35 protein-coding genes and 1 tRNA gene are annotated in these 42,616 nt (G+C 57.5%); 14 read left to right on the top strand and 22 right to left on the bottom strand.

The window, feature by feature from the left end; all coding sequences use genetic code 11:
• The first annotated feature begins 92 nt into the window (after positions 1–92).
• Entirely contained in the window at positions 93–470 is a 378-nt protein-coding gene (locus DIT71_RS17280; RefSeq protein WP_158538982.1) for a terminase small subunit, read from the top strand.
• 321 nt (positions 471–791) lie between these two features.
• On the opposite strand, the gene DIT71_RS17275 is transcribed toward DIT71_RS17280, so the two are convergent.
• Together DIT71_RS17275 and DIT71_RS17270 are read right to left on the bottom strand one after the other, a co-directional pair.
• On the bottom strand, positions 792–1,295 hold the full coding sequence (locus tag DIT71_RS17275; protein WP_114614480.1) for a hypothetical protein: 504 nt from the start codon (positions 1,293–1,295) through the stop codon (positions 792–794).
• A gap of 586 nt (positions 1,296–1,881) precedes the next feature.
• Positions 1,882–1,958 (bottom strand) — tRNA-Arg (locus tag DIT71_RS17270).
• An 87-nt stretch (positions 1,959–2,045) separates the two neighbouring features.
• On the opposite strand from DIT71_RS17270, the gene DIT71_RS17265 reads away from it, so the two are divergent.
• Positions 2,046–2,753: a TIGR04283 family arsenosugar biosynthesis glycosyltransferase gene (locus tag DIT71_RS17265; protein ID WP_114614479.1), complete on the top strand. Its 708-nt coding sequence runs from the start codon at positions 2,046–2,048 to the stop codon at positions 2,751–2,753.
• The gene (locus DIT71_RS17260) at positions 2,740–3,378 is read left to right on the top strand and encodes a TIGR04282 family arsenosugar biosynthesis glycosyltransferase (RefSeq protein ID WP_114614485.1); all 639 of its coding nucleotides are present in this window, start codon (positions 2,740–2,742) and stop codon (positions 3,376–3,378) included. Before DIT71_RS17265 ends, DIT71_RS17260 begins: the two co-directional genes overlap by 14 nt.
• A 6-nt stretch (positions 3,379–3,384) precedes the next feature.
• Here DIT71_RS17260 and DIT71_RS17255 read toward each other — a convergent pair whose 3' ends face one another.
• Together DIT71_RS17255 and DIT71_RS17250 are read right to left on the bottom strand one after the other, a co-directional pair.
• Positions 3,385–6,237, bottom strand: a complete 2,853-nt coding sequence (locus tag DIT71_RS17255; RefSeq protein WP_114614478.1) for an insulinase family protein — start codon at positions 6,235–6,237, stop codon at positions 3,385–3,387.
• 25 nt (positions 6,238–6,262) lie between these two features.
• Complete coding sequence (locus DIT71_RS17250; protein WP_114614484.1) at positions 6,263–6,562, bottom strand: hypothetical protein; 300 nt, start codon at positions 6,560–6,562, stop codon at positions 6,263–6,265.
• A gap of 377 nt (positions 6,563–6,939) precedes the next feature.
• Between DIT71_RS17250 and DIT71_RS17245 the strand changes: the two genes are divergently transcribed.
• A complete protein-coding gene (locus DIT71_RS17245; RefSeq protein WP_114614477.1) occupies positions 6,940–8,925 on the top strand; it encodes an SDR family oxidoreductase in 1,986 nt (661 codons plus the stop codon).
• A 58-nt stretch (positions 8,926–8,983) separates the two neighbouring features.
• On the opposite strand, the gene rnt is transcribed toward DIT71_RS17245, so the two are convergent.
• Both rnt and pyrC read right to left on the bottom strand, forming a co-directional pair.
• Positions 8,984–9,640 (bottom strand): ribonuclease T, encoded by a 657-nt coding sequence (gene rnt, locus DIT71_RS17240; protein WP_114614476.1) that lies wholly within the window; start codon positions 9,638–9,640, stop codon positions 8,984–8,986.
• Positions 9,641–9,699: 59 nt separating this feature from the next.
• Positions 9,700–10,737 (bottom strand): dihydroorotase, encoded by a 1,038-nt coding sequence (gene pyrC, locus DIT71_RS17235; RefSeq protein ID WP_114614475.1) that lies wholly within the window; start codon positions 10,735–10,737, stop codon positions 9,700–9,702.
• Between the two features lie 197 nt (positions 10,738–10,934).
• On the opposite strand from pyrC, the gene DIT71_RS17230 reads away from it, so the two are divergent.
• A complete protein-coding gene (locus DIT71_RS17230; RefSeq protein ID WP_114614483.1) occupies positions 10,935–11,855 on the top strand; it encodes a flagellar protein MotY in 921 nt (306 codons plus the stop codon).
• Positions 11,856–11,879: 24 nt separating this feature from the next.
• Here DIT71_RS17230 and DIT71_RS17225 read toward each other — a convergent pair whose 3' ends face one another.
• Positions 11,880–12,806: a histone deacetylase family protein gene (locus tag DIT71_RS17225; protein WP_114614474.1), complete on the bottom strand. Its 927-nt coding sequence runs from the start codon at positions 12,804–12,806 to the stop codon at positions 11,880–11,882.
• Positions 12,807–12,978: 172 nt separating this feature from the next.
• Here DIT71_RS17225 and DIT71_RS17220 point away from each other — a divergent pair, with 172 nt between their 5' ends.
• Positions 12,979–15,723, top strand: coding sequence for a bifunctional acetate--CoA ligase family protein/GNAT family N-acetyltransferase (locus DIT71_RS17220; RefSeq protein ID WP_114614473.1), 2,745 nt, complete (start codon positions 12,979–12,981; stop codon positions 15,721–15,723).
• Positions 15,724–15,733: 10 nt separating this feature from the next.
• Here DIT71_RS17220 and rdgC read toward each other — a convergent pair whose 3' ends face one another.
• From rdgC to DIT71_RS17180, 8 genes are all read right to left on the bottom strand, one after another.
• On the bottom strand, positions 15,734–16,663 hold the full coding sequence (gene rdgC / locus DIT71_RS17215) for a recombination-associated protein RdgC (protein WP_114614472.1): 930 nt from the start codon (positions 16,661–16,663) through the stop codon (positions 15,734–15,736).
• 117 nt (positions 16,664–16,780) lie between these two features.
• Complete coding sequence (locus DIT71_RS17210; protein WP_114614471.1) at positions 16,781–16,981, bottom strand: DUF2788 domain-containing protein; 201 nt, start codon at positions 16,979–16,981, stop codon at positions 16,781–16,783.
• A gap of 27 nt (positions 16,982–17,008) precedes the next feature.
• Positions 17,009–17,779: a peroxide stress protein YaaA gene (gene yaaA, locus DIT71_RS17205; protein ID WP_114614470.1), complete on the bottom strand. Its 771-nt coding sequence runs from the start codon at positions 17,777–17,779 to the stop codon at positions 17,009–17,011.
• Positions 17,780–17,791: 12 nt separating this feature from the next.
• The gene (locus DIT71_RS17200; protein WP_114614469.1) at positions 17,792–18,025 is read right to left on the bottom strand and encodes a glutaredoxin family protein; all 234 of its coding nucleotides are present in this window, start codon (positions 18,023–18,025) and stop codon (positions 17,792–17,794) included.
• A complete protein-coding gene (locus tag DIT71_RS17195) occupies positions 18,025–18,774 on the bottom strand; it encodes a YciK family oxidoreductase (protein ID WP_114614468.1) in 750 nt (249 codons plus the stop codon). Before DIT71_RS17195 ends, DIT71_RS17200 begins: the two co-directional genes overlap by 1 nt.
• Positions 18,775–18,795: 21 nt before the next feature.
• A complete protein-coding gene (locus tag DIT71_RS17190; protein WP_227538192.1) occupies positions 18,796–19,470 on the bottom strand; it encodes an HAD family hydrolase in 675 nt (224 codons plus the stop codon).
• Positions 19,467–20,195 carry a bifunctional 2-polyprenyl-6-hydroxyphenol methylase/3-demethylubiquinol 3-O-methyltransferase UbiG gene (gene ubiG / locus DIT71_RS17185; RefSeq protein ID WP_114614467.1) on the bottom strand — a complete coding sequence of 243 codons (729 nt, stop codon included), beginning with the start codon at positions 20,193–20,195 and terminating at the stop codon, positions 19,467–19,469. Before ubiG ends, DIT71_RS17190 begins: the two co-directional genes overlap by 4 nt.
• Before the next feature lie 33 nt (positions 20,196–20,228).
• On the bottom strand, positions 20,229–21,569 hold the full coding sequence (locus tag DIT71_RS17180; RefSeq protein ID WP_114614466.1) for a TRZ/ATZ family hydrolase: 1,341 nt from the start codon (positions 21,567–21,569) through the stop codon (positions 20,229–20,231).
• 159 nt (positions 21,570–21,728) lie between these two features.
• Between DIT71_RS17180 and mtnA the strand changes: the two genes are divergently transcribed.
• On the top strand, positions 21,729–22,793 hold the full coding sequence (gene mtnA / locus DIT71_RS17175) for an S-methyl-5-thioribose-1-phosphate isomerase (RefSeq protein WP_114614465.1): 1,065 nt from the start codon (positions 21,729–21,731) through the stop codon (positions 22,791–22,793).
• Here the strand turns inward: mtnA and DIT71_RS17170 are convergent.
• The 5 genes from DIT71_RS17170 to DIT71_RS17150 form a co-directional block, all read right to left on the bottom strand.
• Positions 22,782–23,504, bottom strand: coding sequence for a helix-turn-helix transcriptional regulator (locus DIT71_RS17170; protein WP_114614464.1), 723 nt, complete (start codon positions 23,502–23,504; stop codon positions 22,782–22,784). The two genes, mtnA and DIT71_RS17170, sit on opposite strands and share 12 nt — an antisense overlap.
• Before the next feature lie 34 nt (positions 23,505–23,538).
• Positions 23,539–25,713: a carboxy terminal-processing peptidase gene (locus tag DIT71_RS17165; RefSeq protein ID WP_114614463.1), complete on the bottom strand. Its 2,175-nt coding sequence runs from the start codon at positions 25,711–25,713 to the stop codon at positions 23,539–23,541.
• Positions 25,714–25,934: 221 nt separating this feature from the next.
• On the bottom strand, positions 25,935–28,085 hold the full coding sequence (locus tag DIT71_RS17160) for a 3-hydroxyacyl-CoA dehydrogenase NAD-binding domain-containing protein (protein ID WP_114614462.1): 2,151 nt from the start codon (positions 28,083–28,085) through the stop codon (positions 25,935–25,937).
• Between the two features lie 32 nt (positions 28,086–28,117).
• Complete coding sequence (locus DIT71_RS17155; RefSeq protein WP_114614461.1) at positions 28,118–29,326, bottom strand: acetyl-CoA C-acetyltransferase; 1,209 nt, start codon at positions 29,324–29,326, stop codon at positions 28,118–28,120.
• A 207-nt stretch (positions 29,327–29,533) separates the two neighbouring features.
• Entirely contained in the window at positions 29,534–32,005 is a 2,472-nt protein-coding gene (locus DIT71_RS17150; RefSeq protein ID WP_114614460.1) for a DUF349 domain-containing protein, read from the bottom strand.
• Between the two features lie 195 nt (positions 32,006–32,200).
• On the opposite strand from DIT71_RS17150, the gene DIT71_RS17145 reads away from it, so the two are divergent.
• Positions 32,201–32,668: a regulatory protein RecX gene (locus DIT71_RS17145; protein WP_114614459.1), complete on the top strand. Its 468-nt coding sequence runs from the start codon at positions 32,201–32,203 to the stop codon at positions 32,666–32,668.
• On the opposite strand, the gene mltF is transcribed toward DIT71_RS17145, so the two are convergent.
• A complete protein-coding gene (gene mltF / locus DIT71_RS17140) occupies positions 32,663–34,126 on the bottom strand; it encodes a membrane-bound lytic murein transglycosylase MltF (protein ID WP_114614458.1) in 1,464 nt (487 codons plus the stop codon). The two genes, DIT71_RS17145 and mltF, sit on opposite strands and share 6 nt — an antisense overlap.
• Before the next feature lie 302 nt (positions 34,127–34,428).
• Here mltF and purL point away from each other — a divergent pair, with 302 nt between their 5' ends.
• Complete coding sequence (gene purL / locus DIT71_RS17135) at positions 34,429–38,340, top strand: phosphoribosylformylglycinamidine synthase (RefSeq protein ID WP_114614457.1); 3,912 nt, start codon at positions 34,429–34,431, stop codon at positions 38,338–38,340.
• A gap of 462 nt (positions 38,341–38,802) precedes the next feature.
• Positions 38,803–39,114, top strand: coding sequence for an NGG1p interacting factor NIF3 (locus DIT71_RS17130; RefSeq protein ID WP_114614456.1), 312 nt, complete (start codon positions 38,803–38,805; stop codon positions 39,112–39,114).
• A gap of 3 nt (positions 39,115–39,117) precedes the next feature.
• Here DIT71_RS17130 and DIT71_RS17125 read toward each other — a convergent pair whose 3' ends face one another.
• Positions 39,118–39,669, bottom strand: coding sequence for an NUDIX hydrolase (locus DIT71_RS17125; RefSeq protein WP_114614455.1), 552 nt, complete (start codon positions 39,667–39,669; stop codon positions 39,118–39,120).
• Positions 39,670–39,769: 100 nt separating this feature from the next.
• On the opposite strand from DIT71_RS17125, the gene DIT71_RS17120 reads away from it, so the two are divergent.
• The 4 genes from DIT71_RS17120 to purT all read left to right on the top strand — a co-directional run bounded on the left by DIT71_RS17120 (position 39,770) and on the right by purT (position 42,343).
• A complete protein-coding gene (locus DIT71_RS17120) occupies positions 39,770–40,357 on the top strand; it encodes an NUDIX hydrolase (RefSeq protein WP_114614454.1) in 588 nt (195 codons plus the stop codon).
• Between the two features lies 1 nt (position 40,358).
• The gene (locus DIT71_RS17115; RefSeq protein WP_114614453.1) at positions 40,359–40,892 is read left to right on the top strand and encodes a gamma carbonic anhydrase family protein; all 534 of its coding nucleotides are present in this window, start codon (positions 40,359–40,361) and stop codon (positions 40,890–40,892) included.
• Positions 40,889–41,071 (top strand): DUF1289 domain-containing protein, encoded by a 183-nt coding sequence (locus tag DIT71_RS17110; RefSeq protein WP_114614452.1) that lies wholly within the window; start codon positions 40,889–40,891, stop codon positions 41,069–41,071. The genes DIT71_RS17115 and DIT71_RS17110 overlap by 4 nt, the downstream gene beginning before the upstream one ends.
• Before the next feature lie 66 nt (positions 41,072–41,137).
• On the top strand, positions 41,138–42,343 hold the full coding sequence (gene purT / locus DIT71_RS17105; protein WP_114614451.1) for a formate-dependent phosphoribosylglycinamide formyltransferase: 1,206 nt from the start codon (positions 41,138–41,140) through the stop codon (positions 42,341–42,343).
• The last annotated feature ends 273 nt before the right edge of the window (positions 42,344–42,616 follow it).

The raw sequence follows: 42,616 nt of genomic DNA, 5'->3' as shown, positions 1-42,616 counted from the left end.
GAGTTGCCGCTCAGGATCAGAAGTTGTCAGCCGTTTTAAAACCGTCCGTGGAAACGGGGTAGAACCCCCCCGTGGCTAGAGTCGGAAAACACTTGTACTACGAAGCCCGCGCCGTACTCGACAATCGACTAGAGAAAGCCGACCAGGCCGGGAACAATTCGGATATCGAGGCGGAGCGTTTACGGCTGACCAGAGCCCAGGCAGAAGGCCAGGAGATTAAAAACGAGTTGGCCAGAGGTAAGACCGCGCCTATGGAAATCATAACGCTGTCACTGTCTACCGTGGCCGGTGCGGCTTCCGGCATTCTGGACAGTCTGCCACTAGATATTAAGCGCAAGTTCCCCGAGCTGGACACGCAGATGATTGAAGCGATCCGGCGGCATTGTGTGAAGGCTCAGAACGAAATCAGCCGACTTGATGAAGTGGTGGTGGAACAGTTGCGCGATTATCTGGAACAGCAAGACGCATGATACCCGACACCAAACGACAACCCCTGTACGTTGCCGTGATTACTCACAAGGGTAGGCAGGTGGCGCAGTTGTTAGGCAATGACCGCCAGGCACTACAGGCCCGTGCTCACTGTTACGCGGCAAACCTGAACTATCACCGCGCCGTGGTACAGATCCGTCCGAATTAACCCCGCCCGGAGCCATACGGCAACCCGGCAACGCCCCGCCCCGTTAGCTCACGGATGAGCCCCGCCTGCACGACTTCAAGACATTGACGACTTTGAATGAGAGCTTTTTCATTGCGGCTGGCGGCATGGGGTTTGATAGTGCGTGATTTGATCCTCACTCAATAACCTCGAGAATCTGCGCGTTATGACTAACTTTAGCTGTAATCGAATTCGTAACTACGGCACCAAGCGCGTTGGTTCCACGGAAAACAGTCCGAACAACAAGATGATTGCCCCTGTCCCCATAAGTCGTTTCAACGTGCTCATAACTGTCAGGGTTGTGCATTCTTTTTTTTACGAACCGCTCGAGGTTAAGGTGTGATCCATCCCAGCTACTAAATTGCGACCTTATTTTTTCCTTTCGGTCCTCACCGCTTGTACCTCTGAAAGAAATCGTTTCCGTGCGGTCTTTTCTAGCTGTATTATGGGAATCATCAAATACGCCACTATCTATTACAAGATAACCTGTAAATAACAAGGCTACAAAAACAGAGCTGAATTTTAGGATAAAAAACTTATCAGATGCGCTCTTATTTCTCTTTTCTTGTCGATCTTTTATTGTCCTTTCGGTCTCAGCTCTCTTCTTAATATTGGCTATACGTTCTTCATTTGAATCCACTTAACTTTCCTTTTAATGGCATTGTAAAATTAGCGAGGGTTGCCGTAATGAGGGGTCGCCGCTTGCCTTGCAATTTGGCAATCCTTTGGCAATTTATCGTAAAGATTAGAATATTAAGAGGAAATGCGCACTTAGTGGATCGCAACGATGGGGAAAAAAGATCGGCAAACGACAAAAGGGTGCCAGTCTCACCATTGGGCAGGTGGCGCGAAAGCTGGATGCTATATTGCAAACTAGCAAACCTCACCGTGAGCTAAGACTCAGCCCTCTAGTAGATTGAGCCTACCCATAGGAACACCCCTATACCCATAAACCACCAAGCGGCGGTGCTTTTTTTATCCTCATTTTGGAGATAAGCTCCAACAAGGAATAGGACTATTCCAAGCACTAATGCCAGCAGATTCATATGCGGGAGCCCTCCGTTCCTTAGAATGTACTAATTTATTTGAGTCACCACGACCGCTGGGCAATCTTTGCGAGCGGTTGAAACAAAAGGCTCTTTACACTTACATTGCACTTACGGCTTCAATTGCAGGCTTTCTTGATTTTAATATTTTTCTTAACTACATGATTTGAAAGCATAATCTGGTACCCCCGGCAGGACTCGAACCTGCTACCTTCCCCTTAGGAGGGGGACGCTCTATCCAGATGAGCTACGGGGGCATCTCGGTGAGAAGGGCGGTATGATAGCGGCCTGAAGCCTGCGGCTCAAGGTGTGTTGCGGATTCGTCTTTTATTGCGGGAGGTGTTTTGTCCGAATCGCTTTCGCTGAGTGTCATTGTGCCGGTATGGCACGAGGCCGCTACCATTCAGTCGTTCCTGCAATCCCTGCAGCCGGTTCGTAATGCCGGCCATGAGGTAATTGTGGTGGATGCGGGCAGCGATGATGGTACAGCGGATCTGGCCGGCCCCTGGTGCGACCAGGTTCTTGTCGGCACCAGGGGCCGGGCCCTGCAGATGAATGCGGGGGCGGATGCGGCGCGGGGAAACGTACTGTTATTCCTGCACGCGGATACGACACTGCCTGGTTCTGCCATTCAGCATCTCGAGCGTTTTTACCGCAGCCCGAAGCAATGGGGGCGTTTTGATGTGCGGCTCAGTGGCCGGCGGGCCATTTTCCGGGTGGTAGCCTGGTTCATGAACCGGCGTAGCCGGCTGACGGGCATTGCCACTGGCGATCAGGCGATGTTTGTCCGTGCCTCGGTGTTCCGGGCTCTGCAGGGATTTACTCCGATCCCGCTGATGGAGGACGTGGAACTGAGCAGGCGTTTGTGCAGTCTGACAGGGCCTTATTGCATTGGCGAGCCGGTAACGACCGATAGCCGGCGGTGGGAGCAGGGGGGTGCCTGGCGCACCATTTTTCTGATGTGGAGACTGCGTTGGCGGTATTGGCGGGGCGAGTCCCCGGAGTCGCTGGCCGCAGCCTACCGGGCGGATGTTCGACATGCAAAGAGTTGATCCTGAATCGGTTCTGGTTATGCAGTTTGCCAAATGGCCGGAAGCAGGCCGGGTCAAGACCCGGCTGATGCCGGAGCTTGGTGCCGAGGGCGCAATGGGCGCCCATGTGCGGCTCAGTCTTGCGGTGCTGGAAAATCTCGTGGCCAGCGGCTACGACGTCCGGTTTCTGTGGGACAGGCCGCTAAAGAGTGCTCCCGCAGCCGCCTCGCCAATTCTGGAGCAACTTGAGGCACTTGCTGTGGGGCAGTCCTCCCAGCAGGGCGATGTGCTTGGCGAGCGCATGACCCGGGCGCTGGGTTGCGCTCTGCAACAGGTTGGCAAGGCAGTGATCGTGGGCAGCGACTGCCCCTCGGTGGATGCGGATTACGTGAAGCTTGCGGTTGCTGCGCTGGACAAGGCCGATGTGGTGCTGGGACCGTCGGATGATGGTGGCTATGTGTTGATCGGTGCCCGTCTGCTTGCTCCGGATATGCTCACCGGTGTGGCCTGGGGGACAGAAAACGCCCTGGATCAGACCTGCAGGCGGCTTACTCAGGCCGGGTTGACGTTTTCACTGCTTCCGGAGAAGTGGGACGTGGATGAGCCTGAAGACTGGCACCGGTTTATTGGCCAGTCTTCAGGCTGAGTTGCCTCAGGCTTCAGGGACGCTGGGGCGTTGTATCAATTGTTCGATAACCCCGGTGTTGTCGCCCGCATCGTCAGCCGTGAACACCCGCAGGGCTTTTCGGCGTTCGATGATCTGGTCTTCCAGGGTTTCGATCAGGGTATCGAGGCTTACCTCGTCAACGGCTTCTGCCAATCTTTCCCGTGAATCAAAGTCGGTCTGGCCGCGGTCGATCTCACGCCAGTAACGTTCCGATATTTCTCCCAATCGACGGTCCTGCTCCATCAACTTGCTGATGACAGCCTCTTTTTCACGTTTCAGGTCCTGGTCAGACATCTCTGACAGGGCACTCATGAAGCTTTGCGAGAATTCCCGCACGGCCCGGTCAATCTGCTCATGGCTGGCCTCCGGAGACTGCACCACGAAGCCCAGTGCCGGCGTCTCCAGCATTTCGAAGGGTGTGGCGTAGACAATGTAGCCAAGCTGGCGGTTAGTGCGGAGTTCCTCGTAGAAGGGGCTGCTGATGATCTGGCCCAGAAGCCGGAAAGTGGCCCGTTCATCAAAGCCGGTGTTCTCGCCCTGGACATACAGGGTGTACCCGGTATCCGGGTGATCGACGTCCAGCGGCAGCCGTGTTTCATCTTCCGGGAGGGACCGTACCTCGCTGCGCTCAACGGTGACCAGTTCACTGTTATCCAGCACCATGGCATTAACCCGTTGGGTAAGGTTAAGGGCGGAAGCTTCGCTCATGTTGCCGTGTGCCAGCAGCACGGGGTCGACCTCGGCCAGGAAGGCATCGGCAAAGGATTTGAGTTCATCCAGGGTGACTTCCCGGGCGGCCTTGAGCTTTTCCTCTGTGCTCCAGGCGCCCTCAATCAGCACCGTCTGGATGAACTCGGACGTCTGTTGCACCGGGCGTTCCTTGGCCTTGTTCTGCAGCCGGTCGATCATGCTCTGACGGGCAATACCAAAGCGTTGTTCGGTCAGTTCCGGGTCAGCCACCTGGGTCAGCAGGCGCGCCATCAGTGTGTGCAGCTTGTCACTGTAGCCACCCACACGGATGGTAATGCCGCGAAGGTGCGGGTAAATGCTGTAATCCAGTCCGGCCAACTGGGCGGGGTAGGCCCAGGCGTTGACGTTGGTGTTAATGGCGTCCACCAGCAGTGTGGACAGCACGTTGCTGCGGGCCGACGCGCGGGTGGCCGGCGTGCGCAGGCTCAGATAAACGTTGGCCTTGGGTGTTTCAAAGCGGGTATCCCGAGCGTACCAGACGTCCATGCCGCTGACAGTGCCCATGGATACCGGTTCATCCATGGTCGGGCCCGGGATCATTCCCAGTTCTTCGGGGATAAACGGGTTCTCCAGAGGAAGAGCCAGGCTGGTGACCAGCGGGTTCTGCTGCACCGTGCTGACGGCCTGGGTATCCAGTGGATTGATCGTATAGGCCGCGTCATACCACTGGGTCAATCGGGGGGTTTTGAGGTCGGGCTCAGGCTCCAGTACCGAAACCAGCACATTGTCCTGCGTCAGTTGCTCCAGAATGGCACGGTACTGGGCGGGCACGTAATCTTCCATCATCCAGGGCGCCTGCAGGACGTCCTCCGGTGCCACGTGCCGCATTTGCCGCGACAAATGCATGACTTCCTGAATCGGCTGGTTCTTTTCGCGGAAGCGGAAGTCAATTTGCGCCAACTGTTTCATTTCTTCGAAGCGCTGCCGGGCAATACCTTCGTTTCGTACTTTGTCGATGTAGGCAAAGGTGAGTTCAAGAATTCTGTCCTGCTCTTCCAGACCCTCCGGCGTCAGGGACATGTTCAGTTCCAGGGTGGCTTCCTCACCGGTATCCATACCACTGCCGGCCGAAAGGCTTTCCACCAGTCCGGCCTGCTTCAGCACATCGAACAGGCTACCGGGGCCTTCATGACCCAAGAGGCTGGCAACGTAGTTGGCAGGCTTGTCGCGGTAGTTGTCCTGCTGCGAGGGAATGGGGAAGCTCAGCGTCAGGCTGCGAATATCCTTGAGGGCATCAACGTTGAGGTGAGCGGGCAGGGTGTCAGGACTGAACAATGGCTCGTCGTGCACCTTTGCGGTCAGATTGCGATTCTCAATGCGGTCAAACCGGCCCCGCACCATGGCTTCCAGATCGTCCAGTGACTGCGGGCCGTAAACCGCCAGGGTCATCAGGTTGGATGAATAGTGCTGCTTCCAGAATTCGATAAGATCCGGACGCAGGGGTCGCTCTTCCGTGTTCTCGAGGGTGGTCAGGTTGCCCACTGCAAACTGGTGGAACGCATGGTACGGATTACTGACAGCCTTTTTGACGGAATAGAAGCGCCGGCCATCCTCTTTCTGTTTGGCGCTGAACTCGGAGTGCACCGCACGGCGCTCCCGATCAACCAGCTCGGGCGTAAACAGCGGCGCGGAGAACTGTTCTGCAAAGCGGTCGAGGGCGCTCTCAAGATGTGCTGCCTGCACATCAAAAAAATAGTTGGTGTCCTGGAAGGCGGTAAAAGCGTTGTGGCTGCCTCCGTGGCTCTTGATAAACTGCTGATATTCCCCCGGGTCGGGGTACTTCTCCGTGCCGAGGAACAGCATGTGCTCGAGGAAGTGTGAGAGGCCTTCCCGGTCTGCGGGGTCGTCTCCGCTGCCAACAGCTACATTCATGGAAGCGGCTGCCTTGTCGGAATCAGGGGCGGAAATCAGCAGCACCCGCAACTGGTTGTCGAGCTGAACATAGCGGTACTGGTTGTCGTCGTTGGGGCTTTTGACGGGGGTGGTGCTGGCCAGTGCTGCTGAGCTGAAGGCAAGAAGGAGGAGCAGGAAAAATCCTTCCTTCAGACTGAGAAAACCCTGGGCAAATCCTTGAATGCCTGCGCGCATAGTGCCTCTCATCTTTGGTGTAAAGTCAGTGAATCAGTTCGTTGCGGGTGCTTTGCGGCTGTTGATCCAGCGTCTTTTTCGCCAGGCTGGCCGCAGCGTCTGCATCGAGCTGGCCCGAAGCGATGCGTTCGAGAACAGTGCCCATCACCGCCACAGACTGACGATAGTCGGCGAATTCCGCCTGGAAGGCATGGTCGATGGCCTCGTAAACGGCCTGGATCTTCTGCTCTCTGGTGCCGGCGTCCGCCGCTGTGTCGTTGATGGCCTTGAGGCAGGCCCGGGCGATCGCAATGTAACGTTCAGCATTGGGGTCGTCTTTTTGCATGGTCGGGGTTCCAGAATCGGGAATATTGAGACAGAAGCTGTCATGAATGGTTCCGATTATGTCACTGCTTCTGACAGGTTTCATTTCCTGGCCGTAATGGTAGGGATTTGCGGGCAGGCTGCACACCATGTGCTAGTCTCAGTTTCAGTATGTTGGGCAAACAGGCAGGTTGGGGCATGCCTTACCTGCACGGACTAGAGTAATAGCTCTAGACAAAACAAAGAGTTACAGAGTAAATGCTCTAAAAAAGTCCGATACATGAGAGTTGCATTTACGTACAATGGCGGCGCGCCGAAAAATATAAGACTTTGGTCTAATGCTTCGGCTGGCAACAAAGGGATAAACAACAATTGAGCAACAAGCAGGGTGGACTATCAATGAATTACTTTCTGACGGGTGGCACCGGATTTATCGGCCGTTTTCTCGTTGAAAAACTGCTGGCTCGCGGCGGCACAGTACACGTACTGGTGCGCGAGCAATCCCAGGACAAACTGGCCCAGTTGAGGGAACGCTGGGGTGCCGACGAGTCCCGGGTGAAGGCAGTGATCGGCGACCTTACCAGCCCCAATCTGGGCATTGACGCCAAGACAATGAAATCGCTCAAGGGAAACATCGATCATTTCTTTCACCTTGCCGCGGTTTACGACATGGGGGCGGACGAAAAGGCGCAGCAGGCGACTAACATCGAGGGCACCCTCAGTGCAGTACAGGCAGCCGAAGCCATGAAAGCCGGTTGTTTCCATCATGTCTCCTCGATTGCCGCGGCCGGTCTTTTCAAGGGCACCTTCCGCGAGGATATGTTCGAGGAGGCGGAGAAACTTGACCACCCTTATCTGTTGACCAAGCACGAGTCGGAAAAGGTCGTTCGCCAGAGCTGCAAGATTCCATTCCGCATCTACCGCCCCGGTATGGTCATCGGCCATTCCAAAACCGGTGAGATGGACAAGGTCGACGGGCCCTACTATTTCTTCAAGATGATCCAGAAAATCCGCCACGCGTTGCCTCAGTGGATGCCGACCATCGGTGTCGAAGGCGGGCGGCTGAATATCGTTCCGGTGGATTTCGTGGTCAATGCCATGGATCACATTGCGCATCTGGACGGCGAGGACGGCAACTGTTTCCACCTGGTGGATTCGGATCCCTATAAGGTTGGAGAGATCCTCAACATTTTCTCCGAGGCTGGTCACGCGCCCCGGATGGCTATGCGTATCGACTCGCGGATGTTCGGCTTCATTCCTCCCTTTATCCGCCAGAGCCTGAAGAATCTGCCGCCGGTCAAGCGCCTGACCACGGCGTTGCTGGATGACATGGGGATTCCTCCATCGGTGTTGTCGTTTATCAATTACCCCACGCGGTTCGATGCCCGTGAAACAGAGCGGGTCCTGAAGGGCACCGGTATCGAAGTACCCCGTCTGGAAAGCTATTCCGCAGTGATCTGGGACTACTGGGAGCGCAACCTCGACCCCGATCTGTTCAAGGATCGTACCCTGCGGGGCACGGTTGAAGGCAAGGTCTGTGTCATTACCGGCGGCACTTCGGGCATCGGCCTGGCGACAGCGCAAAAGCTGGCGGATGCCGGCGCTATCCTGGTGATCGGTGCGCGTAAGAAAGAGCGCCTGATGGAAGTGGCTGCCGAGCTGGAGGCCCGGGGCGGTAACGTTCATGCCTACCAGTGTGACTTTGCGGAAATGGATGACTGCGACCGCTTCGTAAAAACGGTGCTGGACAACCACGGCCACGTGGATGTGCTGGTCAACAACGCAGGCCGCTCCATCCGTCGCTCACTGGCGCTGTCATTCGACCGTTTCCACGATTTCGAGCGCACCATGCAGCTGAACTATTTCGGTTCTGTTCGTCTGATCATGGGCTTTGCGCCGGCCATGCTGGAACGCCATCGTGGCCATGTCATCAACATTTCGTCCATCGGTGTATTGACCAATGCGCCGCGGTTCTCTGCCTACGTGGCTTCCAAGTCCGCGCTGGATGCTTTCAGCCGCTGTGCGGCCGCTGAGTGGTCGGATCGCAACGTGACCTTTACCACTATCAACATGCCGCTGGTAAAGACACCGATGATTGCGCCGACCAAGATCTACGATTCGGTACCCACGCTGACACCGGATGAAGCCGCCGACATGGTGGTTGACGCCATTGTCTACCGGCCCAAGCGGATTGCCACGCGGCTGGGTGTTTTTGCCCAGGTGCTGCAGGCGCTGGCGCCGAAGATGGGCGAGATCGTGATGAATACCGGTTACCGTATGTTCCCGGACTCGCCGGCAGCCGCTGGTAGCCGTTCTGGTGAGAAGCCGAAGGTGTCCTCGGAACAGGTCGCCTTCGCCGCGATCATGCGGGGTATTTACTGGTAACACCTGCCCGGAAAAACAAAACCCCGCTTTTGGCTGAAGCGGGGTTTTTTTGTGGCTGTTACCCGGCTTCGTCAGGGACCGGGGGCGGAGGAAAGCCGCCAATTTCACGCCAGCGATTAACAATCCCGCAAAACAGGTCGGCGGTCTTCTCCGCATCATACGCGGCAGAGTGAGCTTCCTTGTTATTGAACGGAATGCCGGCCAGTTTGCACGCCTGGGCCAGTACGGTATGACCGTAGGCAAGGCCTGCGAGTGTGGCGGTGTCAAAGGTGGAGAAGGGGTGGAACGGGTTGCGGCGGATATCCGCACGCAGCGCAGCCGCAAACACGAAGTTGTGGTCAAAGGTAGCATTATGACCTACCAGGACAGCACGCTTGCAGTCGTGAGCTTTGACCGCTTTGCGAATCGGCCCGAAGATCTCGCTCAGGCCTTCCCGCTCGGGAACGGCTTCACGTTCCGGGCTCCAGGGGTCAATGCCGGTAAAGTCGAGGGCTGACTGTTCCAGGTTTGCACCTTCAAACGGATCAATCTGCTGCAGGTGTGTTTCTCCGCGTACCAGCCAGCCATCCTCATCCATGGTGAGTATGACGGCGGCTATTTCCAGCAGGGCGTCCTTCTCAGGATTGAAGCCTCCCGTTTCCACATCGACCACGACAGGCAGAAACCCGCGAAAGCGGCGGGACATGGGATGCGGTTCTTTGTTTTCGTCAGTCACTTAAACTCCCGGAGTATCGGGCCAGGGTTATCGCCCGGGCCTGAAAAAAGGTTGCGGAATCATTCTGTTAATAGGTGCCATCTCAGGCTTTCACCGGCCTTCAGGGGGACGATAGTGCCGTCTGCCAGGGGTAATTCAAGGGGCATTTCCCAGCTTTCCCGAACCAGGGTAACGGTGTCTGCGTTTCGTGGCAGTCCGTAGAAGTCGGGCCCGTTAAAGCTGGCAAAGGCTTCCAGCTTGTCCAGAACGCCCAGGTCTTCAAAGATCTCGGCGTAGAGGGGCAGCGCGCTGTAGGCGGAATAGCAACCGGCACATCCGCAGGCGGTTTCCTTCCTGTCCTTTGCGTGCGGTGCCGAGTCGGTACCCAGGAAGAAACGGCGGTCGCCGCTGACGACGGCGTCCAGAAGCGCCTGCTGGTGCCTGTTTCGCTTGAGGATCGGTAAACAGTAAAGGTGGGGGCGGATGCCGCCGACCAGCATGTGGTTGCGGTTGTACATCAGATGCTGGGGGGTAATGGTAGCGCCCAGGTTGTCACCCTGATGATTGCGAACGAACTCGGCAGAGTCCGTCGTGGTGATGTGTTCAAGAACAACCCGCAGGTCCGGAAAGGCTTCCAGTGTGGGGGACAGTACCCGCTTCAGGAAAACCGCTTCCCGGTCAAAGATATCGACCTCCGGGTCCGTCACCTCACCGTGGACCAGCAACAGCAGCCCACAATCACTCATGGCTTCCAGAACCGGATATATGTTGCGTATATCGGTTACCCCGGAGGCGGAATTGGTGGTGGCGCCAGCAGGGTAGAGTTTGGCCGCAACCACACCGGCGGCTTTGGCGTCGCGGATTTGCTCCGGTGTGGTGGTCTCTGTCAGGTACAGGGTCATCAGCGGATCAAAGTCGTGGCCTTTGGCGGCATCGAGAATCCGGTCCCGGTAGGTCAGGGCCTGTTTGGCATCGGTTACCGGGGGTACCAGGTTGGGCATGATGATGGCGCGGCCGAAGCAGCGGGCGGTGGCAGGCACCACATCGTAGAGAATGTCACCGTCCCGGACGTGAAGGTGCCAGTCATCGGGGCGTGTAATCGTGATCTGTTGGGTCATTGGTGGTTTCCGGCTTGCCGGGGCGTTTACTGTGGCTGCCCCTGAAAAATCTGGCGGAATTATATCAGAAGCTGCCGCTGATTGTTCCCGGCCGCAATCCTAAAGAATACCTTCCCCTGGCCGTTAACAGACCTGTGAACCGTTTTTGACGGATGGGTGTTTCTTTGACGAACCGAATTTTCTGGCGGGCTGATGGTATGGCACGAATTCCAGCGTTCCTGCGTGGTGCGGCTATTGCCGGCGCATGCTCCTGGCTGGCTTCCGCGAATGCGGTCCAGGCCGCCACCTATGGTGCCGGTATTGAGAACAGCCAGTGGTACCTGTCCGAGTCTGTCTTCGAGTGTACCCTGGTGCATCAGGTTCCGGGTTACGGGCGAGCTGTTTTCCGCCACAGAGCCGGCGAGTCCCTGTCCTTTTTCCTGGAGTCGGAAACACCGATGATGCGCCCCGGCCGGGGTATGCTGGTTGTGGAGGCTCCGTCCTGGCGCCCGGGAACCGCACCCCGTCCCCTGGGCCGGGTCAATGTGGACGACAGTCGCCGTCCGGTCTCGCTGGATTCACGCCTGGCGATGAGTATGGTTCAGGGCCTGCTTGAAGGGATGGATCCGACGGTTACCCGTGAGTCCTGGTATGACAGCAGTCCGGTTCGGGTAAAAGTCTCCAACATCAATTTTGCCGGTCAGTTCTCTGGCTATCGTGCCTGCACCTCCGGGTTGCTGCCGGTGAACTATGACCAGGTAAAACGCTCCCGTATCCCTTTTTCATCCGGCAGTACCAGCCTCTCCGGCGCCGACAGGGAACTCCTGGATGACATAGTCGCGTATGTCCAGGCCGATTCAACCGTGGAAAGGATCTTTGTAGACGGCCATACGGACAGCAGCGGTAGCCGTATCGACAACCGGGCACTGTCGGAGGAACGCGCCAATGTGGTGGCAGAGTACCTGATCGGGGAGGGTGTCGATGCGGATATAGTGACGGTCAGAGCTCACGCGGACCAGTACCCGGTATCAGGAAGCCCGGCGGATAACCGTCGCACCACCATCCGCCTGCAGCGTGAGGGCGAGCGGCCGGATCTGCAGCAGGCCAGTGGCTATGATGCTGCAACCCCAAACACCTGACACCCAGTGTTGCTGCTTGCCAAATCAGCGGATGGTGTTGAGTACCTCAAGGTGTGCATTCACGCTTTCTGCCAGCGCCTTCAGATGGTATCCCCCCTCAAGAGTTGAGATGATCCGGTCATTGGCCGAGTCGGCCGCGACGCTGGTGATCATCTCCGTGAGCCAGCGATAATCTTCCACTTCCAGGTTGAGTTCCGCCATGGGATCCAGGCGGTGTCCGTCAAAGCCGGCGGAAATCAGCACCAGTTGGGGGCGGAAATCCTGTAGCCGCTTCAGCCAGGCCGCTTCCACGGTTTTGCGATACTCGTCGGCAGAGGCGCCCGCCTGGATGGGCGTGTTGACAATGTTTTCCGCCTGGCGGTGCACGTGGGAATGGGGATAGAACGGATGCTGGAAGCTGGAGCACATCAGAATGCGCTCATCACCGCCGACGATATCGACCGTGCCGTTGCCCTGGTGGACGTCGAAATCAATAATGGCGACCCGTTCAAGGTGATGAAACTTGAGTGCTCGCATTGCCGCCAGGGCGATGTTGTTGTAGAAACAGAAGCCCATGGATTTGCTTCGCTCGGCGTGGTGTCCCGGTGGCCGGGCACACACGAAGGCGTTGGTCAGCTGGCTACTGAGTACCATGTCGACCGCTTCAATACTGGCTCCAGCTGCCAGGCGGGCGGCCCTGAGCGTGTCGGGCATGATCGCGGTGTCCGGGTCGACATACACACGTCCCCGGGTGGGCTGCATCAGGTCCAGTTGGTGCAGGTAACGTTCAGGGTGAACGGTCAGAAGCTGGTCCCGGGTGGCTTCATCCGGCCTTACCCAGTCCAGCTCCTGGGCCAGGCCGGTATCTGAGAGGTAACTGATAATTGCCGCAAGCCGTTCCGGGGACTCAGGATGCTCTGCCCCCATGGTGTGTTTCATGCAGTCGTCGTGAGAGAAAAATCCCGTTGTCATGCTAGTCCTGAACGCTCTCGTTGTGCTTGTATTTTGTTCAATGTTATCAGGGATACGGCACCTTTGCCGTGTTTCTTTGGTCTTATAGTGTTGATAGGCATTTTACATCAGGAAACGAGCGCCTAAGATAGGACGTACACTCGTCCGGTCTACCCGCAGCAAGGAGCAACGCTTGAGCACCCGATACCTGGAAAGCCTTTTCAACCCCTCTTCCATAGTGGTCATCGGCGCCTCGGAGCGCGCGGATAACCTCGGCGGTATGGTTCTGCGGAACCTCATGGGCGGTGGTTATCCTGGCCAGCTGCTGGTTGTCAACCAGAACGATTATGACAATGTGCACGGTGCGCCCTGCGTCAAGAAAGTATCACGCATGGGGTTCAGCCCGGACCTGGCAATCATCTGTACGCCTCCTGACACCGTGCCAAAGGTGATCAAGCGTCTGGGTGAGGCCGGTGTTCGCACCGTGATCGTGATGACCGGCGGTATGTCGCGGAGTCACAGCAAGACCGGTCAGCCGCTGATGTATTCGGTACGTGACGCGGCAAGGGAAACCGGTATCCGCGTGCTGGGCCCCAATACCATCGGCCTGATGGTTCCCGCCCGAAGCCTGAACGCAACCTATGCCCACATGGGTGCTATTCCGGGCAAAGTCGCATTCGTGGGCCAGTCCGGTACCATCGCCAGTTCAATCATTGACTGGGCGTTCGCCCGTGGTGTGGGGTTCTCCTACTTCCTGACCCTGGGCGACGGCATGGATATCGACCATGACGATCTGATCGATTACCTGGCCCAGGACACCCAGACCCGCGCCATACTGCTGCATATTGAGAGTATTCCCAATCCACGCCGTTTCATGTCCGCGGTTCGAGTCGCTTCGCGCACCAAGCCGGTGATTGCGCTGAAAAGCGGCCGTGTGCCCGAGTCGGAGTGGTTTCACCATGAGTTGCCTGCCGGCCTCACCCGTAGCGACCCGATCTACGATGCCATGCTGCAGCGCGCCGGTGTTCTGCGCGTGGATGGCCTGGGACAGATGTTCGATGCCCTGGAAACCCTCACCCGGATGCGCCCTTTGCGGCGGGAAACCCTGGCGATCATGGCAAACGGTGTCGGGCCCGGTGTGCTGGCAGTGGACCGGCTGGCTCATCTGGGCGGCGAGTTGGCAGAACTGTCGGGCAAGTCTGTTGATGCCCTGGCGGAGACCCTGCCACCTTATTGGACCCGCAAGAATCCCATCGATCTGGGCTACGATGCTTCGCCGGAGCTTTACGCCCAAGCCATCAAGATTCTCGCGAAGGATCCGGCTGTGGCCAATGTACTGATCATGTACGCGCCGAGCCTGACCCAGGACAGCCTGCAGATCGCAGACGCCGTGGTACAGGCGTCCAAGGGCACGCGTATGAACGTGTTTACCTGCTGGCTGGGGCAGAGCACGGTGCTGGACGCCCGCGATGAGTTTTACCGGGCCGGACTGCCGTCGTTCTTCAACCCGGAGAAAGCCGTCACAGCCTTCATGCAGCATGTGCGTCACCAGCGTGTGCAGCGGCTGCTGACGGAAACACCGGAGTCGTTTACCGACCATCTCGACGATCACACGCAGACACGTCGGATTGTGGTCAATGCCCTGCGTTCGGGGCGCAGCCACCTCTCCAACCGGGAAGCCCGGGATCTGATCCGCGACTATGGCATCAATGCCGTGGACACCATCTATTGCGATGATATGGAGGAAGTGCTGGAAGCCTTTGCGGTGGAGCGTCGCCCGGTAGACATTACGCTGATTCATGAGCAGTCATGCCATCCGCTGACAGAGCTGAGCCCCGGGCAGCGCCGCTATAAAGGGACGGTTCAGAAGCTGAACAGCGAGGGGGCCATTATGGACTCCTGCCGTTTTCTGATGGAAGAGTACAAGAAACACTATCCCAACAGCGGTTTTCTGGGATTTGCGGTCCAGCGTTCCTATCAGCACGTCGGCGGTATCGAGTTCAGTGTTGGTATCACCAGAGACAAGCTGTTTGGCCCGCTGGTGGTATGCGGTGCCGCCGGTGCCCAGATCAACATAATGACGGATCGGCAGATTGCCCTGCCGCCGCTGAATATGGTGCTCGCCCGGGAGCTGCTGCGGCGTACCTATATGTACAAGCTGCTGAAAGAGCACAGTCTGAAACCGGAAGAGGATATCCGTGCGGTATCGGAAACCCTGGTAACCCTGTCCCAGATCGTTATCGATATTCCGGAGATCCGTGGCCTGGAAATTGCCCCGCTGCTTTTCAATGAGCAGGGCGCCGTTGCCGTCAATGTCGCCATTGACCTGTCGGACAAGCCGGGACGACCCATTATCCAGCCCTATCCGCGGGAGCTGGAAGAATGGATCCTGCTGCCGAAATCTGGCCGCCGGGTGATTATCCGCCCGGTGCTGGCGGAAGACGAGCCCGCCCACCGGGCTTTCCATGAGCTGCAGTCACCGGAATCCATCCGCTATCGCTTTTTCCAGTATCGTAAGCATTTCTCACGGGAAGACGTGGCCCAGATGGTCCAGATCGACTACGACCGGGAGATGGTATTTATCGCCAACGCGCCACGGGAGGATGGCGAAGGCGAAGAGACCCTGGGCACTGTGCGCACCTGGACAGACGCCGACAACCTGCGAGCAGAGTTCGCGGTGATGGTGCACGACAAGATGAAGGGCGAAGGCCTGGGCGTGGCACTGATGCAGAAAATGATCGATTACTGCCGCGCCAAGGGGACCATGGAAATGGTGGGCAATGTGCTGCCGGACAACCGTCCCATGCTGAAGCTGGCAGAGCATCTGGGCTTCCAGATCCAGTACAACGCGGAAGAGGAAGTGATGGACCTGACGCTGGTACTCAACGAACCGGAAAAGGACTGGCAGCGGGAACGCCTGGAGCAGACGTCCCACTGACGGGTTGTGATCAGCCCTCTTCGACAATGGCGGAGCGATCTTCCCCGCCCAGAGCTTCCAGCAGGCCGGGGATCAGCCTGGCCAGTTCCAGTGTCATCAGGGCGAACGCAGCATCGAAGCGCGCCGCGGCGTCGTCTGCATCCACTCCGTCCAGCTTTTCCTGCAGGGTGTCGCCGAATTTCAGGCGCCGGATTCCCAGTTCCTCGTCCAGCACGAACGACAGGTTGTCGTCCCAGGTTACTGACAGCTTGGTGACCTGCATGCCGGCGTCCAGATGGCTGCGGATTTCATCACCCTGGAGGTCCAGGCCCTTGCAGCGCACCACGCCACCGTCCTCCGACGGGTCCTTCAGTTCACACTCAGTGCCCAGCTCAATGGTCGCCGGCAGGTCGATGGACTCATTCAGCCAGCCAGTGAAGGTAAACGAGGGCGCCTGCTCCACGGCGGGTGGGCGAACCGGCAGCGAACCGAGGCTTTTGCGCAGGGTCGAAGCCAGATCTTCGGCCTGTTTGGCAGAGCCGGCATCCACCACCAGTACGCCGTCAGCGGGGGCCAGGTAGGCATAACAGCGGCGGTTCTTGGAAAAGGCCCGGGGCAGCATTTCCAGCATGACTTCTTCTTTCAGTTCGTCCTTTTCCTTGCGCCGTACCTTGCGATGCTGCTCGGTTTCAATCAGTTCGGCCTTTTCGTCCACCAGCTCTTTGATGACGGAAGCCGGCAGGAGTTTTTCTTCCTTGCGCAGGGCAATCAGGTGGTAACCGTCAGCGCTGTGAACCAGCAGGTCGCTGTGTTTGCCCATGGGCGACACCCAGCCCTGTCGCGACGTTTCCTGGGGGCCGCAGGGTTTGAACGCATCGGCCTGAAGTTTTTCTTCCAGGGCCTCAGCGGTTATTTCGAATGGCTTGGTAAAACGGAATACGCGGGCATTACGAAACCACATGGTCCGGGTCCTTGTTGGTTATTGGCTGATGTCGATACTGGGGAAGGGGGAGGATGATACGGCCACCTGTCAGTGGCCGTAAAGTGACAATGTTGAAAACTGCCGAGCGCGTGCAGCTCAGAGCTGCATGACCTCCACCAGAATGGTTTTGACGATGAATCCAACCACGCCGGCGCCCAGGATAGTGAACAGGACGATGGTGCCGAACCGGCCGGCCTGGGATTTTTTTGCCAGATCCCACACGATGAACCCCATCCAGACAATCAGGCCAGTGAGAAGGACCAGCATCGCGAGCTCGGAAAATACGGCTTCACTCATTAGTGGCTCCGGGTTCGGTGGGGGGACTTACTGATCATCGCGCAGGAACACCCAGTCGTTCTGATCGGACTGTTCCTCGCTGAAGCGGTAGCCTTCCAGGTCGAAGCCTTTCAGGTCATCGGCCTGGGAAATGTTGTTCTGGATGGCGTAGCGGCACATCAGGCCCCGCGCCTTCTTGGCGTAGAAGCTGATCATCTTGTACTGGCCGTTTTTCCAGTCCTTGAACTGGGGGGTGATCAGGCGTGCATCCAGCTCTTTCTTGCGCACGCTCTTGAAATACTCGTTGGATGCCAGGTTCACCAGAACACCGTCATCCGCCTTCAGCAGGCGGTTCAGCTCGTCGGTTATCCTGCTGCCCCAGAATGCGTAAAGGTCCTTGCCCCGGTGGTTCTTGAATTTGGTACCCATTTCCAGGCGGTAGGGTTGCATCAGGTCCAGAGGTTTGAGCACACCGTAGAGGCCGGACAGGATTCTCAGGCGCCGCTGGGCAATGTCGAATTCCCTGTCACTGAAGCTTTCCGCGTCCAGTCCGGTGTAGACGTCCCCTTTGAATGCGAGCACGGCCTGACGGGCATTATCGAGGGTGAAAGGCGTGTGCCAGGTGCGGAACCGTTCCGCATTGAGCTGGCCCAGCTTGTCGCTGACGCCCATCAGGTTACTGATGTCATGAGGTTCCAGGTTCTTGAGCTGGTCCACCAGCTCACAGGCGTCGTCAAGAAAATCCGGCTGGGTGGCTTTGGTAGTGGCCAGCGGGCTTTCGTAGTCGAGCGTTTTTGCAGGAGAAATAACCATCAACATGTCGGGCAATCCTCATCGGAGAAAGTTCAGTAACTGGTCCCTGGTAAACGGCCAGTCCAGCTCCTCGCCGGTGTCGTTACGGTGAAGAACCGGAATACGTGTGCCATATCGCTCAACCAGTTGTTGCGACTGTGCGATGTCCACGGCGTCCACGGGAATGGGCTCTGGCATGGGTGTATTTACCAGCAGGGTTTCCGCCAGTTCGCAAAGGTGGCATTGGGATGTGGTGTAGAAAATCAGTTCCATTACTTGGGCTGTGCGTCTATCTGTTGGCCGTTCAGATCCCTGCTCTCTGGTCCCATCAGGTAGAGGTAAACCGGCATCAGCTCCTCTGGCGCGGGATTTTGCTGCGGATTCTCCGCAGGATAGGCTGTTGCTCTCATATTGGTACGAGTCGCACCCGGATTAAGACTGTTTACCCGCACATTGTGGCGGTCGTCATCCAGCTCTTCTGCCAGCATCTGACTCAGCCCCTCAATTGCGAACTTGGAAATCGCATAGGCTCCCCAGTAAGGTTTGGCACGGCGGCCGACACCGGAAGACGTGAAAATCACCGAGGCATCGGCGGACTTGCGCAGCAGCGGTATCATCGCCCGGCTCAGCAGGAACGGCGCCGTGGCGTTCACGTGCATCACCTTGTTCCAGATTTCGGGGTCGTAGAGCTCGATGGGGCTGCGGGTTCCGAGAATGGCAGCATTGTGCAGCAGGCCATCCAGGCGATCAAAGTTGTCTTCGATGGTCATTGCCAGCTCTTCATAGTCCTTCACCGCCGCGCCTTCGAAGTTCAGGGGCACAATGGCGGGTTTCGGATGCCCGGCGGCTTCAATTTCGTCGTACACGGATTCCAGCTTGGCAACAGTGCGGCCAACCAGGATCACTGTGGCGCCGTGGGCTGCGTAGGCTTTTGCCGCCGCCCGGCCGATGCCGCTGCCGGCACCGGTCACCATGATGATGCGATCTTTCAGCAAGTCAGCCGGTGCTTGATAATCCTGCATTTCGTGTCTCCGTTTGGAACTCTATTGTAACAGTTTTGCCAGGTCGCCGACGGTGTCGGCCACAATGTCAGCTTGCCACAGGTCAACCGTCTCTGGCTGTTCGATATAACCGTAACGAACGGCAATGGTTTTCATACCCGCGTTGCGTCCGGCCTCGATGTCTCGCTCGTGGTCACCGACATAGACGCCGGTGCCCGGGTCGGCTCCCACTTCCCGGCAGGCCAGCAGTATTGCTTCCGGATGGGGTTTCCGGTTGACCACGTGATCCGGGCAGACCAGTGTCGAGCAGCGCTCCGCCAGGCCCAGGGCTTGAATCAGCGGTGCCGCAAAACGTACCGGTTTGTTGGTGACGATGCCCCAGGGAATACCACGGGCTTCCAGGCTTTTCAGAATGCTGTCCACGCCCTCGAAGAGGGTTGTCTCCACGGCCACGCCGGCTTCATAAAGGTCGAGAAACGCCGTGTGTTTTTCCGGGTAATCCGGATGATCCGGTTCCAGGCCAAAACCCACCCGGATCATGGCCCGGGCACCGTTGGATACAGAGCGCCGGATATGGGGCGCCGGCAGCTCTGGCAGGCCGTGGGCCCGTCGAAGTTCGTTGAGGCAGCGAATGAAATCAGGCGCGGTGTCAATCAGCGTTCCGTCCAGATCGAACAGGACCGTGGACGGTGCCGACAGAGCTGCTGAGGATGTCACGACAGGTCCGTTTCCTCGCGTGTATCCATGGCATGCATCATGTAATTGACATCCACATCCCGGCCCAGCCGGTAGACCTTGGTGATCGGGTTGTAGGTCATGCCGGTCAGTTCGCGGATGTCCAGCCCGGCGTGACGCAGATGATCAGACATCTCCGAGGGGCGAATGAACTTGCGCCATTCGTGGGTGCCCCTGGGTAGCAGCCTGAGTACGTATTCAGCACCGACAATGGCGAACAGAAACGACTTGGGGTTGCGGTTGATGGTGGACACGAACAGGTGGCCGCCGGGTTTCAGCATGGCGGCGCAGGCCTTGATTACGGAGGACGGGTCCGGCACGTGCTCCAGAACTTCCAGGCAGGTGACTACGTCGTACTGACCTGCATGGTCCGGCTCTTTTGCCAGTTCCTCCACGGTAATCTGGCGGTAATCCACCTTGATACCGCTCTCCATGCCATGGAGCCTGGCCACGGCCAGGGGTGCCTCACCCATGTCTATTCCGGTTATGTGGGCACCCCGCTGCGCCATGCCTTCAGACAGCAGGCCGCCGCCGCAACCCACATCCAGAGCCCGTTTGCCGGCAAGGGGCGCGCGTTCGTCGATGTAGTTCAGGCGCAGGGGGTTGATATCATGCAGTGGGCGGAATTCGCTTGTGGGGTCCCACCAGCGGCTGGCCAGTGCCTCGAATTTCGCGATCTCATTGTGGTCTACGTTCTGGTTGCTCATAGGTGGCTCTGCCTGATAAGAGAAAAATCGGTGTCAGCTGGTTTGCTGCTCGCGAATGCGGTCTGACCAGCCCCGCACACGCAGCATCAGATCTGGTACGTCAATACGGGTCAGCCGGCCTTCCTGCACCTGGGGTACACCGTTAATCCAGCTGTGAGTTACCTGGCGGCCCTGATTGCTGTAAACAAGGTGCGAGGCCGGATCGTAAACCGGCTGCAAAAAAGGATCGCTCAGGTCCACGGCAATGATATCTGCCAGTTTGCCGGATTCCAGTGAGCCCAGCTCATGGGCGCGGCCCAGTGCCTGTGCGCCCCGGATGGTGGCCATTGCCAGCGCTTCATGGGCAGACAGTGCGGCGGCATCATCGGCTACCACCTTGGCCAACATGGCCGCGGTACCGAGCTCGCCGAACAGGTCGAGATCATTATTACTGGCGGCACCATCAGTGCCAATGGCAACATTGATGCCCGCTTCACGGAATTTCTGCACCGGGCTCAGGCCACTGGCCAGCTTGAGATTGGACTCGGGGCAATGAATGACCTGAGCGCCGGTAGCTTTCAGCAACTCGATATCCGACTCATCAATCTGGGTCATGTGAACGCACTGGGTCGTGGACCCCAGTACGCCCAGCTCTGCCATTCTCGCGATGGGCCGCTGGCCGGATCTGTCCAGGGCATCGGCCACCTCAAAGGCGGTTTCATGCAGATGGATCTGGATCGACGTGCCGGTGGCACTGGACAGCGCCACTGCTTTTGTCAGGGGGTCGTCGGATACCGTATATGGGGCATGGGGGCCGATGGCCGGCATGATAAAGGGATCATCCTGCCACTGGCGGATGAACTCCTCGCCCTTGGCAAGGTATTCCTCGGGCCCGGAGCCCCATGGTGTCGGGAAGTCCAGCAGGGGGAAGCACACCTGGGCACGCATGCCGGCATCCCTGGCAAGCTGGGCCACAACTTCCGGAAAGAAATACATGTCGGAAAAAGTGGTGGTGCCGGTGCGCAGCATTTCCGCCATCGCCAACTGGGTACCATCGGCAATGAAGGATTCGCTGACAAAGGCACCTTCGGCGGGCCAGATGTGATCGTTCAGCCAGGTCATCAATGGCAGGTCGTCCGCCATGCCGCGGAAAAGGGACATTGCGGCATGGCCATGCATGTTGATCAGGCCGGGGAGGAGCACATGATCGGGCAGATCGATGGTTTCCTTGGCGCGAAAGTGGACATCGGCTTCTTCCTGGGAGACCACCGCAGCTATCCGCTCGCCCTGGATGAGCACCGCCTGGTGATCCAGAACCACGTTGGCAGGCTCCATCGGGATAAGCCAGCGTGCGTTGATACGGATATCTGCTGCGGTTATCGTGTCTGCCGTCATTTACCCTGCCCTGGCCGGGCGACCCGGAAACTGTCGGTGCCGCCGAAGAATGTAGCCCGAAAGTATAGCGACCACCCGGCCCGAGAACTACCCTGGGGGCTGAGTTTGGAGCCTTATCGCGGGTATACTGGCGTTTTGAAATCTGTCTGGAGTGACTGAATGAGCAAAAACTCTGTTTCATCTGGTGAGCGTTCGATCGGAACTGTGGCCATACGCTGGCATGGCGGCAGTCTCGAACTGCTGGATCAGCGTCTACTGCCGGATGAGGAGCACTGGATTACGCTGGAGGGCGCCTCCGGGGTTGCCCAATGTATCCGGGATATGGTTGTACGGGGTGCTCCGGCTATTGGCATCAGCGCCGCTTACGGGGTGGCGTTGGCTGCCCGACATGCCGGGGGCGGTGACTGGAAAGCCGAAATCAAGCAGGCTATTCGCGAGTTGGCCGCTGCCAGGCCCACGGCGGTGAATCTGTTCTGGGCGCTTCAGGAAATGGAGCGTGAATTCGCCTGCTGCCATTCCCTTGATGAAGCCGTCAAACGGCTTGCCACAACGGCCGTTCGTATACATGAAGAGGATCTGGCCGCTAATCTGGCCATGGCGGATAATGCCCTTGAACACATGGCTGCGGAAAAGCCGTTTTCTGTGTTAACCCACTGCAATACCGGCGCCCTCGCCACCGGTGGTTACGGTACGGCGCTGGGCGTGATCCGCCGCCTCCACGAAGCGAAACTACTGAAGGACGTCTATGCAGACGAAACCCGCCCCTGGCTCCAGGGCAGCAGATTGACCGCCTGGGAACTGTCGCGGGACGGTATCCCTGTCACCCTGAATGCAGACGGCGCCGCCGCTGCCATCATGGCCGCCGGCAAAGTGCGCTGGGTGATTGTCGGTGCCGACCGCATTACCGCCAACGGTGATGTTGCCAACAAGATCGGCACCTACAGCCTTGCGGTGCTGGCCCGGCACCACAAAGTCGGGTTTATGGTGGTTGCACCGTCGAGCACCGTGGATATGTCGCTGGAGTCCGGTAAGGATATTCCCATTGAGGAGCGGGAGGGCTCGGAACTGAGGCAGGTCAGAGGCATGTCGATCGCACCGGCCGGCGTGAAAGTGTTCAACCCGGTTTTTGATGTAACGCCGGCCAGCCTGATTGATGTAATTGTGACTGAGAAAGGGGTTGTCAGCACTCCCAATCTTACCGGCATGCGGTCGCTATTCCGCTGAGTCGTCCTTCTTTGCCCTCAGCTCTGCCATTTCCTGTTCCTGCTTTTCGATGAAATGCAGTGACATCTCAAAGCTCTGGCGAGTGAACTCCAGGACCTTCTGGAATCCCTCGTCGGAGAGGGTGCGGGCGTCATCGTGGCTGCGGAAAATGTTGATGAACTGGCGTTCGCGCTCGAATTGCAGTGGCAGGCGGCCGACGCCCCAGTCGTTAAGAATTCGCCAGACTTCCGGATTGTAATTACGGGTAGTGCGAAGGATGAACGGAATCGGGTCGTTGCGGGCTATCAGTGCTGCCAGACGCAAGATCAGTTCGAAAGACAGGGTGGTGGTGCCATTTTCGATGGCTTCGAGAACCGATTTGTCTTTCAGGTTCAGGGCTTCGCTCATTTCCGCCCGGGTCAGCCCGGCGACCTCGCGGATATCTTTCAGGGAGTTGCCAGCCGCCAGCATCATGCGAAGCTGATCCTGGGAGTTCATCAAGGCGCGGCCGACTTTGCGAGAGGTGTCCGTGGATTTGGCGGCAAAACGCAGCGCGGATCCGGTAAAGCCGGCGATGCGGTCGATGAGTGATTCCGGGCCCTTGTTTTCCTCAAGGTCCTTTGCACCCTGGACGTGTTCCACCTCCTCCATGGACCTCATGGCATGCATGGCGTCCATTAGCATCCCTTCCAGCAGCCGCGCCCTGTTCCTGTCTTCTTCCCTGTCAGTCATGGCTAACGTCCGTCCACGGAGGAATTGAGGCCGCTCAACGTGCCTGGGCGTGAGCGGTTATCTGTTTCAGGTTCAGAATGGACGCCATCCGTTGATCCAGTTCCAGCATGTCAGCCATGATGTTGCCACCCTCGTGAACAATGAAGTCCAGTTCCTCCTCGGTATTGTCCAGGTCGGCTGCCTGCTGATCCTGCCATTCGTCCAGTTCTTCCAGGCTGTCGAAGGTGTCTCCACCGTGAATCTGACGACGGGAATTGGCAATACTGAGCCGCGTGCGCTCAATCTGCGACTGGTATTCCTTGCGGTCGTCGATATTCAGGCTTACCGATGTCTGCTTGCGTTGCTGTTTGAGAAATTCGATCTCTTTTTGCAGCAGCTGAAATTCCGGATTATCTTCAAACCGGTCGTCGTGGCGGGTGCGCAACTCGTCAATCACGGTACTGAAGTCAAAGTAGCGGGTATGGGGTACCGCCTCGATCTGGTCCCAGGGCAGGGCATGGTCCAGTGCATCCTCGCCGATTCGGGTCTTGTCGACCCGCGAAGGGATCTCGATATCGGGAATTACGCCCTTGTGTTGCGTAGACCCCCCGGAAACCCGGTAGAACTTACTCTGGGTGATTTTCAACTGGCCATGGTTGAGGGGGCGTACAGCCTGCACCGTCCCCTTGCCAAAGGTCTGTGAGCCCACAACCAGGCCACGCCCGTAATCCTGGATGGCGCCGGCAAAGATTTCTGATGCGGACGCGCTCATGCGATTGACCAGCACTACCAGCGGGCCATCGTAGGCCACCGAGGGATCCTCATCGTTGAGAACCTGTACATCGTTGTTCGAGTTACGGATCTGGACCGTCGGCCCTTTCTCGATGAACAGGCCTACCAGGTCATTGGCCTCGTGGAGAGCGCCGCCACCATTATTGCGAAGATCCATCACCACGCCGTCAACGCCCTCATCCTTGAGCTCATCAATCAGCTTACGGACATCGCGGGTTGTGCTTTTGTAGTTCGGGTCACCGTTCTGCATTGCCTGGAAGTCGGCGTAGAAGGTGGGGATGTGGATCACGCCGATCTGGAAGGTTTCATTACCCCTTTCAAACTCGATGACTTCCTTACTGGCGCTTTGCTCTTCCAGCTTCACCTTGTCACGTTTGATGGCAATGGTCTCGGTCACGGTTTCATCCGGGGCATCGGCGGGAATGACTTCCAGGGTTACCGTGGACTCGCGGGGGCCACGGATCAGGTCGACGACTTCGTCAAGGCGCCAGCCGATCACGTTGACAGCCTTGTTCTCATCTTCCTGCTTGACCGACACAATACGGTCCGCAGGTTCAAGCTGTCCCTGCTTGGATGCAGGCCCGCCCGGAACCAGGCGAACCACCTTGGTGTACTCGTTATCGGACTGCAGCACTGCGCCGATTCCCTCAAGCGAGAGGCTCATGTTGATATTGAAGTTCTCGGAGGTGCGCGGTGAAAAATAGGATGTATGCGGGTCCCACATTCCGGCAAAGGCATTCATGTAGGCCTGGAAAGCATCCTCACTGCGGGCCTGGTAGGCGCGCTTTAACTGGCCTTCATAGCGACGACGCAGGGCGTCCTCGATAGCCTCATCGTCGGTGCCGTTGAGGCGCTGGGCCAGCACTGCATTTTTGACTCTTTTTACCCAAAGCGCGTCCAGTGCTTCACGGTCAGCTTCCCATTCTGCCTCGGACCGGTCCAGAAGAATGCTCTCATCAGCTTCGAGATCAAGCTTGTCGATACCCTCATCGACCAGCCCCAGGGCGAACTCAAGGCGCTGAATTATCCGCTGTTGCACCAGGTTGTAGATATCGAACCCCGGCTGAAGCTGACCGGTTTTCAGGGCCGAGCCAAGCCCCATACGCACGGCATTCAGGTTCTCGATGTCTTTCCTCGTCAGGTAGACACGCTGGCCATCAAGGTAGGCAAGATAGGCATCGAATACCTCTCCCGACAGGGAATCGTTGATGCTCATGTCGCGAAAGTGGGTGAACTGTAGCTGCCGCGCAATCAATATGTTCGCCCTGGCCTGCTCTACCGTCGGGGAGACAGGCTCGTAGGCTTTGTCTGTGTCCACATTGGCGGACACAGGCAGGGTGAGAGCCAGCATCAGGGTCAGGAAGGCTGCCTGTCTGCCGGCCTTGCCTTCTTTCCCGTAGCTGCTGCAACGGTTGATAAATCTTTCCGCGATGCTCATAGGCTTCGTTACCTGACGGTGGGTGGCGATAAGGGGATCAGCAGATATCGCCGGAATGGCTCATGAATTTATTGTAGGCAAGCGCAGGTGCGGTTGCCATAGCGTTGAAGTATCGGTTCGTGACAATCTGTCCATGAAATCGTCAGGTTCGTAAGCGGAGTGGCACAGGCAGGAGAAGCCACGGGCCGGAGCGCGGGTGGCTCCGGCCCGTGCAGGCAGGGTCAGCTGAAGCTGGTATTGGTTTCTGCCTTCTCCAGTAACAGAGCCGGCGGTGTGAAGCGCTCACCGAAGCGCTCTGCGAGATTTTCAGCCCGTTCTGCGAAGGCCCTTATACCGTATTGGTTGATGAATTGGACGGCGCCGCCGGTCCAGGGCGCAAATCCGATACCGAAAATGCTGCCAATATTGGCGTCTTCAACGGTCCTGAGAACACCTTCTTCCAGGCAGCGAACGGTTTCGATCGCCTGGATGAAAAGAATGCGATCTTTCAGATCCTGAAGTTCTGTTGACCTCGCTTTTTTCTGATCGACAAACAGGTTTTCCAGCTCCGGCCACAGGTGTTTTTTGCCGGATTCCGGGTATTCATAGAATCCGGCGCCCGCGGCTTTGCCTTTGCGGTTATGGCTGCCAACCATCTGGTCAATGACCGCCTCAGCCGGGTGGGCTTGCCAGGTTTTACCCGCCGCTTCGGTGTCTTTTCTGCTCTGGTCACGAATGTGCTGCATCAGTGTCATGCTGACCTCGTCCGAAATTGCCAGCGGCCCCACCGGCATGCCAGCCAGGACCCCGGCGTTTTCGATGCTGGCCGGGTGAATGCCTTCGCCCAGCATGGCGATGCCCTCATTCACGAAGGTACCGAATACGCGAGATGTGAAGAAACCGCGGCTGTCGTTCACCACGATGGGAATCTTGCCGATCTGCTGCACATAATCAAAGGCGCGGGCCAGGGTTTCATCAGAGGTCTTGGCGCCTACGATGATTTCCACCAGTTGCATCTTATCCACCGGGGAGAAGAAGTGCAGGCCAATGAAATTGTCCGGTGCGGCTGAGGCTTCCGCCAGTTGTGTAATTGGAATGGTGGAGGTGTTGGACGCAAAGATGCCATTTTTCACCAGCTTCGCTTCCGCTTCCTGAGTCACCTTCGCTTTCAGCTCGCTGTCTTCGAAAACGGCCTCGATAACGAGATCGCACCCTTCAAGATCGTCAGCCGAGCCGGTGGCCTTGATGCGGTTTAGCACCTCGGTTTTCTGCTCCTCGGTCATGCGGCCGCGGCTGACTTTTTTCGCCAGCAGTTTTTCTGAATAGGCTTTGCCTTTCTCCGCATTTTCCGTGGACACATCCTTGAGCACCACCTCGATACCGCGGGTGGCAGTGGAATAGGCGATGCCAGCGCCCATCATGCCGGCCCCGAGAACACCCACTTTGCGGAAGGTTGCTTTGTCTACACCTTCGAGGCGGCTTTCGCCCGCGTTAACGGCGTTGAGCTGAAACCAGAAGGTGCCGGTCATGTTCTTGGCGACCTGGCCGATGGTCAGCTCCGCGAAATAGCGGGTTTCGATCAGGCTACCGTTGTCGAAGTCCACCTGGGCGCCTTCCACGGCGGCCGACAGGATGCGCTCCGGAGCCGGGTAGCAGCCTTTGGTCTTCTGTTTGAGCATGGCCGGGGCAATGGCAAGCTTCTGGGCCATGGCCGGATGATGGGGCGCGCCGCCGGGGAATTTGAAGCCTTTCTGGTCCCAGGGCTGCTGGCTTTTCGGATTGGCTTCAATAAAGGCCCGGGCCTTGCCCATCAGGTCGTCGCTGGACGATGCCAGTTCATCGATGATCCCCGCCTTGAGTGCGGCCCTCGGATTTACTTTCTTGCCTTCCATCAGGTACGGGAAAGCGGCCTCAAGTCCGATCATCCGGGGCAGGCGTTGGGTGCCGCCACCGCCGGGCAACAGGCCCAGAGTGACTTCTGGCAGGCCCAGCTGGATTCTGTCGTCGTCCATCACTACCCGGTGATGGCATGCCAGGCAGATTTCCAGGCCGCCGCCCAGGGCCGATCCGTTAATGGCTGCCACAATGGGTTTGCCGGTGGTTTCCAGGGCACGCATCTCGGCTTTCATGCCGTTGACCATGCTTTCAAAGGCGCCGGCGTCTTCGCGGGTGACTTTGAAGAGCTCTTTCAGATCACCACCGGCGAAAAAGGTTTTCTTGGCAGAGGTGATGATAATGCCGCGAATCCTGCCGAGATCATTTCTGACCTTGCCCACGGTCTCGGTCAGGGCCGCACGGAAGTCGGCGTTCATGGTGTTGGCGGACTGGCCGGGCATGTCGATGGTCAGGGTCAGAATCTGGTCTGAACCCAGGTCATAGTGGATGGCGCTCATATTCGGTTCTCCTCTCAGAATCAGTAGTCGGCTCAGACGCGCTCGATGATGGTGGCAATACCCATTCCGCCACCCACACACAGGGTGGCCAGGCCGTAGCGCAATTCTCTCCGCTCCAGTTCGTCGAGCAGGGTGCCCAGGATCATCGCACCGGTGGCGCCCAGAGGGTGCCCCATGGCAATAGCGCCGCCGTTAACGTTCACTTTCTCGTCGGGAACCGACAGTTCCTTCTGGAAGCGCATGACCACTGAAGCAAAGGCTTCATTTACTTCAAACAGGTCGATCTGGTCTGCTGTCATGCCGGCTTTATCCAACGCCTTGCGCGCAGCCGGGGCAGGGCCTGTGAGCATGATGGTGGGGTCGGTACTGGTGACCGCGGTCGCCAGGATGCGGGCGCGGGGTCTGAGTCCCATGGCTTTGCCTTTGGCTTCGCTCCCAATCAGCATTGCCGTAGCGCCGTCCACAATACCCGAGGAGTTGCCGGCGTGGTGTACGTGGTTGATCTTCTCCACGTAATGGTATTTTTCCCGGGCGACACCGTCGAAACCCATTTCACCCATCATCTGGAATGAGGGCTTCAGGGCGGACAGGGATTCCACGGTAGTGTTGGCGCGAACCTGTTCGTCGCGGTCCAGGATCATCACGCCGTTCTGGTCGGTGATGGGGATGATCGACTTGGCAAAGTAACCCTGCTCCCAGGCATTGGCAGCTTTTTGCTGGGATTTTACGGCAAAGCTGTCCACATCTTCGCGGCTGAAGCCTTCCAGGGTGGCGATCAGGTCTGCGCCGATGCCCTGGGGCATGAAACCGGTGTGCAGGTTGGTGGCCGGATCAGTGGCCCAGGCGCCGCCATCAGAACCCATTGGTACCCGCGACATGGCTTCGACGCCGCCGGCAACGACAAGGTCTTCCCATCCGGAGCGGACTTTCATGGCCGCGAGGTTGACAGCTTCAAGGCCAGAGGCACAGAAGCGGTTGAGGGTTACGCCGGCGACTACGTCATCCCAGTCAGCGGCCAACGCAGCGGTTTTGGCAATGTCCGCACCCTGATCACCAACGGCAGTTACGCAGCCCATGACGATATCGTCAACCTGTGCGGTGTCCAGGCTGTTTCTCTCCTGCAATGCCTTGAGCACCGTGATCAGTAGCGTGATGGGTTTGACACTGTGCAGGGAACCGTCTTTCTTGCCGCGCCCACGCGGAGTGCGAACGGCATCGAAGATATAGGCTTCGGTGGTCATTTCCTGTCCTCTATTGGTCTTTGACTCAGGGATGGCATTTCAAAGGGCTAACCATAACGGTTTGCCGGTAGGATGCGTAATGACGCGCGCTGCCAATCCCATTGGCGAAATTGCTCACGCCGGTCATGGTACCTTCTGGGAGGTATCAGTCCCTGACCACCACCGGGGGTCAGGGACTTTCTTCGTGAGGTTCCAATAGCAGGACGGCTAGCCCTGAGGTGCCAGCGCAGCCTCCAGGGCTTGGCCAAGACGCTGGGCCAGAGGCTCGCTCACGACGTCCACCGGCTGAACCAGGCACCAGTTTGAAATCAGCATCTCAAGTTGCCGTAACCTGTCGTCCTCACCGGCGGCATTGCCCATCCCTTCTGTGAGGCGCTGCACCTGTATTTCCATTCGACGGCTCTGATCTTCGTCGGGGGAAGGAACTTCCGCCAGTATTTCCGCCCGGATGACCAATTCTAACGGGTCCGGTTGCCCCAGATCTGTGGCGAGTTCCGGCCAGTGGCCGGGCAATGCTGCACCGTCCAGAGTGCTGGTGGTTTTGGCGGTAATCCAGTGCTTCCAGGTCTCGATCTGCTCCTGCAGTTTGCGGTTGGAGGCCAGCCCCGAGAGTCGGTTGCGTTCGTTGCTGACCTGTTCCCTGGCAACGGCTGACAGAGGCTCGCTCTTGAGGGCATTGAGCTCTGCCAAGGTAGCCTGCAGTGTCTCCAAGCTGGCATCAGCGCCCAACGATTTACTGCCTGCAAGAACAGGTTCGGCCTTTGTATCCGCTTCCTGGGCAAGTTGTACCTGTTCATGCTTCTGGGCATCCCGCCGCGCAAAAATCCGGTCGCAGGCGTTACGGAATGCCTGCCAGAGCTTTCTGTCCTCGCGGTGGCGGGTGATGCCGATGCTGGTCCACTCATTTTGCAGGGCTTTGGCCTGATTCATGGCCTCGCCAAGAGGTTCATGTTCGACCAGAGCTTCCGCCCGTTCGACAATCGCCTGTTTGAGCGCTTCGTTTTTCTTGCGTTCTCCCTCAAGGGGCGCTTCCAACTGCTTGAGCAGAGCGTCAAACTGTTTTTGTACTGGCCGGTTGTCGCGGAACTCTACCGGCCAGGCCGCCTTCCACTCTTCCCGGGCGGTTTGATGAATACGTTCGGCGGCTTTCCAGTCGATGGCCTGCCAGTCTGCGTTGTCGAGGAAGGTGCGCAGTTGCTCGCAGATTGTCGCCCGGGTTTCCAGGTTCGCTTTTTTCAGGCCGGACTTTGCCGTGAAATAGGCCTTGCAGGGCTCATAGGCCAGGTCAGAGGCCTGCTTGAAACGCGACCACAGCTCGCGGTCCGATGAGCCGCCAAGCTCACGCCATTCGCCCTGCAGTTCCTTGATTCTTTCAGCCTTGGCTTCCGGTTCAATCGGCTGGTTTGCCAGGTATTCCATCTGCTCACACAGGGAAATCTGTTTCGGTAGGGTGGCAAATCCCTGCCAGTCGGTCAGTTCCCGCAGCTGTCCACCCAGCAGCTGGACCCTGGCCTGCAAAGGTTTGCTGTGGCGGTGGTCCAGGGCTTTCAGTTGTTGTTGGGCGACCTTGAACAGCTGCCGTGAGTCCTTCAGCTGTTTGGCTTCCAGGGCCAACTCCAGCTTGTCCAATGTTTGGCCAAGGGTCTCGGCCAGTTGTTTCTGTTCTTCTGTGTCCGGTTTTTGGGTGTTTACCGGGCGGGGCTTGCCAGCGATGCGGTAAAGGGCCTCCAGCATGGAGGGGCGCCGGAACTCCTTCGGCCACTCAACCACGTCGAGTATCGCTTTGGCCTTGCTGGCGCTGGTTTCGTCATCGGGCTCGCCGTCTGCGGGGTTCTGCAAGGCAGTGATATCCTCCCGGTGCTGGCCCAGGCGCTTGACCGCGGATATGTACCCCCGCAGTGACTGCATCAGATTCTCGTAGGATTTTTGCTCCTGCCTGTCGACCTGGGTATCCCGGGTCGCTTCCAGCCAACGGTTTTCCTGGGTTTTCTGCAGAGCGTCCAGAGAGGCCAGGGAGGACTCCTGGTCGGGATCCTGCTGTTTCAGTGCCTCAAGCGTGTTTTCCAGCAGGGACAGGGTTTCTGCTCGCTGGCTCCGTTGTTCCTGTTGTTGCAGGAGCTGCTCTTTCTCCGCCTGCATTTCCCGGAGCCGTTCACGGCACTGATGGGCGGCCTGCAAGAATTCGGTGGTCTGCTTCTGGGAAGCCCGGGACTCGACCTGTTCCCATTTCCGCAGCAGTGCCTCGAGGCGTGGTTCAAACAGTTTGGTATCGTCACTGCGTGCCTGTTCGGTGGCATTGCGAACAAGTGTCTGTATGGTTTCGGCCAGTTTCTGCTGCTGTTCTTCCTGATCCCGGATCTCTTGCAGCTTCTGGCGCACGGCCTGGTAGACGCTCTTGTCCTTTCCCTTGGCGAGTTTCTGCACTCTTTGCAGCGTTGCCTTATCGGTCAATGCCGCAGCGGCTTCAATACGAATGCCTGCAGTTACGCCGCCGGTTGCCAGTTCCTCGAGCTGCTCGCCGGAAGGAGCTGCTTTGAGCTCATTGATTTGCTGCTCTCGCTTGTCATCCGCCTTGCTCACCCTGTCCAGGTCTTCAGCCGTGGGTTCCGGTCGAACCGGAGCAGGAGCTGGCCTGTTTGCCTTACGAGTTCTGAACAGTTTCTGGATGAATGCAGCCATGGGATAATCCTTTGATATTGAAACCAGTTCCCGGTGTGGGCAAAGTAAGCCTGCACCGAACATCGGCTTTTTCCGGTGTTCCGGATGCCGGGTACTGCAGCCGGTTGCCCCGGTGTTACCGGGCAGCTGTATCGAGTGGGTAGCCAATCGGGGCACTAGTCTAGCGTTTTGTCGGCATTTGCGGGAAGAGTCAGAATGGGAAAAGCATCAAATCCGGACGATCAGGAATACCGGGCTCGCTCTGCTGCGTTGCGGCTCTTGGCTCGCAGGGAACACAGTCGCCTGGAGCTGTCCCTGAAACTCAGGCAGAGAAAGTTCGAGTCAGACCTTATCGACCGGATTCTGGACGACTACGAGGCGGAAGGCTGGCTGAGCGACGAGCGGTTTGCTGATGTCTACGCGCGCCAGCGGATGGATCTTGGCTACGGGGCGCTAAGGATACTGGCAGAGCTCCAGCAACGGGGGGTTCACACAACACCGGAGTGCGTACGGGAGGTGACCGACGCGGAATGGGTGGAGCGAGCCGTCCTGTTGAGGGAGAAACGGTTTGGCCTTGGCGATATCAGCGAAAACTGGGAAGAAAAAATGCGCCAGGCACGGTTTCTGGCAAGAAGAGGATTTGCTTCCGATCAGGTCGAGTCAGCGCTTGAGCGGCGACTATAGCGTGGGGGGGACCAGCCCCAGTTCACTCGGCAGGCTTGCCCGGGTTTCATGTTGCGATGCGGCGTCGCTGGGACGAATGATCTTTTCCATGCCTTCAAGATCCTTGAACCATGGCTTGTCAGGGGTTTCAGCAATTTCTTTCGGCTCTGTCATCCACGCCAGCACGTCGTAATATCGGCGGATATTCTGCACATAGATGACCGGTTCATGGCCACGGGCATAGCCAAAACGCGTTTTCGAATACCACTCCTTCTGCGCCAGCAAAGGCAGGAATTCCTTGACGTCCATCCACCGGTCCGGATCCTTGCCGGCGCCCTGGGTCAGCCTGCGGGCATCTTCCACGTGGCCCCAGCCAACATTGTAGGAGGCCAGCGCAAACCAGGTGCGGTCAGGTTCAGGGATGCGCTCCGGGACCTTGCGGTGAACCATGGTGAGGTATTTGGCCCCGCCCTGGATGCTCTGTTCAACGTCAAGCCGATTCTTGATACCAATGTGATTGGCCGTTGCGCGAGTCAACATCATGAGCCCCCGCACCCCGGTAGGCGACACTGCGTTCGGCCGCCAGTGGGATTCCTGGTAGCCAATGGCGGCGAGTAATCGCCAGTCGAGGTCGTAGGAGGAAGCATAGTCTCTGAAAAGACTCTCGTACTTTGGCAGGCGGTTTTCCACGTGGTGTGTGAAAGTTCTGGCACCCACGTAGTTCAGGCGGTCCAGGTGGCCGTAAAATCGCTCGGAAATCTGGGCCAGTGCGCCACTTTCCCTCAGCTCGCTGATGAAACTCTCTGCCGCCTTTGCCAGTGTCTGATCCTGCTCTGCGGGAAACAGCCATACAAGATCTGCCGTGTCGTCCAGACTGAACGCGCTTTTGACCATCGGGAAGAATACATGGTTGAGATCGAGCTCGTTGGAGGAGACGATGGCCAGCGGGTATTCTCCGGACTCCACCCGCGCCAGTATGCCCGCTGCGTCAAGTCCTGAATGGACTTTCCATTGCAGGCTCTCATTCTGCGATTGCAGTTGCTTCAGCTGATGTTCGTGGTTGCTGTCTGCAACAAGGTGGAGGGTCTGGCCTTCAAGGTCTTTGACCGAATCGGGGCGGTTTGTATCGCGGTTGTATACCACAACAGAATCCGCCTTAAGTCCGTTGGCGACCTTGTGGTATCGGTCGGCGAAATCCGGGCGGTCAGCCAAGCCGGCCAGCCCGATATGGGCATAGTCCTGGTCAATAACAGAAAGCACGCCGGTATTGTCGTCCGCCACACGCACCTTAAGTTCGACGCCCAAGTCGTCCGCAAACAGCCGGACCAGTTCGTAGTCGTAACCGGTGGGGCCATTGCGGCCTTCGTAATAAACAGAAGGCGCGTTGCGCGTAATGACGTGCAACACACCCTCTGAGCGGATCTCCTGGAGGGTGCTGGGCCTCGAGCACCCCACAGTGACAAGCGCAATGGCAAGCATGCAAGTGAGCCTTGTCAGGCTCCGAAGCAACGGTTGGTAATCGACTGTTTGCAAATTCTGAGCTCCCTGTCCCGCTCTTAATAATCCCCGGTCGGCGGTGGACGGTCAATCAAAGTGATCATTTAATATGCAAAAAAATGTTAAATCCAGGGGCCTGGCCGTGACGTTTTGACGCTGTATCCCGAACCCCGTTTCGAGTATCATTGCGGCCTTTCGAATGGCCAGCATCAGCCTGTCACCGGACGCTCCGGCGACCAGGCGGCATGCCCCGGCTCCCAGTTTCGCGCGTACAGGTTTCGATCATGCTTGAACTTCGCGGCGCTCCTGCGCTTTCGCCTTTCCGTTCCCGCAAGCTACATACCCGCATTCAGGAGATTGCTCCCGAAGTGGAGCATGTGTATGCGGAGTTCATGCACTTCACGGATCTTGAGTCTCCGCTGTCCGAATCCGATCAGGCGGTACTCGATCGGCTGCTGACATACGGGCCCAGCGTTCCGGCTGAGGACCCGGATGGCGTGCTGTTTCTGGTTGTCCCGCGCCCCGGTACCCTCTCGCCCTGGTCGAGCAAGGCCACGGACATAGCACGCAACTGCGGGTTAAGGCAGATCAGGCGGATTGAGCGCGGCACGGCCTACTACGTCAAGGCAAGTCGGAAGCTCGGGCTGGCGCAAAGAGAGAAAATTGCGGCACTACTCCACGATCGCATGACCCAGAAAGTGTTCCACGAGATGGGCGGGGCGGAATTGCTGTTCCACACCGATGAGCCTCGTACTCTTAATCGCATTCCGGTGCTCTCGGGGGGGCGGCAGGCTCTGGTGGACGCCAACCGTTCACTTGGTCTGGCGCTGGCGGAAGACGAGATTGATTACCTGGTGACGTCTTTCTCGGATCTTGAGCGGGACCCAACCGACGTTGAGCTGATGATGTTTGCCCAGGCCAACTCGGAGCACTGCCGGCACAAGATTTTCAACGCCTCCTGGGATATTGATGGCGAGGGACAGGAAAAATCGCTGTTCGACATGATTAGGAATACCTTCGAAATGAACAGCGAAGGTGTGTTGTCTGCCTATAAGGACAACGCGTCGGTCATCGCCGGCAGCCGTGGTGGCCGTTTCTTCCCGGATCCGCAATCCGGTGTGTATGGCTACCACCAAGAAGACATCCACATTCTGATGAAGGTGGAAACTCATAACCACCCTACAGCCATTGCACCCGCTGCCGGTGCAGCAACCGGTTCCGGCGGGGAGATCCGCGACGAGGGAGCAACCGGCCGTGGTTCCAAACCCAAGGCCGGCCTGAGCGGGTTTACGGTTTCCAACCTTAACCTGCCGGGTGATCCGCAGCCCTGGGAGTCAGATTACGGTAAGCCTGAGAGAATTGCGTCGCCTCTGGATATCATGATTGAAGGCCCCATTGGCGGAGCAGCCTTCAATAACGAATTCGGGCGGCCGAACCTGACCGGATATTTCCGGACGTTCGAGGAATCAGTGTCGGGAGCAGCCGGAAAGGAAGTCCGGGGTTATCACAAGCCCATCATGATCGCAGGTGGTCTGGGTAATATCCGCGCCGATCATGTAGAGAAGGGTAATATCCCGGTGGGTGCCAGGCTGATTGTCCTGGGAGGACCGTCCATGCTGATCGGTCTTGGTGGGGGCGCGGCATCTTCCATGGACTCCGGCTCCAGTAATGAAAACCTGGATTTTGCCTCAGTTCAGCGAGACAACCCTGAAATGGAACGCCGCTGCCAGGAAGTGATTGACCGCTGCTGGCAAATGGGGGACGACAACCCCATCTGCTTTATCCACGATGTGGGCGCGGGCGGGCTGTCCAATGCCATGCCGGAGCTGGTGAAGGACGGTGGGCGTGGTGGTCGCTTCGAGCTGCGGGATATCCCCAGCGACGAGCCCGGCATGTCGCCCCTGGAAATCTGGTGCAATGAATCCCAGGAGCGCTATGTGATGGCGGTTGCGCCGGAGAACCTGGAGCAGTTTGATGCCCTGTGCCGTCGTGAGCGTTGCCCTTATGCCGTGATCGGTGAAGCTACCGAGGCGCATCATCTCGAGCTTGGTGACTCCTACTTCGATGACCGCCCGGTTGACCTTCCAATGGACGTGCTTTTCGGCAAGCCCCCCAGGATGCATCGGAGCGTATCCCGCTCTTCATTCACCAAGCCTATTTTCGATTCCACCAAAATCGATCTCCAGGAGGCAATCGGTCGTGTTCTGCGCCTGCCATCCGTGGGCTCGAAGAGTTTCCTGATTACTATTGGTGATCGCACAATCACAGGGCTGGTGGCGCGGGATCAGATGGCCGGCCCCTGGCAGGTGCCGGTCAGTGATGTGGCGGTTACTTCATCATCGTTTGATGTGAAATCCGGCGAAGCCATGGCCATGGGTGAACGCACGCCGGTTGCGGTCATTGATGCACCGGCATCGGGGCGCATGGCTGTTGGTGAGGTGATTACCAACCTGGCCGCGGCGCCCATTGCCAAATTGTCCGATATCCGCTTGTCGGCCAACTGGATGGCGGCGGCAGGCCATCCTGGCGAGGATGAAAACCTTTACGAGACGGTTCGGGCTGTCGGTATGGAGCTTTGCCCGGCATTGGGTATCACCATTCCGGTGGGCAAGGACTCGATGTCCATGAAGACCGTTTGGGAAGAGGATGGTGACAGTCCTGAGCAGAAGAGTGTGACCTCGCCCCTGTCGCTGATTATCAGCGGTTTCGCGCCGGTCACCGATGTCGACAGGACTTTGACGCCGCAACTGGCTATCGATGCCGGGGAGACTGATCTGATTCTGATTGATCTTGCAGCCGGCCAGAATCGCCTGGGCGGCTCTGCCCTGGCGCAGGTATACCGGCAGATGGGGGCAGTGGCACCGGATCTGGATGACCCGGAAGATATCAAGGCCTTTTTCGCGGTTATCCAGGGCTTGAACGAAGACGGCAAGTTGCTGGCATATCATGATCGCTCCGATGGCGGTCTGTTCGTGACCCTGGCGGAGATGAGTTTCGCGGCGCGCTGCGGCATTGATATCAAACTGGATGGACTGGCCGAGGATTCGTCCCAGTTTCCGCGCGAGCTTTTCAACGAGGAGCTTGGGGCGGTTATTCAGGTTCGGCGCGAGGACATCGGTTTTGTGCTGCAACAATTCTCCGCCGCTGGTCTTGGCGATCATACGTCCGTCGTCGGCACCCTCAACCATGACGACTGTATTCGCTACACCTTCGAGGGTAATGAGGTTGTGAACCGGTCGCGCGCTGAGTTGCAGCGGCTGTGGGCTGAAACCAGTTACCGTGTTCAGTCGCTGCGTGATAACGCTGACTGTGCGCAGGAGGAATTTGATAACCTCCTGGACGCCGATGATCCCGGCCTCCATGCCAAACTGACTTTTGACGTCGGTGAGAATATCTCTGCTCCCTACATCAACTCGGGAGCACGACCAAAGATTGCGGTATTGCGGGAGCAGGGTGTGAATGGCCAGGTCGAAATGGCAGCGGCCTTTGACCGTGCAGGATTCGAGTCTGTCGATGTGCATATGAGCGACCTCCTGTCGGGCAGGGTCTCGCTGGAGGGCTTCAGTAGCCTGGTGGCCTGTGGCGGCTTCTCCTATGGTGATGTGCTGGGTGCCGGGGAAGGGTGGGCCAAGTCCATACTGTTCAGTGACCGCGTCCGTGACCAGTTTGCTGCTTTCTTCAATCGCCAGGATACGCTGGCCCTGGGCGTCTGTAATGGCTGTCAGATGCTGTCCAACCTGCACGAGTTGATTCCCGGCAGTGAGGGCTGGCCAAGGTTTGTTCGCAACCAATCGGAACAGTTTGAAGCCAGGCTGGTGATGGCCGAGGTAATGCCGTCTCCGTCCGCGTTCATGGAGGGCATGGCGGGGTCCAGAATGCCAATAGCGGTTGCCCACGGTGAGGGCAGGGTTGAGTTTGCCTCCGGCGTTTCGGCTGACCAACTGAGCGACAGTGAGCTTGTTGCGCTGCGTTACGTTGATAACCGCGGAGAGGTCACCACGCGCTACCCCTACAACCCCAATGGGTCCGAGGCAGGTATCACCGGTGTTACCACAAGGGATGGTCGGGTTACCATCATGATGCCGCACCCTGAGAGAGTTTTCCGCACCTCTCAGCACTCCTGGCACCCGAGAGAGTGGGGAGAGGATGCTCCATGGATGCGCATGTTCCGTAATTCGAGACGTTGGTTCGTTTAAGCCGTTACCGGGATAGACAAAGCCGGCCCGGATACACCGAAGAGGTGTTTTTATCCGGAGCCGGCTTTTCCATTTCCGGCGCTTGAAAGTTTACCGGTTTTCAAGGGAAATTTTTGTTTATAAGTGCGAAAATCCCCTTGACTAAAATGGTTTATGCACATTTTGCGAGCCTTGCTGTGCGTTCCTTGAACAAAGCATTGGTTTCAGGCTCATTTTTTGTTCGAGACGTTTAACTTACTGATAAATATAGATTTAATTAAGTAGGTGAATTTGTCGCCAATTTAACGGAAGTGCAGTAATTACAGGGGGTGAGGGCTTGTTCCCAAAATCTTTCCCCAGAGTTATCCACAGATTCTGTGGGTAACTATCTAACTGCTTAATCTGTACATATAATATGCGCATCGGCCAAAGTGGAATGGGATTATCAATCCTGATGAGCGTCTTGAAAGGGAGCTGACTGCTATGTACAAAATGTGTTATTTCGTCCCGGAAAGTCATCTCGAGATCACCAAAACCGCCCTGTTCGAATCAGGCGCCGGCCGCGTTGGAGACTACGATTGCTGTGCGTGGCAATGTAAGGGGCAAGGTCAGTTTCGCCCGCTTGATGGAAGCAGTCCTTACCTTGGTAAAACGGGTGAAGTAGAGCAGGTCGAGGAGTTTCGGGTAGAGCTGGTTTGCAGGGATGAGGTGATTCGGGCGGCGGTTCAGGCGCTGAAAACCTCCCATCCCTACGAAGAGCCGGCTTACGAAGTGTTCCGCATGGAGGATTTATAGAATCTACTGCCCCGAGGGCTTCATGCGGTAGCGTATGTCGTCCACGTGTACGGGGAAGTGCTCGTTCTGCACGTCCTCGAGATAAAGCTCCAGGGTGCGACGAACGGTTGGAAACGACAGCTCATCCCAGGGAATGTCCTCCAGGGCAAACAATCTGGTTTCCAGCGATTCTTCGCCTGCACCAAAGCTCTCGCTGGTCAGGGTAGCCCGGTAGAACATGTGAACCTGGTCAATATGGGGAACGTGGATAATGGTGTAGAGATTGTCCACGGTGACTTCGGCGAGAGCTTCTTCCCGGGTTTCACGGGTAGCGGCTTCAAGGGTGGTCTCCGAGTTTTCCATAAATCCCGCGGGCAGGGTCCAGTAACCATAGCGTGGTTCGATTGCTCTTCGGCACAACAGAACCTGTCCCTGCCAGATCGGGACTGTACCCGCCACAATACGGGGATTCTGATAATGTATGGTCTCGCAGCTTGTGCATACATAACGGTGACGATTGTCTCCTTCCGGAACGCGCTGTTCGACAGGATGGCCGCAGGTACTGCAGTATTTCATTCGTTTCACCGTATACTGGGCAAGTGTGTGTTGGCAGAGGTAACTATCGGTGCTGCCAGCGTCTCATTCAATAGTCAGATGCAAAAAACGGAGCCATGTTTTGCGTGATCTTCTTACCGAACGCCTGTCAGGTTATGTGCCCCGTTTATTGACGCTTGATTATCCCGAAGCCGGCGTGTTGGTTCCGGTGACCGATGACCATGGCAATCCTGAAATCGTTTTTACCCTCAGGTCTGCAAACCTTAGTACTCATCGGGGCCAGGTGTCTTTCCCCGGGGGCCGGCGTGACCCTGAAGATGCGTCCATTGCCGCCACCGCCTTGCGAGAAACCCATGAGGAAATCGGATTACCGCCGGAACAGGTTCAGTTGATTGCGCCGCTAAGTCAGGTGATGTCGCTGCACCAGATCCTCGTTACTCCTTACGTTGGTGTCATACCCGGCGATCACCCCCTGACTGCAAACCCTGCTGAAATCGAGAGCATATTCAGGGTGCCCGTTGAGTTCTTCCTGGAAGACAAACGCCATCGCACCGACCCGTTGAATTTTCTCAACAATACGTTTTACGTGCCCTGTTATCGCTGGGGCCGGTATCAGATCTGGGGATTGTCCGCTGTCGTATTGGTTGATTTTCTGAACGCCGTCTACGATGCCGGTATTGATCTTCTCGAACCCCCTCAAGGAGGCTGACATGTTTTATGAGCTGGGTGACCGAAAACCTGAATTGGAAGGAAGTGGCCAGTTCGTCGCTGACAATGCAACGGTCGTTGGCAGCGTCAAGCTGATGGACAAGGCCAGTGTCTGGTTTAATGTGGTTATTCGTGGTGATAACGAACTGATTACCGTGGGACCGGAGAGTAATGTTCAGGACGGTTCTGTTCTGCACACTGATCCCGGGCTTCCCCTGACACTTGGTAAAGGGGTTACGGTCGGTCACAAGGCGATGCTGCATGGCTGTGAGATAGGCGACTATTCGCTGATCGGCATCAATGCGGTGGTGCTGAATGGCGCCAAAATCGGTAAGCATTGCCTGATTGGCGCCAATGCCCTGATACCGGAGGGTATGGAGGTGCCTGACGGGTCCATGGTAATCGGCTCCCCGGGCAAGATAAAACGTGAGCTCAGTGACAATCAGAGGACAATGCTGGAGATGAGCGCTGCCCATTATGTAAAGAACGCTGCCAGCTACCTGGAGCTTCTTAAACCCTGTGAGCCAGTGCAATGAGCCGCAAAGACCGGGTTTCATCCCCCTGCATCAGCATTTGTGCACTGGATGAAAACGAGGTTTGTATCGGATGCCAGCGCACCGGTGATGAAATAATGCAGTGGCCACGGCTTAGTGATGACGAGCGTCAAGCAGTGCTGGAAAAAGTTGCCCAGCGCGAAGAAAAGCTGATGCTGTGATGTCAGGTATCTGTCAACACGTAACGGCCAACCAGTGGTCAACACTTAACCAAAGGACCAGAACCCATGTCGGAAAAGGGTGCACCTGACGCCGTCAGGATCGGAACGCCACTCACGGATAATGCCTATAGGGTTCTTCTTTGCGGTTCCGGCGAACTCGGGAAAGAAGTGGTTATCGAGCTTCAGCGATTGGGGGTAGAGGTTGTTGCCATAGACCGCTACGCCAACGCGCCCGCCATGCAGGTGGCCCATCGAAGTCACGTCGTGGATATGCTCGATGGGGCTGCACTCCGCGACATTATTGAGCGGGAACGACCCAACCTCATCGTGCCAGAAATCGAGGCTATCGCCACCCCTGAACTGGTCAGGCTGGAAGATGAAGGCTATCGCGTGATTCCGACCGCCAGGGCTGTGAACCTTACCATGAACCGGGAAGGTATCCGTCGCCTGGCGGCTGAAGAGCTGGGGCTTCCCACGTCGCCCTATCGTTTTGCAGGATCCAAGGATGATTATCTGGTCGCGGTGGGAGCAATCGGTCTTCCGCTGGTGGTCAAGCCTGTCATGAGTTCGTCCGGCAAGGGGCAGAGCACGGTAAAGACCCCCGCCGATATCGAATCCGCCTGGGAATATGCCCAGACAGGTGGCCGTGCGGGCAAGGGCCGGGTGATCATCGAAGGGTTTGTCGACTTCGAGTATGAAATAACCCTGCTTACGGTCAAACACCGGGGTGGTATTACCTTCTGCGACCCAATCGGGCATCGCCAGGAAGACGGGGATTATCGCGAATCCTGGCAGCCGCAACCAATGAGCGAAAAAGCTCTTGAACGCTCAAGGGAGATTGCAGAAGCCGTCGTTTCCGATTTGGGGGGTTATGGGGTCTATGGTGTTGAGCTGTTTATAAGAGATGATCAGGTATGGTTTTCTGAAGTCTCTCCGCGCCCCCATGACACCGGTCTTGTAACGCTGGTTTCTCAGGACCTTTCTGAATTTGCACTGCATGCCCGTGCAATACTGGGTCTCCCGATACCGGTAATACGCCAGCAGGGACCGTCAGCGTCGGCGGTTATCCTTCCAGAGGGAAATTCGGAAACGGTCTCCTACACCGGGCTTGAAAACGCATTGGCTGAACCGGATACTTATTTACGACTGTTTGGGAAGCCCGAACTCAAGGGGCGCCGCAGAATGGGTGTTGCGCTAGCGACGGGCGGCTCGATTGCCGAGGCAAGGGAGAAAGCCAGTCGGGCAGCAGGGTCGGTGAAGTCCGATTTCTGACTCGAAATTGCCGGTTCCTGTAAAAAAGTAAAGAGAACCGTTGACACATGNCGAAATTGCCGGTTCCTGTAAAAAAGTAAAGAGAACCGTTGACACATGCGCGTGGCTCTGTAGAATGCGCATCTCGTTCGAGGGACACGCCACTGAGGCGGGTCACAAATCGGACGACAACTGTTTGATTTTATTGATAGTTTCCCGGTTCTGAGCCGGCATCAAAATAAACGGTTGACAAGGTGGTGATTCGATGTAGAATACGCCTCCTTGATCGGGCAA

Source organism: Marinobacter vulgaris, from assembly GCF_003344045.1.
Taxonomy (GTDB): Bacteria; Pseudomonadota; Gammaproteobacteria; order Pseudomonadales; family Oleiphilaceae; genus Marinobacter; species Marinobacter vulgaris.
This window is presented reverse-complemented; position numbering and strand designations above follow the sequence as displayed.

What these genes read in the sequence shown, in the direction of transcription:
- DIT71_RS17255 (WP_114614478.1), bottom strand. Translation starts at nt 6,237, where the DNA reads ATGCGCGCAGGCATTCAAGGATTTGCCCAGGGTTTTCTCAGTCTGAAG.
- purL (WP_114614457.1), top strand. Translation starts at nt 34,429, where the DNA reads ATGCTTGAACTTCGCGGCGCTCCTGCGCTTTCGCCTTTCCGTTCCCGC.
- DIT71_RS17245 (WP_114614477.1), top strand. Translation starts at nt 6,940, where the DNA reads ATGAATTACTTTCTGACGGGTGGCACCGGATTTATCGGCCGTTTTCTC.
- yaaA (WP_114614470.1), bottom strand. Translation starts at nt 17,779, where the DNA reads ATGTTGATGGTTATTTCTCCTGCAAAAACGCTCGACTACGAAAGCCCG.
- DIT71_RS17160 (WP_114614462.1), bottom strand. Translation starts at nt 28,085, where the DNA reads ATGAGCGCCATCCACTATGACCTGGGTTCAGACCAGATTCTGACCCTG.
- DIT71_RS17150 (WP_114614460.1), bottom strand. Translation starts at nt 32,005, where the DNA reads ATGGCTGCATTCATCCAGAAACTGTTCAGAACTCGTAAGGCAAACAGG.
- DIT71_RS17125 (WP_114614455.1), bottom strand. Translation starts at nt 39,669, where the DNA reads ATGAAATACTGCAGTACCTGCGGCCATCCTGTCGAACAGCGCGTTCCG.
- DIT71_RS17200 (WP_114614469.1), bottom strand. Translation starts at nt 18,025, where the DNA reads ATGGAACTGATTTTCTACACCACATCCCAATGCCACCTTTGCGAACTG.
- DIT71_RS17145 (WP_114614459.1), top strand. Translation starts at nt 32,201, where the DNA reads ATGGGAAAAGCATCAAATCCGGACGATCAGGAATACCGGGCTCGCTCT.
- DIT71_RS17210 (WP_114614471.1), bottom strand. Translation starts at nt 16,981, where the DNA reads ATGAGTGAAGCCGTATTTTCCGAGCTCGCGATGCTGGTCCTTCTCACT.
- DIT71_RS17250 (WP_114614484.1), bottom strand. Translation starts at nt 6,562, where the DNA reads ATGCAAAAAGACGACCCCAATGCTGAACGTTACATTGCGATCGCCCGG.
- pyrC (WP_114614475.1), bottom strand. Translation starts at nt 10,737, where the DNA reads ATGACCCAACAGATCACGATTACACGCCCCGATGACTGGCACCTTCAC.
- DIT71_RS17155 (WP_114614461.1), bottom strand. Translation starts at nt 29,326, where the DNA reads ATGACCACCGAAGCCTATATCTTCGATGCCGTTCGCACTCCGCGTGGG.
- mtnA (WP_114614465.1), top strand. Translation starts at nt 21,729, where the DNA reads ATGAGCAAAAACTCTGTTTCATCTGGTGAGCGTTCGATCGGAACTGTG.
- DIT71_RS17225 (WP_114614474.1), bottom strand. Translation starts at nt 12,806, where the DNA reads ATGACAACGGGATTTTTCTCTCACGACGACTGCATGAAACACACCATG.
- DIT71_RS17260 (WP_114614485.1), top strand. Translation starts at nt 2,740, where the DNA reads ATGCAAAGAGTTGATCCTGAATCGGTTCTGGTTATGCAGTTTGCCAAA.
- DIT71_RS17180 (WP_114614466.1), bottom strand. Translation starts at nt 21,569, where the DNA reads ATGACGGCAGACACGATAACCGCAGCAGATATCCGTATCAACGCACGC.
- DIT71_RS17170 (WP_114614464.1), bottom strand. Translation starts at nt 23,504, where the DNA reads ATGACTGACAGGGAAGAAGACAGGAACAGGGCGCGGCTGCTGGAAGGG.
- DIT71_RS17195 (WP_114614468.1), bottom strand. Translation starts at nt 18,774, where the DNA reads ATGCAGGATTATCAAGCACCGGCTGACTTGCTGAAAGATCGCATCATC.
- DIT71_RS17165 (WP_114614463.1), bottom strand. Translation starts at nt 25,713, where the DNA reads ATGAGCATCGCGGAAAGATTTATCAACCGTTGCAGCAGCTACGGGAAA.
- ubiG (WP_114614467.1), bottom strand. Translation starts at nt 20,195, where the DNA reads ATGAGCAACCAGAACGTAGACCACAATGAGATCGCGAAATTCGAGGCA.
- purT (WP_114614451.1), top strand. Translation starts at nt 41,138, where the DNA reads ATGTCGGAAAAGGGTGCACCTGACGCCGTCAGGATCGGAACGCCACTC.
- DIT71_RS17110 (WP_114614452.1), top strand. Translation starts at nt 40,889, where the DNA reads ATGAGCCGCAAAGACCGGGTTTCATCCCCCTGCATCAGCATTTGTGCA.
- DIT71_RS17115 (WP_114614453.1), top strand. Translation starts at nt 40,359, where the DNA reads ATGTTTTATGAGCTGGGTGACCGAAAACCTGAATTGGAAGGAAGTGGC.
- rdgC (WP_114614472.1), bottom strand. Translation starts at nt 16,663, where the DNA reads ATGTGGTTTCGTAATGCCCGCGTATTCCGTTTTACCAAGCCATTCGAA.
- DIT71_RS17130 (WP_114614456.1), top strand. Translation starts at nt 38,803, where the DNA reads ATGTACAAAATGTGTTATTTCGTCCCGGAAAGTCATCTCGAGATCACC.
- DIT71_RS17230 (WP_114614483.1), top strand. Translation starts at nt 10,935, where the DNA reads ATGGCACGAATTCCAGCGTTCCTGCGTGGTGCGGCTATTGCCGGCGCA.
- mltF (WP_114614458.1), bottom strand. Translation starts at nt 34,126, where the DNA reads ATGCTTGCCATTGCGCTTGTCACTGTGGGGTGCTCGAGGCCCAGCACC.